This is a genomic window from Streptomyces sp. NPDC041796 (assembly GCF_055590785.1).
Genome location: NZ_JBVJAH010000005.1, coordinates 398,914 through 456,584, shown reverse-complemented (window position 1 = coordinate 456,584; position 57,671 = coordinate 398,914). Strand labels below are relative to the sequence as shown.

Sequence of the window (57,671 nt, the reverse complement as noted above, 5' to 3'; positions counted from 1 at the left end):
TTGACCTCCTGCATGCCGCCGACGTCCGCGAGCCGTACGGCGCCGGGCGCGTCGACGTCCCAGGCCTCGGCGTCACCCGGGTCGTCCCCGTGGCCGTCGACGGTGAGGGGCGCCTCGGTGCCGTCGACGAACCGGGGCGGCACGATGTCGCCGACCTCCCGCTCGGCGGCCGTCCAGTCGAAGTCCTCGCGGGGCCGGGAAGTCGGAGCCGTCGGCGGGGCTTGCGGCGCCGGCGGCGTGTGCGGGGCCTGCGGCGCCGGCGGGGACGCGGGCGGCATGCCCATGGCGCGGGCCATCAGCGCGCGGGCGTCCGGGTCACCGGGGGCGTGCTGGAGGGCGACGGCCGCCTCGGTCACGGCTTCGTCGTTCCGCCCTGCCTGGAGGAGGAGTTCGGCGAGGTGCAGCCGCAGGGGTACGTCGTCGGGCGCGGCGGCGACGGCGGTGCGGAGGCTGCGGAGGAGGGGAGACTCGTCGGACATGCCGCCACCTTACGGACCCGGTACGACACCGGATCCGGGGCCCCTGCCGTCCCCGGCGCGGGCCGCCTCAGGACCAGCGGCCGGTGCGTCCCAGCAGCAGGGCGGTGGCGGCCGTCCCGGCGGTCGACGTGCGCAGCACGGTGCGACCGAGCCGGTAGGGCTTGGCGCCCGCCTCGGCGAACACCGCCAACTCGTCGGGCGACACGCCCCCTTCGGGGCCCACGACGAGCACGATCCGGCCGGTGGTGGGCAGTTCGGCGGTGGCCAGCGGCTGGGCGCCCTCCTCGTGGAGGACGGCGGCGAAGTCCGCCTCGGCGAGCAGCCGGGCGACCTGCTTGGTGGTGGCGGCGTCCGCGACGTCCGGGAAGCGGAGGCGGCGCGACTGCTTGCCCGCCTCCCGCGCGGTGGCCCGCCACTTGGCGAGCGCCTTCAGGCCCCGGTCACCCTTCCACTGCGTGATGCACCGGGACGCCGCCCACGGCACGATCGCGTCGGCACCCGTCTCGGTCATGGTCTCCACCGCGAGCTCGCCCCGGTCGCCCTTGGGAAGGGCCTGGACCACGGTGATACGAGGGGTGGGCTCGGGTTCGGCGCGTACCTCGGTCACCGTCACGTCGAGACGGTCCTTGCCCTCGACGGCCGCGACCGTGCCGTACGCGCCGGTGCCGGCGCCGTCCGTGAGGACGATCTCCTCGCCGACGCGCATGCGGCGTACGGAGACGGCGTGGCGCCCCTCGGGTCCGTCGAGGGTGACGGTTCCGGCGGTCGCCGGTACGTGGTCGACCAGGAAGACGGGCGCGGTCATGACGCGGCGCCCCGCAGCGCGAGGGCGGCCACCGCGGCGCCCAGCTCGGCGTTCAGGACCTCCACCAGCCGTCCGGCGGGCAGCTCGCGCGCCATCCGGTGGCCCTGCCCGGCCCACAGCGCCATGCCCTGCGGGTCGCCCGCCTTGGCCGCGGCCTTGCGCAGCCCGCTCGTCAGGTGGTGCACCTCGGGGTACGCGGCCGGGGCGTAGGGGCCGTGCTCGTGCATGAACCGGTTGACCAGGCCCCGGGCGGGGCGGCCGGAGAACGCCCGCGTCAGCTCGGTGCGGGTGAACAGCGGGTTGGTCATGGCCTGCTTGTGCAGGGCGTGCGCGCCCGACTCGGGGCACACCAGGAACGCGGTGCCGAGCTGCGCGGCCTCGGCGCCGGCCGCGAGGACCGCGGCGATCTGGCTGCCGCGCATCAGGCCGCCCGCGGCGACGATCGGCAGCGGCACGGTCTCCTTCACCAGCGAGACCAGGGACAGCAGCCCCGTGCCGGCGCCGCCGGTCTCCGGGTCGTCGCGGTGCCTGCCCTGGTGCCCGCCGGCCTCGATGCCCTGGACGCACACGGCGTCGGCGCCCACCTGCTGCGCGGCCTGCGCCTCCTCGGGCGACGTCACCGTCACGACGGTGACCGTCCCGGCGCGCGCGAACGCGGCCACGGTCTCGCGGGTCGGGCACCCGAAGGTGAACGACACCAGCGGGACCGGGTCCTCCAGCAGGATGGCCAGCTTGGCCTCGTACCCGTCGTCCCGCCCCGCGTCGGAGTCGCCCAGGGGGGTGTCGTACCAGTTGGCCTCACCGGCGAGCTGGTGCCGGTACACGTCCACCGCGGCAGGGTCGGCGTGCCCGGGCTGCGGCATGAACAGGTTGACGCCGAAGGGCCGCGAGGTCAGCCCGCGTACCTGCTTGATCTCCTGGTACATGCCGTCGGCGGTCTTGTACCCGGCGGCCAGGAACCCCAGGCCGCCGGCCTCGGACACGGCCGCCACGAGTTGCGGACAGGAGGCGCCACCCGCCATGGGGGCCTGCACGATCGGGTACCGGCAGAGATCGGTCAGTGCGGAGGACATGCACGCATGGTGTCACGCCCCCGCACCCGCACCGAACCCAGAGGGCTCACCGCCCGTTGAACGCGTCCTTCAGTCGGGAGAACAGACCCTGCTGCCCCGGCTGGAACTGTCCCGTGGGCCGCTCCTCGCCGCGCAGCTTCGCCAGCTCCCGCAGCAGCCGCTCCTGCTCGGGGTCGAGCTTCGACGGCGTCTGGACCTCGACGTGCACGATGAGGTCGCCGCGTCCGCCGCCGCGCAGGTGCGTCACACCGCGCCCGTGCAGCGGGATCGACTGACCCGACTGCGTACCGGGCCGGACGTCGACCTCCTCCAGCCCGTCCAGCGTCTCCAGCGGGCACTTGGTGCCCAGTGCGGCCGCCGTCATGGGGATGGTCACCGTGCAGTGCAGGTCGTCGCCGCGCCGCTGGAAGACCGGGTGCGGCAGCTCGTGGATCTCGACGTACAGGTCACCGGCCGGACCGCCGCCGGGGCCGACCTCGCCCTCGCCGGCCAGCTGGATGCGGGTGCCGTTGTCGACACCGGCCGGGATCTTGACCGTGAGCGTACGACGGGACCGGACACGGCCGTCGCCCGCGCACTCGGGGCACGGGGTCGGGACGACCGTGCCGAAGCCCTGGCACTGCGGGCAGGGGCGGGAGGTCATGACCTGGCCCAGGAAGGACCGCGTGACCTGGGAGACCTCGCCACGGCCGCGGCACATGTCACACGTCTGCGCCGACGTGCCGGGCGCGGCGCCCTCACCGGAGCAGGTGGTGCAGACGACGGCCGTGTCGACCTGGATGTCCTTGGTCGTGCCGAAGGCCGCCTCGTTGAGGTCGATCTCCAGCCGGATCATCGCGTCCTGGCCGCGCCGTGTACGTGACCGGGGGCCGCGCTGGGACGCCGTACCGAAGAAGGCGTCCATGATGTCCGAGAAGTTGCCGAAGCCACCCGCGCCGAAGCCGCCCGCGCCCGCACCGCCGCCGGAGGCGGACAGCGGGTCGCCGCCGAGGTCGTAGACCTGCTTCTTCTGCGGGTCCGACAACACCTCGTAGGCGGCGTTGATCTCCTTGAACCGCTCCTGCGTCTTCGGATCGGGGTTGACGTCCGGGTGCAGCTCGCGGGCGAGCCTCCGGAACGCCTTCTTGATCTCGTCCTGGGACGCGTCGCGGCGTACGCCGAGTACGGCGTAGTAGTCCGTGGCCACTTACGACTCCGCCAGGATCTGTCCGACGTAACGTGCCACTGCGCGTACCGCTCCCATCGTTCCGGGGTAGTCCATGCGGGTCGGTCCGACCACGCCGAGTTTGGCGACTGCCTCGTCGCCCGAACCGTAGCCGACCGCGACGACGGACGTGGAGTTGAGGCCCTCGTGGGCGTTCTCGTGCCCGATACGTACGGTCATGGCCGAGTCCTTGGCCTCGCCGAGCAGCTTCAGGAGCACCACCTGCTCCTCCAGCGCCTCCAGCACCGGCCGGATCGTCAGCGGGAAGTCGTGCCCGAAGCGGGTGAGATTGGCGGTGCCGCCGATCATCAGCCGCTCCTCGGTCTCCTCCACCAGCGTCTCCAGCAGGGTGGCGAGGACCGTGGAGACGGTCCCCCGGTCCTCCGCCTCGAAGGACTCGGGGAGGTCCTGCACCAGCTGGGGTACGTCCGTGAAGCGCCGGCCCACGACGCGGCTGTTCAGCCGCGCCCGCAGGTCGGCCACGGACGTCTCGCCGAACGGCGCGGGGCAGTCGACCATGCGCTGCTCCACACGGCCCGTGTCGGTGATCAGGACGAGCATCAGCCGGGCGGGGGCCAGCGACAGCAGCTCCACATGACGCACGGTGGAGCGCGTCAGGGACGGGTACTGCACCACCGCGACCTGCCGGGTCAGCTGCGCGAGCAGCCGTACCGTACGGCCGACGACGTCGTCCAGGTCGACGGCACCGTCCAGGAAGTTCTGGATGGCGCGCCGCTCCGGCGACGACAGCGGCTTGACGCCGGCGAGCTTGTCCACGAAGAGGCGATAGCCCTTGTCGGTGGGGATGCGGCCCGCGCTGGTGTGGGGCTGGGCGATGAAGCCCTCCTCCTCCAGCACCGCCATGTCGTTGCGCACGGTGGCGGGCGAGACGCCGAGGTTGTGACGCTCCGTGAGGGCCTTGGAACCGACGGGTTCCTCGGTGCCCACGTAGTCCTGGACGATGGCGCGCAGCACCTCGAGTCTGCGTTCGCTGAGCATCGCGCGCACCTCCAGCTGGCTGTGGTTCCTTCTGCGTCGCTGGCACTCACCTTGCCCGAGTGCCAACCTTCCCCCGGCAAGTGTACGGCTCCGGGGTACGGCCCTAGCAAGAGCGGCCGACCACGCTACCGCGCGACTGCGCTGGTGGTTGCGGATAGCGTCGCGGTATGGACGTCAGTTGGGAAGAGTTCGGCTGGGAGCGTCTCGCCGACGGCGTGGGCCGCAAGAGGCTGCCGGTGTGGGACGCGACGACCGCGTTGGTGGTCGGCGAGGACGGCGCTCTGCTGTACGACACGGGCGCGACGCTCCGTGAGGGCGCCGGGATCCGCGCGCAGGCGCAGGCGCTGATGGGCGGCCGGAGAGTGACGCATATCGCATTGAGCCACCCCCATTTCGATCATGTCCTCGGCACGGCGGCGTTCTCGGGGACGGAGGTGTACGGGGCGGTCGGCATCGACGCCGTGCTGACCAAGGACCCGGACGCGCTGCGCGGCGACGCCGTACGGCACGGGGTGGCCGAGAAGGACGCCGTGGAGGCGACGGACGTCCTGGTGGCGCCGCACCACCTGGTGTCCGGCGAGTGGACGCTCGAGCTGGGCGGGCGGCAGGTGCTGCTGGCGAATGTGGGGCCGGGTCACAGCGGCCACGACCTGGCCGTCCTCGTGCCGGGCGACCGGGAGGTCGTGCTGTGCGGTGACCTGGTGGAGGAGTCGGGTGACCCGCAGGCCGGGCCGGACGCCATCCCCTCACGCTGGCCGGCCGCCCTGGACCGGCTGCTGGAGCTGGGCGGCGAGGACGCCGTGTACGTGCCGGGGCACGGGGCCGTCGTGGACGCCGCTTTCGTACGCGCCCAACGCGATGAGCTGGCCCGGCGGTTCAGGGTGTCGTAGCGTCTGGCGGATGCGCGCTTACGACCCTGACCTGACGCCTTCCTGGAAGCGTTCGGCCCCGGTGCCGGAGGTACCCGCCGACCCGGACCTGGTGGTCGAGGAGGTGAGCACCGGCTTCTGCGGGGCGGTGATCGGCTGCGAGGCGGGGACGGTCACCCTGGAGGACCGGTTCGGCAAGCACCGGGTGTTCCCGCTGACGCCCCGGGGCTTCCTGCTGGAGGGCCGTACGGTGACGCTGGTACGCCCGTCTGCGGGGCCTTCCCGCCCGTCGCGCACCGCCTCGGGCTCCCTCGCCGTCCCGGGTGCACGCGCGCGTGTCGCCCGTGCGGGGCGCATCTACGTGGAGGGCCGGCACGACGCGGAGCTCGTGGAACGGGTGTGGGGCGACGACCTGCGCATCGAGGGCGTGGTCGTCGAGTACCTGGAGGGCGTCGACGACCTCCCGGCCGTCGTCCGGGACTTCGGCCCCGGCCCGGACGCCCGGCTCGGGGTCCTGGTGGACCACTTGGTCCCCGGCTCCAAGGAGTCCCGCATCGCGGCGTCGGTCACGGACGCCCACACCTTGGTGGTGGGGCATCCGTACATCGACATCTGGGAGGCCGTGAAGCCCTCGTCCGTGGGCATCCGGGCGTGGCCCTCGGTCCCGCACGGCCAGGACTGGAAGACGGGCGTGTGCCGGGCCCTGGGCTGGCCGGAGAACACGGGCGCCGCCTGGCAGCACATCCTCTCGAAGGTCCACTCCTACAAGGACCTGGAGCCGGAGCTGCTGGGCCGGGTGGAGGAGCTGATCGACTTCGTGACGGCGCCCTAGGCGCTGCCCGGTGCGGGGCGGGGCCTGGCGGGCGGGGCGGGCCCGGCGGGCGGCGCCTGGCGGGCGTGGCCTGGCGGGCGGGGCCTGGCGGGCGGGGCCTGCGGGCGACGCCTGGCGGGCGGGGCCCGGGTCAGTCCACCAGGTCCCGCACCACCGCGTCGGCCAGCAGCCGTCCCCGCAGGGTGAGCACGGCCCGCCCGTCGGCGTAAGGACCGGCGTCCAGGAGCCCGTCCCTTACCGCCCGCTCGGCGGCAGCCAGGCCCGCGGGCTTGAGCAGCGCCAGCTCGCACCCCTCCCGGAGCCGCAGCTCCAGCAGGACCCGCTCCACCCGCCGGTCCTCCTCCGACAGGACCTCGCGCCCCGCCCCCGGCGACCGCCCCTCCGCCAGCGCGGCGGCGTAGGCGCCCGGGTGCTTGACGTTCCACCACCGCACACCCCCCACGTGGCTGTGCGCGCCGGGCCCCGCGCCCCACCAGTCGGCGCCGCGCCAGTACAGCTCGTTGTGCAGGCACCGCCCCGCCTCCGAGGTGGCCCAGTTGGACACCTCGTACCAGGAGAAGCCCGCCCCGGAGAGCACGTCCTCCGCGATCAGGTACCGGTCCGCGTGGACGTCGTCGTCCGTCATCGGCACCTCACCGCGCCGGATGCGCCGGGCGAGCTGCGTGCCCTCCTCGACGATCAGCGCGTACGCCGAGACGTGGTCCGGTCCTGCGCCGATCGCCGCGTCGAGCGAGGCCCGCCAGTCGTCGTCGCTCTCCCCCGGCGTGCCGTAGATCAGGTCCAGGTTGACGTGTTCGAAGCCCGCCGCGCGCGCCTCCGCGACGCAACGCTCCGGCCGCCCGGGGGTGTGCGTACGGTCGAGCACCTTCAGGACGTGCTGCCGGGCGCTCTGCATGCCGAAGGAGATCCGGTTGAAGCCCCCCTCGCGCAGCTCCGCGAGGTACGCCGGGTCGACCGACTCCGGATTCGCCTCCGTCGTGATCTCGGCGTCGTCCGCGAGCCCGAACTCGTCACGGACGGCGCCCAGCATCGCCACCAGGTCGGCGGCGGCGAGGAGGGTGGGCGTACCGCCGCCGACGAAGACGGTGCGCACCGGGCGGCGGTCGTCGCCGAGCACCTTCCGCGCCAGGCGCACCTCGTCCGTGAGCGTCGCGGCGTAGTTGTCGCGGGAGGCGAGGACGCCGCCGGAACCGCGCAGCTCGGTGGCGGTGTAGGTGTTGAAGTCGCAGTAGCCGCAGCGGGTCGCGCAGTACGGCACGTGCAGATAGAACCCGAGCGGCCGCTCACCGGCCCCGAGCAGCGCGGACGCGGGAAGTGCGCCGTCCTCGGGCATGGGCTCACCATCGGGCAGTACGGAAGGCATACCGCCCATTGTCCGTCACCGCGGCACCTGCCGGGCCTGGAGCACCAGCAGCGCGAGATCGTCGCGCACGGGCGTCTCGCCGAACGTGTGGACCGCCCGCCGGATCCGGTCGGCGACCTCCCGCGCCGGGAGCCCGGCGCAGCCGGCGAGGGCCTCGGCCAGCCCGTCGCCGTCGTCGAACATCCGGCCTGTGCGGGAGCGGCGCTCGGTGACGCCGTCGGTGACGCACAGGAGGGTGTCGCCGGGCGCGAGGTGGAAGGTGTGGCTCTCGTACCCGACGTCGTCGACGACGCCCAGCAGCACCTGGGGCGCGGCGGCGGGCGTCACGGAGCCGTCGGGGCGAAGCAGGAGCGGCAGGGGGTGACCGGCGCTGGCGAGCGTGCAGCGCGCCCCGCCGCCGTCCTCGGGGGCGAGCGGCACGAGCTCGCCGTACAGCAGCGACAGGAACCGCGACTGGGGCTGGGCGGGGGAATGCGGCCCGCCGGGCAGGTCACCGGCCGCGGCGACCATAGAGGCGGCGGCCTCGGCGGCCTCCGTGGCGTCGTCGAGGAGCAGCCGGTTCAGCCGGTCGAGGACCTGCCCGACCTGGTGGTCCTCGCGGGCGAGCAGCCGCAGCCAGGGGCGGGCGAGGCCGGTGACGACGGCGGCCTCGGGGCCGCTGCCCTGGACGTCGCCGAGCATGAAGCACCAGCGGCGCGCCCCGGGGCCGGCCTGGAACACGTCGTAGAAGTCACCGCCCGCCAGACCGTCGTCGCTGGGTTCGTACACGATGCGGCTCTCGACGCCCGGGATCTGGGCCACCTGGCTGGGCAGGAGACCCCGCTGGAGCACCCGGCTGATGGTGACCTGGCGGGTGTAGCGGCGGGCGGCGCCGATGGCGAGGGCGACGCGGCGCGCGAAGTCCTCGACGAGGCTGGTGACGGCGTCGGGGATCCGTGCCCGCCCGCGCCGTCCGAGCATCAGGGTGCCCAGCCCGTGCCCGCCCACGACGAGCCGGTACGCGAGCGCGGTGCCCGCCTCCGCGCCTTCCGCCGCGCTCTGCGCCCCGCCGTGCGCGCCGCCTTTTGCACTGGCGTCCGCCCCGCCGTGCGCGCCGCCTTCCGCACTGCCGTCCGCCCCGCCGTGCGCGCCGCCTTCCGCACTGCCGTCCGCCACGCTGTCCGCACTACCGTGCGCCGCGCCGCGCACCCGGCCATCCGCCTCGCCGTGCGCCCGGCCGTCCGCCTCGCCGTGCGCCGCGCCGGTGTCGCCGCGGTGCTCCGATGACGGCCAGGGGATCGGCACCGGCCCGGTGCGGGGCGGCTCCGGCATCCGGGGCGGTTCCTTCTCCAGCGCCGTACGCAGCGTCTCCAGCGCCGATTCGTCGGCGTGCCACACCCGGGCGAGCTGCGGCCCGCTGCCCTCGGCGCCCTCGTCCTCCAGCCAGAAGGCGCACCAGTCGGCCAGGCGCGGCACCAGGAGCTGGCCGGCGAGCGCCGCGACGAGGTCCTCGTCGAGCTGGCCGGCGAGCAGGTCGGACGCCTCGGCGAGGAACGACAGCGCCCCGCGGCCGGCCCATTCGTGGTCGTCGCGCACCACTCGGCGCGGTGACGGGGCGAGGATCTCGGCGGCGCGCAGCCCGCGCTGGATCGCCGGTTCGGAGCCGGGCAGGGGGCAGGTGTCCCAGCCTTCGAGGGGCAGCCGGGCCCAGACGGTCTTCAGGCCCGGCCGGTAGGTGATGCCCCAGCATTCGGCGAGGGCGGCGACGAGCTGGAGCCCCCGGCCGTAGTCGTCGAGGCCGTCCGCGTCCTCGTGGTGCTGGTGTTCGTGGCGGACGGTCCGGGTCGGGTGGTGGTCGGACACCTCGAGGACGAGGGCCGCGGGGCGGCCGTCGGCGGGGTCCTCGAGCCGGAAGAGCAGCTCGACGGTGGTGCCGGCGTGGACGACGGCATTGGTGACGAGTTCGGTGACGACCAGGACGGCGTCGTCGGCGACCCGCTCGGTGATCGTGGCGGCGGCGGGCAGCGCCAGGCCGGTCCAGTCGGCGAGCGCGGCGCGTACGAAGCGGCGGGCGGCGGACGGCGCGAGCGGGTTTCCCGGCAGGCTGGTGCGCGTGACGGACTGGCCCTGGGGCGGGTGGTGGGGCGGCAGCAGCAACTCTCCGGTGGTCGCGCGCTGTGTCGGAAAGGACCCCACGTGCGGCTCCTCGTCGGCTCCTGGGTCGGCTCGTGGTCGGACACCGACAGGGTGACAGATCGAGCACGTTCATAAGCGCCGAGTCATCGAACTCGCCCACGCGAACGGGGCCGCGCTTCCCGCCGCGCGGCCCCGTCGTCGTGTCCCGCCGGTCTCAGGCCTCCCTGGTCCCCGCGTACATCTCGTCGATGAGGTGCTTGTACTCACGCTCGACCACGGGGCGCTTCAGCTTGAGGCTGGGCGTCAGTTCGCCGTGCTCGATGTCGAGGTCGCGCGGCAGGAGCCGGAACTGCTTGATGGTCTGCCAGCGCTGGAGCCCCTCGTTGAGCCGGTCCACATAGCCCTGGACGAGCTGCGTGACCTCGGGGGTGGCCACGACCTCGGCGTAGGACTTGCCGCCCAGACCGTGCTCCTGCGCCCAGCCGAGGATGGCGGGCTCGTCGAGGGCGATGAGCGCGGTGCAGTAGTTCCGGTCGGCGCCGTGGACGAGGATGTTGGAGACGTACGGGCAGACGGCCTTGAACTGTCCCTCGACCTCGGCGGGCGCGATGTACTTGCCGCCGGACGTCTTGATCAGGTCCTTCTTGCGGTCCGTGATGCGGAGGTAGCCGTCGACGGAGAGTTCGCCGATGTCGCCGGTGTGGAACCAGCCGTCCGACTCCAGGACCTCGGCGGTCTTCTCCGGCAGGCCGTGGTAGCCCTCCATGATGCCGGGGCCGCGCAGCAGGATCTCGCCGTCGTCGGCGATCCGGACCTCCGTGCCGGGCAGCGGCTTGCCGACGGTGCCGGTGCGGTAGGCCTCGCCCGGGTTGACGAAGGAGGCGGCGCTGGACTCGGTGAGGCCGTAGCCCTCCAGGACGTGGATACCGGCGCCGGAGAAGAAGTAGCCGATGTCGGGTGCGAGGGCGGCCGATCCGGAGACGGCCGCGCGCAGCCGGCCGCCGAAGGCCTCGCGGAGCTTGGAGTAGACGAGGGCGTCGGCGATCTTGTGCTTGGCGTTCAGGCCGAAGGGGACGCTCGCGTTGCCGGTGCGGCGGAAGTTGTCCTGGCTGGTCCTGGCGTATTCGCGGGCGACTTCGGCCGCCCACTTGAAGATCTTGTACTTGGCGCCGCCTCCGGCCCGTGCCTTTGCCGCGACCCCGTTGTAAACCTTTTCGAAGATGCGGGGTACGGCGGCCATGTACGTCGGCTGGACGACCGGCAGGTTCTCGATGATCTTGTCGACGCGGCCGTCGACGGCGGTGACGTGCCCGACCTCGATCTGGCCGGAGGTGAGCACCTTGCCGAAGACGTGCGCGAGGGGCAGCCAGAGGTACTGCACGTCCTCGGCGGTGATGAGACCGGTCGCGGCGATGGCCTTGGCCATGTACGACCAGTTGTCGTGCGGCAGCCGTACACCCTTGGGGCGGCCGGTGGTGCCGGAGGTGTAGATGAGGGTGGCGAGCTGGTCCGAGGTGATGGCGGCGACCCGGTCCTTGACGGCGTCCGGGTTCTTCTCCAGGTAGGCGCGGCCGCGCTCCTCCAGCTCGGCCAGCGAGAGCGTCCAGCCCTCGGGCTCGGACTCGTCCGCTTCGACGCCGGCCGGGTCGATGACGACCACATGGGCGAGGTGCGGCAGCTCGGCGCGCTTCTCTCGTGCCTTGGCCAGTTGGGCGGCGTCCTCGGCGATCAGGACGCGGCTCTCGGAGTCGGCGAGGATGTACGCGGACTCCTCGGCGTTGGTCTGCGGGTAGACGGTGGTGGTCGCGGCACCGGCGCACATCACGCCGAGGTCGGACAGGATCCACTCGACGCGGGTGGCGGCGGCGAGGGCGACCCGCTCCTCGGACCGTACGCCGAGGTCGATGAGGCCGGCGGCGATGGCGTAGACGCGCTCGGCGGCCTGACCCCAGCTGAGGGACTTCCACTCGTCGGGGCCCTGCCCTGAGGGGGCGGGGACCGGGTAGCGGTAGGCCTCGCCGTCGGGCGTTTTCGCCACGCGCTCCAGGAAGAGGTTGGCCACGGAGGGCGGTCGGTTCTCGATCAGGGTCTGTGTGTCGCTCACGACGTCCTCCGGGCGGCTTGCGGCAGGGCTGCACGACGGGATGATTGTTTAACTGGCGAGTAACCCTCGGGCGGCATCAGGTTAGAGCTCCGTCGTCCGCCACGTAAGGGGCTGCGGCCCGGTGCTTCATACCCGCTTCATAACGACTGGGACGCCCGGCGGCCCGTCGCATGCACGCAAAAGCGCCCGTCCGTGAACCGAACGGGCGCTGTGCGGGCACCGCTACTTCTTGGCCTTGCCGCCGGCGGAGTCGTCGCTGGACAGCACCGCGATGAAGGCCTCTTGCGGAACCTCCACGGAACCGACCATCTTCATCCGCTTCTTGCCTTCCTTCTGCTTCTCCAGCAGCTTCCGCTTACGGGAGATGTCACCGCCGTAGCACTTGGCGAGCACGTCCTTGCGGATCGCGCGGATCGTCTCGCGGGCGATGACGCGCGAACCGATGGCCGCCTGGATGGGCACCTCGAAGGCCTGCCGCGGGATGAGCTCGCGCAGCTTGGCGACCAGCCGCACACCGTAGGCGTACGCCGCGTCCTTGTGGGTGATGGCGGAGAAGGCGTCGACCTTGTCGCCGTGCAGCAGGATGTCGACCTTGACGAGGCTGGAGGCCTGCTCGCCGGTGGGCTCGTAGTCCAGGGAGGCGTAGCCGCGGGTCTTGGACTTCAGCTGGTCGAAGAAGTCGAAGACGATCTCGGCGAGGGGCAGGGTGTAGCGGATCTCCACCCGGTCCTCGGAGAGGTAGTCCATGCCGAGGAGGGTGCCGCGGCGGGTCTGGCACAGCTCCATGATCGAGCCGATGAACTCGCTGGGGGCCAGGATCGTGGCGCGTACGACCGGCTCGTACACCTCACTGATCTTGCCCTCGGGGAACTCGCTCGGGTTGGTGACCGTGTGCTCGCTGCCGTCCTCCATGAGGACGCGGTAGACCACGTTGGGGGCGGTGGCGATCAGGTCCAGCCCGAACTCGCGCTCCAGCCGCTCCCGGATCACGTCCAGGTGCAGCAGGCCGAGGAAGCCCACGCGGAAGCCGAAGCCGAGGGCGGCGGAGGTCTCCGGCTCGTAGACGAGCGCGGCGTCGTTGAGCTGGAGCTTGTCGAGCGCGTCACGCAGCTCGGGGTAGTCCGAGCCGTCCAGCGGGTAGAGGCCGGAGAACACCATGGGCTTGGGGTCCTTGTAGCCGCCGAGGGCCTCCGTGGCGCCCTTGTGCAGGGTGGTGATGGTGTCACCGACCTTGGACTGGCGGACGTCCTTCACACCCGTGATCAGGTAGCCGACCTCACCCACACCGAGGCCGTCGGCCGGGAGCATCTCGGGCGAGTTCGTCCCGATCTCCAGCAGCTCGTGGGTCGCGCCCGTGGACATCATGCGGATGCGCTCGCGCTTGTTGAGCTGCCCGTCGATCACACGGACGTAGGTGACGACACCGCGGTACGAGTCGTAGACCGAGTCGAAGATCATCGCGCGGGCGGGGGCGTCCTTGACGCCGACCGGGGCCGGGACGTCCCTGACGACGCGGTCCAGCAGCGCCTCGACGCCGATGCCGGTCTTGGCGGACACCCGCAGTACGTCGTCGGGGTCACAGCCGACCAGGTTCGCCAGCTCCTCGGCGAACTTCTCCGGCTGGGCCGCCGGAAGGTCGATCTTGTTGAGCACGGGGACGATGGCCAGGTCGTTCTCCATCGCCAGGTAGAGGTTGGCGAGGGTCTGCGCCTCGATGCCCTGGGCGGCGTCGACGAGCAGGATGGTGCCCTCGCAGGCGGCCAGGGACCGCGACACCTCGTAGGTGAAGTCGACGTGACCAGGGGTGTCGATCATGTTGAGGATGTGAGTGCTGCCCTGGCCGGGCCCCTCCGTGGGGGCCCACGGCAGACGCACCGCCTGGGACTTGATCGTGATGCCGCGCTCGCGCTCGATGTCCATGCGGTCGAGGTACTGAGCGCGCATCTGCCGCTGCTCGACCACACCGGTCAGCTGGAGCATCCGGTCGGCAAGGGTCGACTTGCCGTGGTCGATGTGCGCGATGATGCAGAAGTTGCGGATCAGCGCCGGGTCGGTACGGCTCGGCTCGGGCACGTGGATAGGGGTCGCGGGCACGCAGGGTCCTGATTCTCGAGACGCCGGGCGTCTCTGCTCGGGTCGACGTCGGATCGATACGTAGGTTCCATGGTCCCACGGACGGGGACGGGCGCTCGGTTTGGGCCGCTCGGAGGGCGACTGGTAGCCTGGGCAGCTGTGTCTCGTGGCCCTCTCAGCAGCGCGGCACACATCAGAGAAATCCTTACGAACCTGAAAAGGCTCTTTCGTGGCGAACATCAAGTCCCAGATCAAGCGGAACAAGACCAACGAGAAGGCGCGCCTGCGCAACAAGGCCGTCAAGTCGTCGCTCAAGACCGCGATCCGCAAGGCCCGTGAGGCTGCCGCCGCGGGTGACGTCGAGAAGGCCACCGTTGCCGCTCGCGCCGCCTCCCGTGCGCTCGACAAGGCCGTCTCGAAGGGTGTCATCCACAAGAACGCCGCCGCCAACAAGAAGTCGGCGCTGGCCACCAAGGTTGCCTCCCTTCAGGGCTGAGCTGCTCTTGATTTGATCGCCGGGACGGACCAAGCGGGCCCTCTCATCCGCTCCTGACCGGCACCCCGAGCCCGTACGCGGCCTGCGTTCGCCACGCGGGTACGAGCTCACCAGCGCATCACCCGAAGGCCCCGTCGCCCGTCCTTCCCCAGGACACGGCCCCGGGGCCTTCGGCATGTCCGCGCCCACGGACACAGCGCCCATAGGACTTCCCGGCGCCGGCGGGCCCGGCAGCGTGTGCGGCGGAGCTCGCCCGACGGCCTGCCTGCGGGCAACCGCCGACGGCGAGAAGCCCCCCACGTACGCCCGGCCGGAGGCCGGGCGCGCCCACCGGCCCGCGGCCGACCCCACACCTCCACCGCCCCAGCGCACGGCACGAACCGCCCGCGCGAGCCGCATGGCAGGAACCGCACGACGCGGACCACCCGCACGAACCGCACGGCGCGGACCACCCCGCGCGAGCCGCACGGCGCGGACCACCGGCACGACCGGTCCGACCGGCACGGCGCGAACCACCCGCACGAGCCGCACGGCGCGACCGGCACGGCGCGACCGGCACGGCGCGAACCGCCCGCACGAACCACCCGCGCTACCCGCGGTACTCCGCCGCGTGGACCGGGCGACGCCCTGGGCTCAGCGGCGAGAGCGGGCCGCGCGGGCAATGGTGACGACCGCCTTCTCCAGCGCGTACTCCGGGTCGTCGCCCCCGCCCTTGACCCCCGCGTCGGCCTCGGCGATCGCTCGCAGCGCGACGGCCACTCCGTCCGGCGTCCAGCCGCGCATCTGCTGGCGCACCCGGTCGATCTTCCACGGCGGCATGCCGAGCTCGCGGGCCAGGTCCGCGGGCCGGCCGCCCCGCGCCGAGGACAGTTTGCCGATGGCCCGGACACCCTGCGCCAGCGCGCTCGTGATCAGCACCGGCGCGACACCGGTGGACAGCGACCAGCGGAGCGCCTCCAGGGCCTCCGCCGCCCGGCCCTCCACCGCCCGGTCGGCCACGTTGAAGCTGGAGGCTTCGGCCCGGCCCGTGTAGTACCGGCCGACGACCGCCTCGTCGATGGTGCCCTCGACGTCCGCGGCGAGCTGCGACACCGCGGAGGCGAGCTCCCGCAGATCGCTGCCGACCGCGTCGACGAGCGCCTGGCACGCCTCCGGCGTCGCCGACCGCCCGAGCGTGCGGAACTCACCGCGCACGAACGTCAGTCGCTCCGCCGGCTTGGTGGTCTTCGGACACGCGACCTCCCGCGCACCCGCCTTGCGTGCGGCGTCCAGCAGGCCCTTGCCCTTGGCGCCGCCCGCGTGGAGCAGCACGAGGCTGATGTCCTCCACGGGCGAGCCGAGGTAGGCCTTGATGTCCTTGATCGTGTCGGCGGAGAGGTCCTGCGCGTTCCGCACGACCAGCACCTTTCGCTCGGCGAAGAGCGAGGGGCTCGTCAGCTCGGCGAGCGAACCGGGCTGGAGCTGGTCGGGCGTGAGGTCGCGGACGTCCGTGTCGGCGTCGGCCGCGCGGGCGGCCGCCACCACCTGCTGCACCGCGCGGTCGAGGAGCAGGTCCTCCTGCCCCACGGCGAGGGTGACGGGCGCGAGGACGTCGTCGGTCTGGTTCTTTCTGGTGGCCATCGCGAACCAGCATCGCACGGCCCACCGACAACGCCGTTACGCCCGGCAGCCGCTCCCTACGGCTCTTCCCGCCAGCCGTCCCACCGCGCCGCGAACTCGTCCAGCTCGGCGGCCGCGAGCCGCCCGTCCGGGTCCTCGACCACCACCAGCCACTGGGCGTCCTCGGCGTCGTCCTCACCGGCCAGGGCGTCCCTCACCAGCTGGGGCTCCTCCGTGATCCTGAAACGCTCCCCGAGCTCCTCGGCGGCCTCCTCGGCCGCGTCCCGGTCGGGCAGTACCAGCACATGTCGCACATCACTCACAGGGACATTGTTCCTGCGTGCCGCTAGGGCTCCGGCCCCGGCCCCCGTCCCTGGGCGGTGATCGCGCGCAGTTCCCTTCCCCGCCCCGTCACGGCGATCGCGCCGTGCCTGTCGGTACTCAGCACCACCGCTCCCCCGGCCCGCAGTGCGCCGACCGTACGCGGTGCCGGATGGCCGTACGGGTTGTCCCGGCCGGCCGAGACCAGAGCCAGCCGTGGCCGGGCCCTGCTCAGCAGACGCGGGTCCTGGTGGGCCGAGCCGTGGTGGGCGACCTTCAGGACGTCGACCGGCGGCAGGTCCGGGTGGGCGCGCAGCAGGCCCTGCTGGGCGGGCGGCTCCAGGTCGCCGAGGAGGAGCAGGGTCGTGCCGCCGCCGATCCGGACGTGGAGCGCGACGCTGGCGTCGTTCGGTCCCTCCGGCTCCGGTCCGGCCATGGCGGCACCGGGCCACAGCACCCTCCAGTCGAGCGGCCCGATCCGCCGGCGCTCACCGGCCCCCGCGCGGACGACCGGCACCCCTGCCGCCGCGGCGGTTCTCCGCACGAACGCCGCCTGGTCCGGCGGGTCCTGGAGGCTCGTGGTCTGGATCGCCCCGACCGCCCGGCCTCTCAGTACGCCCGGCAGGCCGGCGACATGGTCGGCGTGGAAGTGCGTGAGCACCACGAGCGGCACGCGGCTGACACCGAGTCGGTGGAGGCACCGGTCCACGAGCTGCGGGTCGGGCCCCGCGTCCACCACCACGGCCGTGCCCCCGCCCGCGGCGAGTACGGTCGCATCACCCTGGCCGACGTCGCACATCGCGAACACCCACCCCGGCGGCGGCCACCCGGTGACCAGCCTGGTGAGCGGCTGCGGCCGCACCACCGCGAGCAGCAACAGCACGGTGCACGCGCCGGCCAGCCACCCCCGGTGACGCAACCGGCGCACCCACACCAGCAGCAGCGCGGTGACGGCGGCGAGGAGCAGCCCTCCGCCCCAGCCTCCGGGCCACTGGGCCTCCGCCCCGGGCAACGCGGCTCCCGCTCGGGCGATGGAGGCGATCCACCCGGCGGGCCACCCCGCGCATTCGGCGAGGAGACCCGCCACCGGCATCGCGACCGGTGCCGTGGCGAGCGCGGCGAACCCGAGCACGGTCGCCGGGGCCACCGCGATCTCGGCCAGCAGGTTGCAGGGGATCGCCACCAGGCTGACCCGTGCGGCGAAGACGGCCACCACCGGGGCGCACACCGCCTGGGCCGCGAGCGCCGCGGCCAGCGCCTCCGCGATCCGGGGCGGAACCCGGCGCCCGCGCAACGAGGCACTCCAGCGCGGCGCGACGGTCAGGAGCGCCCCGGTGGCCAGTACGGAGAGCAGGAAGCCGTAGCTGCGCGCCAGCCAGGGGTCGTACAGCACCAGCAGCAGTACGGCGGCGGCGAGCGCGGGGATCAGCGACCTGCGGCGCCCGGTGCCGATGGCCAGCAGGGTGATCAGTCCACAGGCGGCGGCGCGCAGCACGCTGGGATCGGGTCGGCAGACCAGGACGAAGCCGAGGGTCAACGCCCCGCCGAGCAGCGCGGTCGCCCGCAGAGGGATCCCCAACCGGGGTGCCAGCCCGCCACGTTCGGCCTTCAGGGCCGTGGCGGGCGGTCCGATGAGCAGCAGCAAGACAATGGTGAGGTTGCTCCCGGAAACGGCCAGAAGGTGCGTCAGGTCGGTTGCCCGGAAAGCGTCGTGCAGGTCGGACGGGATGCGGGAGGTGTCTCCGACGACCAGCCCCGGCAGCAGGGCGCGAGCGTCCGGCGGCAGCCCGTCGGTCGCGGCGCGCAGTCCCGCGCGGAGCTCCCCGGCGGTGCGCTGGAGCGCGGTCGGCGGCCCGGGGATCCGCGGTGGGCCGGGGTCGGCCCGCAGGACACCGGCGAACGGCTCCCCGGCGTGGTGCGGCGGCGCCAGCCGCCCGGTCAGGCGCAGTCGGGTGGACGGCAGCAGTCGCCGCCAGTCGCCTCCGGCGGGCGACACGATCACCAGCACGGGCGTCCGGACCCTGGTGACGGCGCCGTCGGAGGCCGTCACCAGCGTGACGTCGGCGTCCAGCACGACGGCGGCGGGCGCCGCCCGGGGGCCGTGGACCTTCACACGGGTGAGCCGTGGGTCGGAGGTGACCGTTGCCTCGACGGTGACCCGGGCGTGCCGCTCCACCAGCCCCGGCAGCGGTCCCCTCCTCAGATCGGCGCCGTGCAGTCCCGCCGACGCCGCCCCGGCCGCGGCGCAGAGCAACACCGCCGCCCACACCGTGCGGCCGCCGGCCGGCGGGCGGCGGCCCAGCAGCGCGGAGCGCCCACCGAGACGCCGGAGCAACAGCGCGGCGCCTCCCAGGACGCAGAGCACCACACCTGTCACCGTCCACCAGCCCGGTGTGCCCAGCGCGAGCGCCGCCGCTCCCCACGCCGCCAGGGCGGGCCCGACGAGCCGCATGTCCGCCGGGCCCTCCTGCCGAGGATCCCCGGCACCCGGCCGGGCACCCGACACGGCATGTACCACCTGGCGGTTCATGGCCGTACGAGGGACTGGAGGTCCGCGAACCGGCGCTCACCGATCCCGTTGACCTCGCGGAGTTCGTCGACCGACCGGAAACCACCGTGCCGGGTGCGGTAGTCGACGATGTGCTGGGCCAGCACGGGGCCGACACCGGGCAGGGTGTCGAGCTGGTCCACCGTGGCGGTGCTGAGGCTGACCGGTCCCTGGGAACCGTCCGGACCCGATGCCCCGGACGTCCCGGGTGCGGGCCCCGCCGGTGCCGGCGGGGCGCCCACCACGATGTGCTCGCCGTCCATGAGCACTCGCGCCCGGTTCAGCCCCGTGAGGTCGGTGCCCGGCCTTGTGCCACCCGCCGCGCGCAGGGCGTCGGCGACCCGGGATCCGGCGGGCAACCGCAGCACGCCCGGCCGCCGCACCTTCCCGCTCACGTCGACGACCACGGGTGGCGCCCCGGCCGGGGGACGGCGCACCGGGGCCCGCTCCGCGGCGGGCGCGGCCTCGGTGACCACCTCGGGCGCCCGGACCGGCTCCGGCCGGCCCACCCAGAAGTACCGCCCGGCGAGTGCGGCGGCCACGACCAGGACCACGGCGAGCGCGACGACCGTTCGGGGCTCCGTCCCGCACCGGGTCCGCACCCACAGCGGCAACCGCTCCCGCAGCCCGAGCCGCCACCGCTCCCGCCGCTCCCGCGCCCCCTCGGGAGCCGGAGCCGGAGCACCTCCGGCACCCTCCGCCGACGCGCCCGCCACGAGCTCCGACTCCACGCCCACAGGAGTCCCCGGCACGGCGGGAGTACCCACCCCCGCAGCAGTACGCCGCACAGCGGGATTGCCCGACCCCGCAGCAGCACTCGGCACACCGACCGGCGACACAGTGAAAGTCCCCACTCCCGCAGAGGATCCCGACCCCTCAGCAGTCCCCGACACCCCGTCAGCGCCCGGATCCACCATCGGCGGCTGTGCCGGTACGGCGCCGGCGGCCGGGGGCGGGTGGGTCGCCGACGCGCCCGTCCCTTCGAAGAGCGCGTCCGCGCGGCGGCGGGCTGTCGCCGTCACGTGCGCGGCTGTGCTCCTCCCGCGCCGTACACGGTGTCGTGCGGGGCCTCGGCCCCGCGTGCGGCCGTCGGAGCCGGGCGCCCGGCCGGGTCCACTCGCCGCCCGTACGAGGAGCGCTGTCGATGTCACGGAGTGTGTTCGCGTTGCCATGCCACAGGACGGTAGAGGCGATCACCCGGACCCGCTGGGCCGCCTCACATTCCGTGGAAAACCAACCCGTTGTGGAAAACGCGCTCACCCGACCGTGTGAGGCCGACGGTCACCGCGCCGAGACGACGACCCCCAGCAGGCCCGGCCCAGTGTGCGCGCCGATGACCGCGCCGACTTCGCTGACGTGCAGCTCAGCCAGGCCCGGCACGCGGACGCGCAGCCGGTCGGCGAGGGCGGCCGCCCGGTCGGGGGCGGCGAGGTGGTGCACCGCGATGTCCACCGGGCTCCCGCCGGCCCGGTCGGCGGCGATCTCCTCCAGCCGAGCGATCGCTTTGGACGCCGTGCGTACTTTCTCCCGCAGTTCGATCCGGCCGCCCTCCAGTTCCAGCAGCGGCTTCACGGCGAGGGCGGAGCCCAGCAGCGCCTGGGCCGCGCCGATGCGGCCACCCCGGCGGAGGTACTCGAGCGTGTCGACGTAGAAGTACGCGGAGGTACCGGCGGCCCGCTTCTCCGCGGCGGCGACGACCTCGTCCAGCGTGCCGCCCGCTTCCGCCGCCTCGGCGGCCGACAGCGCGCAGAACCCGAGCGCCATGGCGACCATCCCCGTGTCGACGACCCGCACCGGCACCGCCGCGTCCTTGGCGGCCAGGAGCGCGGCGTCGTACGTCCCGGAGAACTCGGCCGACAGGTGCAGCGACACGATCTCCGTGGCCCCTCTCCCGGCCGCCGCGCGGTAGGCCGCGGCGAACACCTCGGGGCTCGGCCGCGACGTGGTCACGGAGCGACGCTTCTGGAGCGCGACGGCGAGCGAGCGGGCCGAGATCTCGGTGCCCTCCTCAAGGGCCTGGTCGCCGAGGACGACGGTCAGCGGCACCGCGGTGATACCGTGCCGCTCCATCGTCCGCGTCGGCAGGTAGGCCGTGGAATCAGTGACGATCGCGACATGGCGGGACATGACCGGGAGGGTACCCCGGAGGCGGCTCCCTACGGCAGCCCGCCCCCGTCTCGTGATCCCATCCGGTCAGTTGGTGGTCTCGGGGCGCGTCGACTTCTGCCACGAGTAGAAGGACTGCTGTCGCGGGTCCCGCGCGGTGATCGCCCTGGGCGTGTCCGGGTCGGTCGTGCTCCGGCCGTCCTCCGGCTCCCTCGCGGGCCGCGCGTTCGCTTCGGCGTCCGCCTGCCGGGGCTGTGCCGACGCCTGCCCCTCCGCCGTCTCCGGCCAGGACAGGTCGTCCTGCTCGGTCCCGGTCCAGTGCCGCAGCGCCCCGGCCTCCACGTCGATCTGGGCGCTCAGAGACGCCAGGTCGTCGTCGGCGAACTTCCGCGCCCGGTCCCGGGCCGCCCACCGCAGCGACTCCGCCGAGTGGATGATCCGCTCCGTGCGCTCGCGCAGCTCGTCGAGCTGGGCGGCCACCCCGGCCCGGTCCGGGTCCCGCTCCAGTCGCTTGAGGTCCGCGTCCAGTTCGTGTCCGTGGGCGCTGAGCCGCCGGAACAGCTCCAGGGACTCCTTGAGCGAGGCGTCCTCCGCCGCGCCCGCTTCCAGGGCGTCCTGGGTGGACCGCATCGAGGTCCGCAGCGACAGACGCAGTTGCGCCAGCTCGGCCGTGACACCGCCCGGCCCGTAGCTCTTGGCCCGCAGCGTGGTGTCCTCGACCGTTCGCCGCGCCTGGGTGATGGTGCGGTCCACTCCGCGCTTGGCGGCCTTGACGGCCTTCACCGTCACGTACACCCCCAGAACGACGAAGGCGACGAAGAGCAGCGCCAGGATCGCGATCGCCTCTGCCATGAAGTCCCCTCGATGTCGCTCGGTAAGGCATCGGACGCGGCCGTCCGTCGTTCTTCCACGGTAAACGGAACGGGCAGGCCGAGGGTTCCATTCGAACCCCCAACCTGCCCGTAGGGGAAAACACCTAGGCGGTGCGCCGGGGCATCACGCCGGGACGATGTTCACCAGCTTCGGCGCCCGCACGATCACCTTGCGGATGCCCGCGCCGTCCAGCGCCGCGACGACACCCGCGTCGGCCAGGGCCAGGGCCTCCAGGTCCGCGTCCGTGATGGACGGGGAGACCTCGAGGCGCGCCTTCACCTTGCCCTTGATCTGGACGACGCAGGTGACGGTCTCGTCGACGACGTACGCCGGGTCGGCGACCGGGAAGGCCTGGTGCACGACCGATTCGCTGTGGCCCAGCTTGCGCCACAGTTCCTCGGCGATGTGCGGGGCCAGCGGCGCGACCAGCAGCACCAGCCACTCGGCGACCGACCGGGGCAGCGGGGCGCCCGTCTTCGTCAGGTAGTTGTTCAGCTCGGTGACCTTGGCGATCGCCGTGTTGAACCGCATGGCGGCCATGTCCTGGGACACGCCCTCGACGGCCTTGTGCAGGGCGCGCAGCGTGTCCTCGTCGGGCTCGGTGTCGACGACGGTCACCTCACCGGTCGACTCGTCGACGATGTTGCGCCACAGCCGCTGCAGCAGGCGGTACTGGCCGACCACCGCGCGCGTGTCCCAGGGCCGGGAGACGTCCAGCGGGCCCATGGCCATCTCGTACAGGCGCAGGGTGTCCGCTCCGTACTCGGCGCAGATCTCGTCCGGGGTGACGGCGTTCTTCAGGGACTTGCCCATCTTGCCCAGGACACGGCTGACCTTCTCGCCCTGGTACCAGAAGCCGCCGTCGCGCTCCTCGACCTCGGCGGCCGGTACGGCGATGCCGCGCGCGTCCCGGTAGACGAAGGCCTGGATCATGCCCTGGTTGTACAGCTTGTGGTACGGCTCGACGGAGGAGACGTGCCCCAGGTCGTACAGGACCTTGGACCAGAAGCGCGCGTACAGCAGGTGCAGCACGGCGTGTTCGGCGCCGCCCACGTACAGGTCGACGCCACCGTACGGCTGCCCCTCGCGGGGGCCCATCCAGTACTGCTCGATGGCCGGGTCGACCAGCTTGGTGCTGTTGTGCGGGTCCAGGTAGCGGAGCTGGTACCAGCAGGAACCGGCCCAGTTGGGCATGGTGTTGGTCTCGCGGCGGTACTTCTTGGGGCCGTCGCCCAGGTCCAGGGTGACGTTGACCCAGTCCTCGTTGCGCGACAGCGGCGTCTCGGGCTGGGTGTCGGCGTCGTTCGGGTCGAAGGTGCGCGGCGAGTAGTCCTCGACCTCGGGCAGCTCCAGCGGCAGCATCGACTCGGGCAGCGGGTGGGCGATGCCGTCCTCGTCGTAGACGATCGGGAAGGGCTCGCCCCAGTACCGCTGACGGCTGAACAGCCAGTCGCGCAGCCGGAAGTTGACGGTGCCTTCGCCGACGCCCTTGGCGACCAGCCACTCGGTGATCCTCGCCTTGGCCTCGGCGACGCGCAGGCCGTCCAGCGAGATCTCCTCGTTGGCCGAGTTGACGATCTTCGCGTCGTACGAGTCGAAGGCGTCGTCCCACGTCGACGGGTCGGTGCCGCGGTCGTCCGAGGGCTCGACGACGCAGCGCATGGGCAGCTCGAAGGCGCGCGCGAACGCGAAGTCGCGGGAGTCGTGCGCCGGGACGGCCATGATGGCGCCGGTGCCGTAGGCCATCAGGACGTAGTCGGCGATGAAGACCGGTACGCGGTCGCCGCTGACCGGGTTGATGGCGTACGCGCCGGTGAAGACGCCGGTCTTGTCCTTGGCCTCGGCCTGGCGCTCGACGTCGGACTTGGACGCGGCCTGCTTGCGGTAGACGTCGACGGCCTCGGCCGGGGTGGCGTGGCCGCCCGTCCAGACGTCGTGGGTGCCCTCGGGCCAGGCCGCCGGGACGATCTTCTCGACCAGCTCGTGTTCGGGCGCCAGCACCATGTAGGTGGCACCGAACAGGGTGTCCTGGCGGGTGGTGAAGACGGTGATCGCGTCGTCGCCGACGGCGAAGTCGACCCGGGCACCCTCGGAGCGGCCGATCCAGTTGCGCTGCTGCAGCTTGATGGCCTCGGGCCAGTCCAGCGCGTCCAGGTCGTCCAGCAGGCGGTCGGCGTAAGCGGTGATGCGCATGTTCCACTGGCGCAGCTTCGCCTTGAAGACGGGGTAGTTGCCGCGCTCGGAACGGCCGTCGGCGGTGACCTCTTCATTGGCCAGGACGGTGCCCAGGCCGGGGCACCAGTTGACGGGGGCGTCCGAGGCGTACGCCAGGCGGTACTCGCCCAGGACGTCGGCGCGCTCGGCGGCGGTCAGCTCGCTCCACGCGCGCGTGGAGCCGGGTACGGGGCGCTCACCGCTCTCGAACTGGGCGACCAGCTCGGCGATGGGGCGGGCCTTCTTCGCCGCTTCGTCGTACCAGGAGTTGAAGATCTGCAGGAAGATCCACTGGGTCCACTTGTAGTAGTCCGGCTCGATCGTGGCGAACGACCGGCGCTTGTCGTGGCCCAGGCCCAGCCGGCGCAGCTGGACCTTCATGTTCTCGATGTTCGCCTCGGTCGACACGCGCGGGTGCGTGCCGGTCTGGACGGCATACTGCTCGGCGGGCAGGCCGAAGGCGTCGAAGCCCAGGGTGTGCAGGACGTTGTGCCCGGTCATGCGCTGGTGGCGGGCGAAGACGTCGGTGGCGATGTAGCCCAGGGGGTGGCCGACGTGGAGGCCGGCACCCGAGGGATAGGGGAACATGTCCATGATGAACTTCTTGGGGCGGGCGACCACGGCCGGGTCACCGGCCAGGTCCCCGCTCGGGTTGGGTGCCTCGTACGTGCCCTCGGCGTCCCAGAAGTCCTGCCAGCGTGCCTCGATGTCGGCGGCCATGGCCGCCGTGTAACGATGCGGGGCTGCCTCGACAGCAGCCGAATTCATCTCGCTCATGATCCTTAAAGCTCCATCGATCGTCTCTGCCCGCTACCGCCCGGTGGCGCGGCGAAATGAAAAAACCCCTCGCACAGGAGGGGACGCCGCGCCGATTCCGGCCGGATCTTTCATCCGCCGGTACTGATCAGCGCGGCTCACTAAGCAGAAGGCGTACGGCACGCATGGCGTCAGGGTACCGCAGGGCCCGTACGAGTCGCATCGAGGTACCACGGGCCGGACACGGCACCGGACCTCACCGCGGGCCTCAGGGTTACTCCGCGTATCGACCCTATCCAGGGCAACCCCAGAGTCAGTTGTCGGCAGATCCGAACCTTAAACGCTCAAAGCTCGTACCGGTTGGTATGCCTCGACTTAGCATGCGGCCACGGGACCTCTTTTCCGCACCACTGGAGTCGCCCCCCATGAACCCTCATCGCAAGATCCGCTCATCGCCCGCCTTGCAGGCCGGTCTGAGCAAGCCGGTACAGGGCGGGCTCACCGCGGCTGCACTGGTTCTCATACCGGTGCTCGCGATCGGCGGGAGCGACAGCTTCCGGGCCGCCCTGGACTTCACCACGGGCGTCCTCTCCCTCGTGTCGCTGACCGCATCCGTGGCCTGGGGCCTGCTCGCGACGGACCGGCTCCTCCTCTCCACCCGCCACCGGCTGCTCGCCCAGGCCATCCACCGCACCACCGCGGTGGCGTCCCTCGGCTTCCTCCTGCTCCACGCCACCGTCAAGGTCTCGCTGGGGCACGTGGCACTGATCGGGGCTCTCATCCCCTTCGGTCTCGGCGTCACCGGCACGTCCGGCCTGATCGGCTTCGGGTCGCTCGCCGGCCTGCTGATGGTGGTCGCCGCGTCCACCGGCGCCGCCCGCAGCGCTCTGGCGGGCCGTGGCAGCATCGCGGCCCGCTGGCGGCCGCTGCACATGCTGGCCTACCCGGCCTGGTGCTGTGCGCTCGTGCACGGGCTCTACGCGGGTCGCCCCGCGGCCACGTGGGTGACGACCATGTACTGCCTCGCCCTCGCCGGGGCCGCCGTCGCCGTCTCGGTACGGCTGCTCCCCCGCCCCGTACAGCAGGGCCTCGCCGACCGGCTGCTGGGCCTGATCGGGCCGGGCACCGACAAGCCGGGCCGGGGTCGCGGCAGGCGGCGGGACCCGTCGGTGTCGCCGCTGCCCGGCGCCGCCGACATCACCCCTCCCCGGCCGTCGTACGAGACCGCCTCCCCGTTCGAGCAGGAAGTGCGGCGTGAGCCAGTCACCCGCCCCGAGCAGACCGCCCCGTCCCCCGACCGTCCCATCGGCCGCCCCCGCGAGCAGCCCCGCACCCTGACGCCGCCGTCCGCGCCGCTGTTCGAGCCCCCGTTCCCCTCGCCCTCCCCCAGCACCACGGGGGCGGGCATTTCGGCCGGCTATCGGGCCGTGTCCCTGGGCAACGCCGCCGCGGGCAGCCCCACGCAGGAGATCCCCTACGCCGAGCGCGTCCCCATGACGGAGGAGCTGCCGGTCGTGACCGACGAACCGGCCACCCGGCCCGGCTACTGGCCGACCCCCTCCCCGCCGCCGCCCGCCCAGTCCCCCACGCCGCCCTCGTACGGCCCCACCACCCCCGAGCCGTCCCCTTACGGCGCCCCCACCCACGAACCGCCCTCGTACGGCGACACCAGCCCCTCCGAGCCCGTACCGGGCCCCTTCCAGCAGCCGCCGGCCGGCGAGCCCTGGACCGCACCAGCAGGAGACCGCCCGTGAACGCCCCGCTCCCCGACGTCCCCGAAGTCCGCGTCGTCGGCCTCCCCCAGCTCACCCAGGGCTTCGACCTCGTCGAGCGGCTCGACCTCCAGATGCACCTGAAGGTGCACGGCCCCCTCGAACCCATGGGCGGCGAGCGGCTCGCCCAGCTCGCCGAGGAGATATCCCTGACCGGCCGCGGCGGCGCCGGCTTCCCCTTCGGCAAGAAGCTGCGGGCGGTCGCCAAGGCGACGATCCGGCGCGGAGTGCGCCCCGTCGTCGTGGTCAACGGCAGCGAGGGCGAGCCCGCCTGCCGCAAGGACACCGTCCTGCTGAACCGCGCGCCGCACCTCATCCTGGACGGCGCCCTGCTGGCCGCCGAGGCGCTGGGTGCCCGCACTCTGGTCGTCGCCGTGACCCGTAACTCCACGGAGATATCCATCCGCGCCGCCCTCGCCGAGCGGGGCCTGTCCGACCGGCGCGGTCAGCGACTGCGCGCGCGTGTCGTGCGCACTCCGGAGCGCATGGTCTCCGGCGAGGCCTCCTCCGTGATCCGGGCGGTGAACGGCGGGCCCGCGATCCCTCCCGGCCGCCGCGAGCGCGCCGCAGAGTCCGGTGTGGGCAACGCGCCGACGCTACTGTCCAACGCCGAGACGTTCGCGCAGCTGGCCGTCGCCGCCCGGATCGGTGCCGGGCGCTACAGCCAGCACGGCCTGGACAGCGAGCCGGGCACGGTCATGCTGACGATCTCCGGGCAGGTCGCCCGTCCCATGGTGGTGGAGGTCCCGACGGGCGTCCCCATGCGGTACGTCCTCCAGCTCGCGGGCGCCCCGCCGGTCCCGCAGGGCGTGCTGACGGGCGGGTACCACGGCAACTGGATCGACTCCATGGGTGTCGACAACTGCGTGATCTCGAAGCAGTCCATGGCGGCCGTGGGGGGCGCCCTGGGAGCCGGTGCGATCCTGCCGATCGGTCCGGACACCTGCCCGCTGGGCGAGGCGCAGCGCGTGGCGAACTGGCTGGCGGCCGAGACGGCCGGCCAGTGCGGCCCCTGTCGCCTGGGCCTGCCCGCCGCGGCGGGTGGCCTGTCGGACGTGCTCAACGGCGGCGGGCCGGCGGCCCTGGAGGCGCTGCGCGAGGTCACCCAGGCGGTGAAGGGCCGGGGCGTGTGCAAGCACCCCGACGGTTCGGCCCGGTTCTTCAGCTCGACCCTGTCCGCCTTCACCGACGACCTGGCCGCGCACGTGCTGCACGGCGGCTGCGGGCGTCCGACGATCGGTGTACTGCCGCTGCCCGAGCCGGGCTACCAGGAGGTCGTGGAGTCCATCCCGAGCGGCGAGAAGCTGGCGGTGGACTGGACGCTCTGCAAGGGCCACGGTCTGTGCGCGGACATCGTCCCGGAGCTGATCCGCATGGGCCGCGACGGTTACCCGGTGCTCGCGGACGCGTCCGTGCCGACCCACCTGCGGGACCGGGCGCAACTGGCGGTACGGCGCTGCCCCGAGCTGGCGCTCCGACTCGAGCGAGGGGCCCAGGAGCGCCCCTCCCGTCCGGCGTTGCCGAGTGCCGACCGCAAGGCCCTCGGCAGCGGCCGGGGTTGACGCCCCGCCCCCGGCGGCCGCGGCCGCCGGGGGCATGCCGGGAGCGGCCACTGCCGCCGGGTACACGAGAAGGCGGGCCATCCGAATCGGATGGCCCGCCTTCCACGTTCTGTGGAGCTAAGGAGAATTGAACTCCTGACCTCCTGCATGCCATGCAGGCGCTCTACCAACTGAGCTATAGCCCCTTGCGGTGTGCCGCCCTCCTGGAGTCTCCTCCTGGCCGGGTTCCCCTTGCGGGTTTCCCTCGCGGGGTTTCCCCTCGCGGCGACACAGAGAACATTACACGGTCCCCCCGGTGGTTCACCAAATCGTTTACGGTCGGTAGGGCTCTGGCCGGTAGCGTCGCCCTTCGTGACCGTGACCCTGACCCTCCGGGCGCGCCTCCGGGAGCTGCCCGTCGCCGCCGCCGCAATGGCCTGCCTGCTGTCCTTCGTGGCGTTCTGGATGGCGCAGCGCGCCGCCAACGTCACCATGCTGGACCTCTCCGTCTACCGCGCGGAGGGCGAGACCGTCCTGGCCGGGGGCGACCTGTATGCGATGCGCGCCACATCGGCGAACCTGCCGACCACGTACCCGCCGTTCGCCGCGCTGCTGTTCACGCCGCTGACGCTGCTCGGCGTCCCCGAGATGCGCACCCTGGCGACCGCCGGGAACCTGCTCCTGCTGCTGGCGCTGGTGCATCTGTCGCTGCGCCTGGTGGGCCGGGACCGCCCGGGCGCGGCGCTGTGGGTGGCCGCGGTGCTCGTCTGGTGCGAGCCGGTGTGGACGACGCTGCGGTACGGGCAGATCAACCTGTTGATCGCGGTGGCGGTGCTCTGGGACCTGACGCGGCGGGAGAACAACCGGTGGGCCGGGGTGGGCATCGGTCTGGCCACGGCCGTGAAGCTGACGCCGGGGCTGTTCGTGGTGCTGCTGGTGGTCGTGGGGGTGGCACGCGCGCGTGCGGGGGGTTGGCGACGGGGGTGGCACCCATGGCTGCGGCAGGCGGCGACGGCCACCGGGGTGTTCCTGGCCGTGACCGTGGCGTCCGCGGTCGTCCTGCCGTACGACTCACGCCGCTTCTGGACCGAGATGATCTTCGAGACCAGTCGGGTCGGGCGCAAGGAGGAGACCGCGAACCAGTCGCTGAACGGCGTGCTGGCCCGGCTGCTGCACACCACCGATCCGGGGGTGTGGTGGCTGCTCGCGGCCGTTGTCGTGGGTGTGGCGGGAATCACGGTGGCGGTGCTGGCGGCGCTGCGGGACGACCGGCCGGTGGCCGTGGTGGCGTGCGCGACGACGGCCCTCCTGGTGAGCCCGATCTCCTGGTCGCATCACTGGGTGTGGTGTGTGCCGACGCTGATACTGCTGGCGACCCGCGTACGGCCGGCCTGGGTGGTCGCGACGGCTCTGGTGTTCGCGTCGTTCGCCCTGTGGTGGGTGCCGCACGCGCCCGCCCCGGTGCGTCTCGAACTGCACCAGAACGGCTGGCAGATGCTGCTGTCCGGGCTCTACACGCTGGTCGGTCTGGCCCTGTTGGCCGCGTTCGGGGTCAGGCAGTGGCGGGCGGGTCAGGCAGTGGCGAAGGAGTAGAACCGCTTGAGGGTGCAGTGCTCGTCGAGCAGGCGCCCGTAGATGGGCTCCCCTTCGAGCTCACGGTAGGTCTCGATGGGGTCGCCTTTTATGATCAGCGCCCGGGCGCACTCCTCGCACCAGTACTGGTACTCGGGGTTGACCGGGTCCATGTCCCTGACGATGGGCGTGCCGCTGCCGCACCAGTCGCATTTCCGCCTGTGTGCACCCATCAATCAGCTCCAGCTGTGGCCGCAGGACGTGCACACATAGGACACTCCGCCATTGTCACCGAGCACTTGGGCGACGTGGGCCGAACCGCACGAGGGACAGCTGAGTCCGGAGCGCGGCCGTGCCGCGGTGAGCGGCTCGGAAGCCTCCTCGAAACCGCTGGCCGCCATTGCGCACTCCCTCCCGTCCGGACCGTCGTCCCCCTCCGGCCGTCCGATTCTGCCATGGCCCGGCACGAGGGTCAGCGGGGTCCGTGCACCAGCCCCGCCGACGCCCCCACGATCGACGCGGCCGCCAACGCCAGGCACTTACCCACAGCGCATCGGCCGATGCACACACCCCGGCGCGTTCGGACGGCCGAGGAGGGGCGAGGAGAAGCGAGGAGAGGCGAGGGCACCGGAGCGGGCCCGGACACGAGCCGGGCCGGCCCGACCGTGCGGCGGACGACCCCGGCTGCTCGGGCGTCCCCCGGAGGCGGGCGGCGGGAAGGGCCGGGAAAACACGAATCCCGCCCCCTGGTGGGGACGGGATTCGGTGACTGTGGAGCTAAGGAGAATTGAACTCCTGACCTCCTGCATGCCATGCAGGCGCTCTACCAACTGAGCTATAGCCCCTCGTGTTCTTCGCGCTCCGCGCTGCGAACAAGAAGAACTTTAGCCTGTGACCTGCCGGAAAGTGAAATCCGGGTCAGTCGTCGTCGCCGAGGACCGGTTCGGGCAGCGTTCCGGCGTTGTGTTCCAGCAGTCGCCAGCCGCGCGCACCCTCGCCCAGCACCGACCAGCAGCAGTTCGAGAGCCCGCCGAGGCCCTCCCAGTGGCGGGCCTCCAGACCGAGGAGCCGGCCGATGGTGGTGCGGATCGTGCCGCCGTGGCTGACCACGACGAGCGTGCCGTCGTCGGGCAGCTTCTCAGCGTGCGCCAGCACCACGGGCGCGGCCCGGTCGGCCACCTCCGTCTCCAGCTCGCCACCACCGCGCCGCACCGGCTCGCCGCGCTTCCACGCGGCGTACTGCTCGCCGTACCGCGCCAGGATCTCGTCGTGGGTCAGGCCCTGCCACTCACCCGCGTAGGTCTCGCGCAGCGCGGAGTCGTGGTTGATCTGGTGGCCGGTGATCGCGGCCAGCTGGGCGGCCGTGACCGACGCGCGCTTCAGATCGGAGGAGATGATCGCGTCCGGCTTCAGCGCGGCGAGCAGCCGCGCGGCCCGGCGCGCCTGGGCGAGGCCCGTGTCGGTCAGCTCGATGTCCGTGGACCCCTGGAAACGGCGCTCCAGGTTCCACGACGTCTGGCCGTGCCGCCACAGGACGATCCGGCGGCCCCTGCCGCCCTTGGTGCCGTTCAGCTCAGATCACCGTCCGAGCCGTCGGCGCCGCTGAGCCGGGCGTGCTCCTCGGCCTTGCCGCGGGTCTTCAGGGCGTCCTCGGGCAGCGGCAGCTCGGGGCAGTCCTTCCACAGCCGCTCCAGGGCGTAGAAGACCCGCTCCTCGCTGTGCTGGACGTGGACGACGATGTCGACGTAGTCCAGCAGGATCCAGCGGGCGTCGCGGTCGCCCTCGCGGCGGACCGGCTTGGCGCCGAGGTCCTTGTTCAGCCGCTCCTCGATCTCGTCCACGATCGACTTGACCTGGCGGTCGTTGGGCGCGGAGGCGAGCAGGAAGGCGTCGGTGATCGACAGCACGTCGCTGACGTCGTAGGCGATGATGTCGTGCGCGAGCCGGTCGGCAGCCGCCTGGGCGGCGGCGGTCACGAGCTCGATGGAGCGGTCAGTGGCGGTCACATGCAAGCTTTCGTCGGCGGTCCAGAACACTCCCAGGGTCTCACGTACCGCCGACAGCCCGGCAAACCATTACTCGCCCCCGCCGCCGGCCCCCCGCTCGACCTCGTAATCCTGGCCCAGGACGACCGTGACGTCCGCGTTGGCCGCCGCCGTGCCCTTCTCCACGGCGCCGGCGGGCAGGCCCAGGGTCTTGGCGACCTCCTCGGCCTTCGCCTTCTGCGCCGCGTCACCATAGATGACCTGCGACGACGACTCCTCGTCGGCCTTGCCGCCGTCGATGACCGCGTAGCCGCCGTTGACCAGCGCGATCCGTGCGGCCTCGGTGGCGTCCTCGTCGCCGGACGCGTTCCGGACACCGACGCGTACGGCCGCGCCCTGCTCCGGGGCGGTGACCGAACCGCCCAGGATGTCCTTCACCACACTGCCGGTGGCCTGCTCACTGAGCGTGCCGTCCTCCCGGACGGGCAGCAGCGCGGTCTTGTGGTCGCCGACCTTGGCGTGCTCGGCGAGCCTGGCGAGGGAGGCGCCCAGGTCCTTCTCGGGCAGGGACGGGTCGAGGATCTGTGCCAGCGTCTGGACGGTGACGGTCGCCGACTCCGGGTCGTCCGACATCTTCCGCAGGACACCATGGATGACCTGACCGAAGCGTTCCAGTTGCTCGGCCTCCGCCTCGCCGGTACCGCGGTGGGTGGCGTACGCCACGGCCATGCGCCCGTTGAGGGTCTGGTTCTCGCCGGCGGGCACCAGGGGCGCGTCGCCCTTCTTCGCCCCGGGCACCTCGGTGTCCGTGCTGATCTCGATGCCGCCGACCAGCTCGACCAGGTTCTCCAGGTACGGGGTGTCGAGCCGCCACGTTCCGCTGATCCTGGTACCCAGCAGGGCGCCGATGGCCTCGCGGGTGCCGGTGGAGCCGTCGTCGTCGACGGACTTGGCGAGCGTGGTGGTGGTGCCGTCGTCATTGGCGACGGAGAGGGAGTTCGGCAGCAGGACCGTTGTGCCCTGCTTGGTCGTGGCGTTGTCGACCAGCAGCGCCGTCGAGGTCTCCTTGTTCTTGGTGTTGTGCAGGTGCAGGACGATGACGTCCCGCTTCTGGGGGCCGCTCGCGGTGCCGCCCTGCTTGGTCTCCTGGTCCGACAGGCCGGGGATCTTTCCGGCGGACCACAGGTAGCCGACGCCGCCGATGAGGGCGACGGCCAGGACGACGACGAGCGCCACGACCCGGTTGCGGCCGCGCCGCTTGGCCTCCTCGCGCCGCTCCGAGCGGCTCTCGGTGAACTTGAGCCAGTCGATGACGTCTTCGGAGTCCTCGTCGGGGTCCTCGACGAAGGCGAACTGCTCGGTGCGGTAGTCGCGCTCGGTCTCCCGGTCGCTCTCCCGGTCGCTCTCCCGCTCGCTGCGTCGCTCGCTCTGCCACTCGTTTCGCGACCCCGGTCCCGTTCCCGGTCCCGTTCCCGGCGCGGGCGCCGGGCGGCGCTGCTCGGGGACGCCGGCGGGGGGCGCGGCGGGGGCCTCGGGCTGCGGTGCCGCCGGCTGCTGCTGGGCGGTGTCGTACCCGGCGGCGGCGTAGCCCTCGTACCCGTACCCCTGCTGGGTGTACGACGGGTCGTAGTGCTGCGGCTGGTGCTGGGTGTACTGGTCGTAGCCGTAGGACTGCTGGGGCTGCGCGTACGGGTCGTACTGCTGGGACTGGTGAGGCTCCTGGTGGTACTGCTGCGCCTGCTGAGCCTGCTGGTACACCGGCTGCCCGTAGGCGTCGTAGCCGACGATCTGCGGCTGCGGCGGGTAGTACGGGTCGTACGGGTTCTGCTGGTCGTTCACCGGTGCCCCTCTCCGTGGCTCATTCGCCCCGGTACAACTGGCGCTTGTCGATGTAGCGCACCACACCGTCCGGCACCAGATACCAGACGGGATCGCCCGCGGCGACCCGCGCCCGGCAGTCCGAGGAGGAGATGGCGAGCGCCGGCACCTCGACCAGGGAGACCCCGCCCTCGGGCAGCCCGTCGTCCGACAGGTCGTGCCCCGGGCGGGTCACCCCGATGAAGTGGGCGAGCGAGAAGAGCTCCTCGGCATTGCGCCAGCCCGGCATGATCTGGGACAGCGCGTCCGCTCCGGTGATGAAGAACAGATCCGTGTCCTTGTTGAGGTCACGCAGTTCCCGCAACGTGTCGATGGTGTACGTCGGTCCGCCGCGGTCGATGTCGATGCGGCTGACGGAGAACTGCGGGTTGGACGCCGTCGCGATGACCGTCATCAGGTAGCGGTCCTCCGCCGGGGAGACATTCTTGTGGCTCTTCTGCCACGGCTGCCCGGTCGGTACGAACACCACCTCGTCGAGGTGGAACAGGGCGGCCACCTCGCTGGCCGCCACCAGGTGTCCGTGGTGGATCGGGTCGAATGTCCCGCCCATCACGCCAAGTCGGCGTTTGCCGGAACTGGTAGGCACTTGCTGGTCTCCCATGCGTGCAGAGCCTACTGGCACGGCGCCGTGGGCGGCCCCGGCGGTCGCGGCTCGGCGCCCGGGGCTCAGCGGTCGCGGTTGAAGCGCGTGGTGATCCACAGCAGCAGGAGCAGCACGACGAGGGCGCCGCCACCGGTGATGTACGGGTTGAGGCTGTCGTGGTTGCCACCGTGCTCGCCGCCCTGGGCGAGCGTGACGAGGCTGGCGGCGGTGGTGGGGAGGCTCATCTTCGGCAGGACCTATCCATCGGAGTCGGAGCGGAGACTTCGCGCACATCGTATGCGGGCCGTCCGGGCACGCTCACGCCGACTCAGTCGTTGTCGTCGGTATTGCGGTACGCGCGGAGCGGGAACCGGGCGGGCGGGCCGGTCCCGAGGGCCGGGACGGCCGGTACGAGCCGGGGCGTACCGATGGATTTCCGCGGTTGTCCACAGGCCCGGCCGCCCCGTGGCGCCAGCGCCTACGCTGGGGGCCGTCAGGGGGACGGGACCAGGTCTCGTACGAAGAGGGGGCATTCCATGACCGACAGCAGTCACGAGAACGTGCCGAGCAGGCAGCGCACGCGGTTCCCGGGCATTTCGTCCCGGGCTTACGAACACCCGGCGGACCGCTCCGCGCTCGTCGCCCTGCGCAAGCTCAGCGGCTTCGACACCGTCTTCAAGGCGCTGAGCGGGCTGCTGCCGGAGCGCAGTCTGAGGCTGCTCTTCCTGTCCGACTCGGTGCGGGTGAGCGACGCGCAGTTCGCCCACCTCAACACCATGCTGAGGGACGCCTGTTACATCCTGGACCTGGAGAAGGTCCCCGCGATGTACGTCACGCAGGACCCCAAGCCCAACGCCATGTGCATCGGGCTGGACGAACCGATCATCGTCGTCACGACCGGGCTCGTGGAGCTGCTGGACGAGGAGGAGATGCGGGCGGTCGTCGGGCACGAGGTGGGGCACGCGCTGTCGGGCCACGCCGTGTACCGCACGGTGCTGCTGTTCCTCACCAACCTGGCGATGAAGGTGGCCTGGATCCCGCTCGGCAATGTCGCGATCATGGCGATCGTGACGGCGCTGCGCGAGTGGTTCCGCAAGTCCGAGCTGTCGGCGGACCGGGCGGGCCTGCTGGTGGGCCAGGACCTGAAGGCGTCGATGCGCGGATTGATGAAGATCGCCGGCGGCAATCACCTGCACGAGATGAACGTGGACGCGTTCCTCGAGCAGGCGGAGGAGTACGAGGCGGGGGGTGACCTGCGCGACTCGGTGCTCAAGATCCTGAACGTGTTGCCGCGCTCGCACCCGTTCACCACCGTGCGGGCCGCCGAACTGAAGAAGTGGGCCGAGAGCCGTGACTACCAGCGGATCATGGACGGTCACTACCCGCGCCGCTCGGAGGACAAGGAGACCTCGGTCACGGACTCCTTCCGCGAGTCCGCGTCCCACTACGCCGAATCGGTGCGCGGCAGCAAGGATCCGCTGATGAAGCTGGTCGGCGACATAGCCGGCGGGGCGGGCGACCTCGGCGGCAAACTCCGCGACAGGTTCACGGGCAGCCCCGGCGGCTCGCCCCGCCCGTCGGACAACGGCCGGACCGCGGACTGACCCCACGTCGCCGGAGCGTGGGCCCGGGCGGACACCACGGGCCGGTACGGCCGCGTGGGCGGCGCGTGCGGGGGCCGCGTGGGCGTCACGTGCGGGGGCCCGACGTGGCCGCCCCGGGGGCCGCGTGGGCGACGCGCGCGGGGGCCGACGTGGGCGTCACGTGCGGAGCCGACACGGCCGCCGGGCGGGCGCCCTGCGGTCGCTGGCCCGCGCCGGGGTCGCATCCGGCCCGGGCAACGCCCCCGGGGGCCCGGGCATGGCACGGCCCGCAGCGCCCGGGCACGACCGCACGACTCGTGCCCGGCCAGCCGCCCGTGCACGGCCACACCCGCCCCGGCACGGCCGCACCGCCCGCACGGCCCGTGCAAGGCCGCCCGCACAACCCGCACGGCCCGGGCACGGCCACACCGCCCGGGCACGGCCCCGCACCGCCCGCGCACGGCCGCACGACCCGCACAGCCCGCACCGCGCCCGCCGCACGAGCGGGCTGCCGGTGGTCAGGGGGCCGGGAGGGAGGGCTGGGCGCTGGGAGAGAGGGCGCCGCAGAGGGCGGTGGAGGTGTGGGTGCCGATGGCGTACGGGTCGGTGACCGCGGGGCCCGCCGGGGTGGAGCGGTTCCCGGCGAGCACCGGGTGGAGGGCGCCGGACGGGTTGGCCGAGCAGGCCTGCGGGCCGGCCTGTACCCGGCTGGTCAGCACCTCGGCGCGGTGCATCCGCAGGTCCTCGCGGTCGAAGCGGAAGGCCAGCTCACGGCGGACGGTGAACAGCGAGGCGTCCGCGTCGGTGCCCGCCCCCGCCGGGCGCACCGCGTAGACGAGGGTGTGGTCCGACGTGACCTCCAGGACGTCTGGCCCCACCTCGGCCGCCCGCATCGTGCCGCGCACCCGCGCGGTGGAGTCCGCCAGCGCCACCTCGGAGGTGTCGAAGCGCACCAGCCAGCCGGTCGCGGCGTGCCGCCCGTCATCGGCGGGGGACTCGACGCTGCGGTCGAACTGCTCCAGCTGGTCGGGGTCGAGCAGCAGCCGCACCTGCCGGACGGCCTCACCGGTCAGGACGTCCGGGTCGAGCGAGGACTGCACGAGGTAGTCCTTCACCGTGCTCAGGGCGGTCACCACCTGGCTCTCGGAGAAATGGGCGGTGCGTCTGACGGCCGGGAGAGTGATGCCCGCGGCGCCCGAGCGGAACTGGGCGGCGGGGCTGTGGGCGTACAGGGCGGCGGGCTCTCCGCCCGGGACGGTGCCCTGTGGGGCCAGCGGGACCACCGTGATCCGCAGCGGCTCGGCGCGCCGGTCGGTCAGCGGCTGGTAGGCGCCCCGGGCACTGAGGTAGACGACGGCGGCGAAAACCACCGCGACCACCAGCACGAGCACCAGCGCGCCGTGCCGGGGGCGTGAGGCCGGCGTCGGGGGCCTCTCCCACACGGGGCGGCTCCGCACGGCCTGGGCGTGCTCACCCATGCGCTCCTGTGCGGAGTACTCCTGGAGGCGGGCAGCGCGGATGAACGACTCGTCGAAGACGACGGACCGGTACTCGTCCTCACCACCACCGGGAAGCCCCTCGGGCGTCCCCTCGGGCGGGTCGCCACGCCCTGCCATACCTTCAGGGTAGGTCTGTCGGTGCCCCGGTAAACGCGCTGGCGCACGGCAACGTACGGGGCTGTTCAGGGTGTTCGAGGCACCACCGACACGGGCGGGGCGCCGTATTCGGCCGAGGCGGAAGGGGCTGACGGGGCGGTCGGGACCGGCGTCCGGGCCGGCGTCGGCGGTGTGTCGATACCGCTGGTCGCGGGCGTCGGCACCTGCCCGCCGCGGCCGCCGGAGGCGCCCCGGTAGACGGCCGTGAAGGCGAGGGCGATCATGCCGACGCCCATCACCACCGCGAGGATCCACGCCACCGGCCGGTGCCAGCGGGAGCTCGGCCGGTACGGGCGCAGGGCGCCGCCGTGCGCCCCGTAGGGCCCGGCGTCGTCGTCGGCGGGGCCGTACGTGTCGGCGTACCCGTGAGCACGGTTCCCGGGCCCGTACACGTCGTCGTACAGCTCGTCGTCGGCCCCGGCGCCGCCCGGTCCCGCCCGCGCGGCCTCGGCGTCCGCGCGGGCCTGGGCGGCGGCCAACAGCCGCTCGACGGCGGTCGGTTCATGGATCCGGGCGGCCCGGACGAAGTCCTCGTCGAACACCACGGAGGCGAAGTCCTCGTCGGCGCCCCCGCGGTCGTCGTCGGGCTCCCAGCCGTCCGGGAACGGCTTGCCCCCCACGTCGTCCGGCACGCATTCAGAGTAGACCGGGGAGGTGGTTTTCGGCAGGGAGAGTACGAACTCCGCCACCGCGAGAGGGCGCCTACCGGGTGTGGCCGTCCCCCGTGACGATGTACTTCGTCGACGTCAGCTCGGGCAGTCCCATCGGGCCACGGGCGTGCAGCTTCTGCGTCGAGATGCCGATCTCGGCCCCGAAACCGAACTGGCCGCCGTCCGTGAAGCGGGTGGACGCGTTGACCGCGACCGTCGTGGAGTCCACCAGCTGGGTGAAGCGGCGGGCGGCCGCCTGGGAGGTGGTGACGATGGCCTCGGTGTGGCCGGAGGTCCACAGCCGGATGTGCGCCACGGCGGCGTCCAGGGAGTCGACGACGGCGGCGGCGATGTCGTACGAGAGGTACTCGGTCTCCCAGTCCTCGGTGGTGGCCGCCACCACGGTGGCCTTGGAGCGGTCCGCGTACGACTGCACCCGCTCGTCGCCGTGGACGGTGACACCCGCCTCGGCGAGGGCGTCGAGGGCGCGCGGCAGGAAGGCCTCGGCGATGTCCTGGTGGACGAGGAGGGTCTCGGCGGCGTTGCAGACGCTGGGCCGCTGCGCCTTGGAGTTGATCAGGATGTCGACGGCCATGTCGAGGTCGGCCTGGGAGTCGACGTACACGTGGCAGTTGCCGGTGCCGGTCTCGATGACCGGGACGGTGGACTCCTCGACGACCGTACGGATGAGGGAGGCGCCGCCGCGCGGGATCAGGACGTCGACCAGGCCGCGGGCGCGCATCAGCTCGCGTACCGAGTCGCGGGACTCGCCGGGCACGAGCTGCACCGCGTCGGCCGGCAGGCCGGCGCCGCCGACGGCGTCGCGCAGGACCCGGACGAGGGCGGTGTTGGAGGAGTACGCGGAGGAGGAACCGCGCAGCAGCACCGCGTTTCCGGACTTCAGGCACAGGGCGGCGGCGTCGACCGTCACATTGGGCCGGGCCTCGTAGATGATCCCGACCACGCCGAGCGGGACGCGGACCTGCCGGAGGTCGATGCCGTTGGGGAGGGTGGAGCCGCGGACGACCTCGCCGACCGGGTCGGGCAGCGCGGCCACGTCCCGGACGTCGGCGGCGATGGCGCGCACCCGCTCGGGGGTGAGCGTCAGCCGGTCGATGATCGACTCGCTGGTGCCGGCCTCCCTGGCCCGGGCGACGTCCTCGGCGTTGGCTTCGACGATCTCGCTCGTACGGACCTCCAGCGCGTCCGCGATCGCCAGCAGCGCGTCGTCCTTGGCCGAGCGCGGGAGTGGCGCGATTTCGGCGGCGGCGGCGCGCGCCCGGTAGGCGGCACGGGCGACGGGGGTCATGTCGTCGTACGGCGTGACGGACGGCGAGGTGGCGGAGGCGGGGGAATGCGACGAGGTCATACTCGCAGCGTAATGCGCTCCCGACGGGCATCCATCACATATCCCGCTCTGCGAGACACCCTCGGCCCGGTACGTCAGTACGGGTGTACGCCCACGGGGGCGGCGGGCGGCGGCCCGTACCCCTCCGCGATCCGCAGGTGGTACGTCTCGCGGTCGATGACCTCCAGGCCGACGATCTCCCACGGCGGCAGCCCGGCGCTCTGCCGGTGCTCGCCCCACAGCCGCAGCGCGACGGCGGCGGCGTCGTGCAGGTCGCGGGCCTCTTCCCAGTACCGGATCTCGGCGTGGTCGTTGGCATACCGGCTGGTCAGCAGGAACGGGTGGTCGTGGGCGAGCTGCTCCAGGGCCCGTCTGACGTCCTTCAGCGGGGCCTCCGGACCCGAGACGCTGAGGGTGATGTGCCACAGCTTGGAGACGGGGCGGTCCGGGGTGTGCCGGTCCGGCCCGCTGCCCGCCTGTCGGCCCGTGGCGCCCTCGTCGAGGACGGCTTCATCGAAGTCGGCCCCGGCCTCGACACTCGTCAAGGCCCGTTCGGCCGTCCCTCGGGGCAGAGCCCCTGGGCGCGCTCGTCTCACCGGCGGCCTCCTGTTTGTGCGTCGTGGTGCTGTCACCCCGCTTACCCCTGAGACAAAGTTGACCAGTCCTGCGCGGAACGTGGGGCGGTTTTGGTGAAGGTCTCTGGCGGATGGCGGGACTTTCAGCCGTTCTGGGACGGGTCTAGGGCTGGAGGACGACGAGATCGTCCCTGTGTACGACCTCCCTCTCGTACGCCGGGCCCAGTTCCTTCGCCAGCTCTCTGGTGGACCGGCCCAGGAGCTGGGGGATCTCCTTGGCGTCGAAGTTGACCAGGCCCCGCGCGACGGCCCGGCCGGAGGCGTCGCGCAGCTCGACCGGGTCCCCGGCGCCGAACTCTCCCTCGACGGCCGCGATGCCCGCGGGGAGCAGCGACTTCTTGCCCTCGACGACCGCCCGGACCGCCCCGTCGTCCAGGATCAGGGCGCCTTGCGGGGTGGACGCGTGGGCCAGCCACAGCAGGCGGTCGGCGGAGCGGCGGCCGGTGCGGCGGAAGTACGTGCCGGTGTCGCGGCCCGCGAGGGCGTCGGCGGCGCGGCTCGCCGAGGTGAGGACGACCGGTACGCCCGCGGCGGCGGCGATCCGGGCGGCCTCGACCTTGGTGACCATGCCGCCGGTGCCGACGCCCGCCTTCCCGGCCGAGCCGATCTCGACGCCCTCCAGGTCCGCGGGGCCGCGCACCTCGGCGATACGGGAGGTGCCCGGCTTCGCCGGGTCGCCGTCGTACAGCCCGTCCACGTCGGAGAGCAGGACGAGGAGGTCGGCCCGCACCAGGTGGGCCACGAGCGCGGCGAGCCGGTCGTTGTCGCCGAACCGGATCTCGTCGGTGGCGACCGTGTCGTTCTCGTTGACGACCGGGACGGCGCCCATGGCGAGCAGCTGGTCCAGGGTGCGGTAGGCGTTGCGGTAGTGGGCGCGGCGGCTGGTGTCGTCGGTGGTGAGGAGGACCTGGCCGACGCGTACGCCGTAGCGGGCGAAGGAGGCGGTGTAGCGGGCGACGAGGAGGCCCTGGCCGACACTGGCGGCGGCCTGCTGGCGGGCCAGGTCCTTGGGACGGCGGGCGAGGCCGAGCGGCGCGAGCCCGGCGGCGATGGCGCCGGAGGAGACCAGGACGATCTCCTTCTCCCCTCCGCTGCGGACCTTGGCGAGTACGTCGACGAGGGCGTCGACCCGGTCGGCGTCGAGGCCGCCGGAGGCGGTGGTCAGGGACGAGGAACCGACCTTGACGACGATCCTGCGGGCTTCCGTTACGTACTGTCTTGCCACTGTCACGTGGGAAAATCTATGCCAGGAGCGGCCTGGGGCGCGCGCTCATTCCAGCGGCTGGACATCCTCCTGGACAGGTGCCCGCTCGCCGGCTCAGTCTCTCGCCCGCATCCGCCGCACCCGGCGCACCACCCGCCCCGCCAGCCGCCGGGCCCGGCGACGTGCCACGGTCAAGGGGCCGGGCGCGCCGCGCACTTCGTAGGCGGTGTCCGGGATGCCCGTCGCCGGGTCGCCGAAGTGCGGGTACACGAGGTACTCGCGGCCCTGCCGGCGTACCCGTCCGGGCTGCTTCCCCTCCTGGAGGAAACCGGCCACGTCCATGAGCGCGTCGGGCAGGTTCATCGCCACGCACGTCAGGCGCAGCCGGTCCTCGGTCTTCAGACGGCCGGCCACTCCGGGCGTCCAGTACGCGGCCATCAGCGGGGCGGCCAGTTCCATCTTCGCGAGCAGGATGTCGCGGGGCTGCCTGAGCACGACGGGCCCGAACTGCGGGAGCAGGGTGACCGTGAACGGTCGCATCATGAGCAGGTCTCGGCGCTCCCCCGGCGGCTCGTGGGCGGCGATGAGTTCCATCAGGGCCTTGGCCGAGTCGAAGCGGGGCACGTAACCGCCGGTCTTCGTCAGGTGTTTGCCGTCCTCCCGGCCCACCAGGTAGTAGCAGGTGTGGTCGGCGACGACCGACACACCGTTGCCGCGCAGGTACGCCTCCAGCGTGAACAGCGCGTCCTCACCGGTCCTCAGCGACTCGTCGAACCGCATGCCGTGCCTGACGAGCAGGTCGCGGCGGAACAGTTTCTGGGCGCTGAGCGTGTACTTGACGTTGGAGCGGTAGATGTCGGCGCGTTCGACCGTCTGTTTCCACATCGACTTCGCGGCGTTGCGGTTGACGCCGACGGTCTTGCCCAGCACCACGTCCGTACCGGCCTGGTCGGCCATGGCGACGAGACGTTCCAGTGCCTCCTCGCCGAAGTAGTCGTCGGCGTCGAGGAAGAAGACGAAACGGCCCCGGGCGAGGGCGAGTCCGGTGTTGCGCGGGCCGCTGGGTCCGCCGGAGTTGGGCTGCCGGACGACGCGGGTGGGGACCTTGGAGCGGGCGGCGAACTCCTCCAGGTACTCCCCCGTGCCGTCGGTCGAGCCGTCGTCGACGGCGACGATCTCGATCCGGTCGGCGCCCAGCGTCTGCGCCTCCACCGATTCGAGGCACTTCACCAGGTACGGCATGGCCTCATAGGCCCCGATGATCACGCTGACATCGGGAGTGTTCTCAGTCATCGGCACCCACTGCTCGATCCACCGCACGGACGAAGGTCGTCGACATCGTGCCCGCCAGGCGTTTCCCGGGTGTGACGGCACGCACAGCGGCCCGTAAGTGCTCCTCGTACGAGGGACTTACGGGCCGCGGGGTGTACGTCGGGCTTTACGTCCGGCTTTACGCGGGTGCTTTGCGCGGGTGCTTTACGTCGGCGTTCTGCGTGGACGCCTGTGTCGGCGCTTCTGGTGGGGGCCGGCGCTCAGTGCGCCACCGTCGCCTCCTCGGCACCCTTCTCCGCCACCGTGTCGAGAGCGGCGGACACCGGCTCGGCGCCGGCGCCGTCGGCCTCCTGGTCGAGCTCGCCGATCCGCTGGCCCGCCAGCCGCTGGGCGACGCCGTTGTTGCGGGCCTCGGCCTTGGCTGCCAGCACCTGCACGGCGGCGTTGAACTGCTCCAGGGACGTGGGCTCGTCGGGGCCGAGCAGGTACCGCTTGAGCAGCTTCCGCTCCCCGGCGAGCAGGTCGGCGGCGGGGTCGGCCACGGCCGCCAGCAGCTCGTCCAGCTCGGCGGCGCTGTTGGAGAGGATCACCGCAGCCCGGACGGCCGTGTTCTGGCGCTTGAACTCGTCGACGCCCAGCTCGGCGGAGTCCGTCACCGCGTACGGCTTGCCGCTCGCGATGAAGTCGGACACGACGCTGGAGATGTCGGAGACCATGCCGTCGGCCTCGTTGAAGCAGTCGTACAGCTTCGGCTCGGAGCCGGTGACGACCTTGTGCTCCCACCAGCCGAACGAGCGCCAGTAGGCGTCGTTCCACTCGGCCCGCAGCCGCTTGATCTCGGCGAGGCGCTGCGGGTCGGCGAGCGAGACGCGCGACTCCTCGGCCTCGTCGCCGCCCTTGCGGCCGGGGGCGGAGAGCTGGGCGATCCGTGCCTCGATACGGGCGAGTTCGGCGCGCGCCGCGGCCTGGTCGCCCTGCGCGGCGGCGATCTCCTTGGCCCAGCGCGGGTCCGCGGCGCGCTCGGCGTTGGCGGCGGTGACCATCTTCTGGAGGCGCTCGTCGACGGCCTTGGCCTTCTTGTTGACGAGCCCCGTGAAGGGGTGCGGCTTGTAGATCACGCGGACCGGCTGCGGGGCGTTCAGCAGCCGCTTCATGATGTTCTCGCCGGCCAGCAGCAGCGAGGTGTTGCCGGGATTGTTGTCCCAGCCCTCCCAGGTGGGGGCGTACAGGACGGTCGGAATCGGGTTCTTCGGCGTGCCCGTCCAGGTCCGGATCGGCGCGAGCTGCGGGCGGCCCACCTCGACGATGTCCTCGTCGCGGACGCCGACGTCGGCGAGCGCGTACCGGTCGCGGCCGGCCTGCCCGGCGGTCCAGACCTCGTCGTACACCTTGGAGAACGGGTTGACGCTGGCGAGCTTGTCGCTGTCGCCGTGCCCGATGAAGACGTGCTTCATGGTCGGTACGCGCAGCATGTGGATGTTCTTGCCGACGTTGGCGGCGTACAGGGTGACGCGAATCGAGGACATGTCCATGGCCATCAGGTGCTGGCCACCGGGGACGCACAGGATCGGCACCGACGTCGGGTTGAGCTTCTTGACCAGGTTCCGCTCACGCATGATGATCAGCGGCCGGCCGTCGACCTGCTCCATCGTCTCCAGCCACATGTTGACCTGGTACGCGGAGTCGTCGGAGCCGGAGAAGTACAGGGCGACGGTCGGCTGGTACTCGCGCAGCCAGGTGCCGACGGCCTTGAGGACGGCGCCCGCGCCCGGCACGCGGCGCTTGCGGCGCAGGTACGGGACGAGGGCGGCCGTGTAGAGCAGGCCCAGCGCGAGGGTGGCCGCGACACCCGCGTACCCGATGACGTTCCGGCCGGTGGCGACCGCGACGATCACGCCCGCCATGGCGGGGATGTCGAGGTGCAGCATCTTCTCGGCGGAGCGGTTGAGCAGCGCCTGCGGTGGGGCGTCGGGGATACGGACGGCGTTGAGGTCGATGTTGCGGGTGACGACCGGCATGGTGCGCCGCAGCCGGATCAGGGTCGCGAGGGCGCCCTGGGGGGCCTGGAGGCCGAAGAAGAGCAGGAAGCAGGCGACCGCCGCGTAGAACACGGGCTGTTCGGCGAGGCCTTCGCGGGCGAGCAGCATGATCAGCAGTAGCTGGCGCAGCAGGAAGCGGATCGGCAGACCGGCCCTGACCTTGCTCAGCCGGTTGATCAGGTAACTGTTCTTCTGGTGCAGATACCAGTCGGCGACGTAGGTCACGGCACCGGCGGCCGCGAAGAACCAGAGGTTCGGGAGGAGGGCGGCGAGCATGACGCACGGGTAACCCAGTCCCAGGAGGACTGCCGCGGCGAGCTCTGACGCACTGCCCACACGTGCCAGGCGAATGGCGGTCGAAATCACGAAGAACCTGCTCCAGAAGGGGGTGCCGGTTTTTTCACATGGACAAAACTCGTGTGAAGGCGGAGCTTCACGGACCAACTGCACGTACTGCTTTTACGGACTGACTTGTGCACTGACTTACAAGGCTCTTACTCGAGCCTTACGAACTCGGGCCTCTGCATTCGCACAAAGCGACACAGAGGCCCGAAGAACACATCTGGTGAGTATTACACATCTTCCTGTCGGTCCAGCACCGAGGCCAGGGCCTGCTCGAAGCCCGAGGCCTCGCTCGCCCCACGGGTGGGGTCCTGCTGCCGTACGTCGATGACATGACCGGTGAGCTCGGAAAGCAGCACGTCCAGCGAGGTCCGGGCCACGGCCTCGGAGGACAGCAGCGATCCGGCGGGCTCCTGGCCGAATGCCTTGGTGCGCATCGGCGTAGCGGTGCGTTCGGGATTGACGCAATTCACCCGGATTCCCTCGCCCGCCCATTCGTCGGCGAGAGCCTGGGTGAGATTGACCATGGCGGCCTTGGTCGACGAGTAAAGGCTGTACTCGGCGCGGCCGCGAGTGTAGCTGGAGGAGGTGTAGAGCAGCAGCTGCCCCTTGGTCTCGACCAGGTATTTGTACGAGGCGCGGGCGATCTGCACGGGCGCCAGGTAATTGACGTTCAGCGCTTCCTGAATGGTCGCGTTGTCGGTCTCGGCCAGCTTGCCGATGCGCAGGACGCCCGCCGTGTTGATGACGTAGTCGATGCGGCCGCTCTCCGCGTACGCCTTGGAGAGCGCCTCCTCGACGTGCTCGGGGTTCTCGACGTGCGTGCCGGTGGTGGAGCGGCCCAGCGCGTACACCGTGGCACCGTACCGCTCGGCGAGGGCCGCGATGTCGGCGCCGATGCCGTACGAACCGCCGAAGACGACGAGGGTCTTGCCGGACAGCAGCTCGCGGTAGGCGGCCTCGTCGGCCTGGCGCGGGGCGGCGGTGGAGGCCAGCTGGAACAGCTTGTCGGCGATGAAGACGTCGACGGGCTGGGTGACCTTCATGTTGTACTCGTCGCCCGCGACGACGTAGATCGGCACGTCCGGCAGGTACTTCAGGACGACGCTGCAGTCGTCCGTCGCCTGGAAGTTGGGGTCCCCGGCCGCGATCTCGTAGGCCCGCCGAATCGTGGACAGCTTGAACGCCTGCGGCGTCTGGCCGCGGCGCAGCCGGGAGCGGTCGGGTACGTCGGTGATGAACTCGCCGTCCTCGCCGTGGGTGCGGGTCACGATGATCGTGTCCGCGGACGGGATGGCGACGTCGACGGCCTGGTAGCGGTCGAGGGCGTCGACGCAGTCCTTGATGACGCGCTGTGACAGAAGCGGACGCACCGCGTCATGGAAGAGGACGTTGAGGTCCTCCCCCTCCCCGAGGCCCTCGCCGAGGGCCTGGATGGCGCGCTCGGTGGTCTCGTTGCGGGTGGCGCCGCCCTCGATGACCCGGGTGACCTTGGTGAGGCCGGCCTTGGCGATGATCTTCTCGACGTCGGGCACGAAACCCGGCGCCATCAGCACGATCACGTCGTCGACGCAGTCGGCCTGCTCGAAGATCGTCAGCGTGTGCTCGATGACCGCCTTGCCCGCGATCTTCAGCAGCTGCTTCGGGATCGCGAGTCCCACGCGCTGGCCGGTACCGCCGGCGAGCACGACAGCTGTGGTGCGGGTCTTGGCTTCATGCGGCGCTGACACAGAACGACCTACCTTGCGACGACTGGGGGACGGGCTGATGGTCGCACTCTCCGTGACCGTCTCGCAAGGCGGACATAGGGCACCCCACACCCGCGCGACACCCGGTGTTCACGCTGTGGCCAGGGAGAGCGGACGGGCACGGCGACGGTGCTCCGGTGACCGACATCACGTGGCCGGCTTGTCGACGACATTGAGGACGAGCTCGTTGGCGGCGCTGTAGAAGAGCTTGACCACGACCCGTTCCCGCGGCTTGCCCGCCAGCTTCCTGACGAGGTCCCGCACCGGCCCCAGCGGGTGCTTCTTGCGCAGTTCGGCCGGGGGATACGGGAAGAGGGAGCCCTTCTCCACGACGTCGTCGAGGAAGCGCGCCAGCCGGACCGGATCGGCGTCAGGGGCGGGCCGGAGCCACAGGTCCCACACATCGTGAGGGTCCTGCTGCCGGGCGGCGGGCGCGGTGCAGGAGAAGGTGAAGCGGAAACCGTCCCGGCCCGTACCGGTTCCCGCGAAGGACAGTTCCTCCGGTGCCTTGCCGCGCCGCCGCAGCAGGAGAGCGGGTGCGGCTCCGGGCCCGCCGCCGGGGACCTGCCCGCCGTGGAGCCGCGCGGACAGGGTGATCGTTCCGTTGTCGATCCGGACGTCGCCCACCTCGGCGTGCACGGGCCGCACCCAGGAACGCAGCGTCAGAGCGCCCGTCCTCGTATACGGGACGAGCTGCCGGACCGGTTCGCCCGCGCGCTGCCGGTCCGCCGCGCGCCTGGCGCCGCGCTGGTCGACGGCGCGGGTGGCGAGCGGTACGGGCTCGGCGGCCCCGGGCAGTTCCACGTGTGCGGGGTGGACGCCCTCGGGGAACGGCGTGCCCGCCGGGACGGTCGCGGTGCCGTGCTCGTCGAACGGGAAGCCGTGGTCCCCGACCACCAGTCGGGCGCCCTGGCGCGGGGTGAGCAGCGTCACCGTCAGGGTGCCGTCGGCGGCCACCGCGCAGTCGGCGACGGTTCCGGCCGCGGGGACGGGGGCGGCAGCGGGGACAGCGGCGGGGGGAACGGGGGCGGGCTGCCGGGGTTCGCCGGCGCGGTGGGTCGCGGCCGCGCCGAGCTCGGTGAACAGCTCCTCGTACTGCTTGGCCACCGGACCCGGGTCGAAACGGCGGCCGTTGACGCGGGCGGCGGCGCCCATGCGGCGGCGGAGCGCGGGGTCGTCGATGAGCCGGAGCAGGGCGGCGGCGATGGCGTCGACGTCACCGACGGGTACGAGCAGGCCGTCCTCGCCGTCCTCGATGATCTCCCGCGGGCCGTAGTCGCAGTCGGTGGACACCACGGGCAGGCCGCACCGCATCGCCTCGACGAGCGTCATGCCGAAGGACTCGTGGCGGGACGTGGACACGGCTATCGCGCCCTTGACCCACTCGGGCTCGATGGGGGAACGCGGGCCCATGAGGTGAACGCTGTTGTACAGGCCCAGTTGCTCGATCCTCTGCCGCAGCCGGTCCTTCTGGTTGCCCCAGCCGCAGATGCGCAGCGTCCACTCGGGGCGTACGGCGACGACCTTGGCGAACGCCTCGATCAGCACGTGGTACTGCTTCTCCGGGGCCAGCCGCCCGGCCGCCACGATGGTGGTGCCCGAGGTGTCGGAGGGCGTGACGACGGGCTCCGGCACGCTGTTGGGAATGGCCAGCACCCGGGTGTCGGGCAGCGGCATCTGCGCGCGCCAGGAGGCGGCGTCGCCCTCGGAGACGGTGACGAACGCGTCGAGCTCGGTCAGGAACCCCGCCATCTCGGCCCGCAGGGCGGGCTTGTGGTGGTTGTGCGTCATGTGCTCCTGGCCGATGAGCACGGCGCCTTCGGGCGCGAACTCGGCGACGTACGCGACGAGTCCGGGCCGGGTGCCTATGACGACGTCGGCGTCGGAGCCGGCACCGGCGTAGTGGGCGCGGACGCGTTCGTCGGTGAGGCGGCTGTATTCCTTGTAGCGGGCCTCGTTCTTCGGGAAGTGCTCGGCGGGCTGGAGGTGGCGCTCGTGCTTCTTCTCGTTCGACGGGGAGCCGGGGCGGGTGTCGACGAGCGGTACGACGGTGATGCGCGGGTCGATCGCGAAGAGCGGCTCGTCCCGGTGGCGGAACACCGAGACGATCTCCACCTCATGCCGTCCGGCGAGCTCCTCGGCGAGGTTCAGCGTGGTGCGGATGGTGCCGCCGATGCCGTAGATGGTGTGGATGAGGAAGGAGACCTTCATCAACGCTCCGTTCAAGTCCAGCCGGGACACCCGCGGTCCCGCCCCCGGAGACAAGACGGTGATCCTTGGCCACAGGTTGTCCGGTCGGAGCGACGTAAACCGGAATTCATACCCTTTTTTCGGCCGCTCGCCCGCTGTGGCGGGTCAGGTACGGAGAACGGCGTCCACGGGCCCCACGCCCCGCGGCGGCGCGGCGCGGAACGGAGTGGGGCGACCCGGCGCGGGCGGTCGGCCCGTGTGCCCGGGCCGCGGCAGCGCGACGCCCCCGCACGGGGCGCGGGGCGGGCCGCCCGTGGTGGGTGGCCCGCCGCGTGCTCCCCGTGCGGGGGCGGCGTTGTCCGGTGAGCTGCCCCGCCAGGAGGGGGCAAGGGATCAGAAGGGGTCGAAGCCGTCGAACTCGCGGTCCGCCTCGTCCCGCTCCGCCTGGCGGTCCTTGCGGCGCTGCGCGGCCGGGCGCGGGGCCTCCATGCGGTGGTCCTCGCCACGGCGGCCGAGCATCTCCGCACCCGCCATCATCGTGGGCTCCCAGTCGAAGACGACCGCGTCCTCCTCGGGGCCGATGGCCACGCCGTCGCCCGCGCGGGCTCCGGCCTTCATCAGCTCGTCCTCGACGCCGAGGCGGTTCAGGCGGTCCGCCAGGTAGCCGACGGCCTCGTCGTTGTTGAAGTCCGTCTGGCGCACCCAGCGCTCCGGCTTCTCGCCGCGCACCCGGAAGAGACCGTCCTCCTCCTGCGTGACCGTGAAGCCCGCGTCGTCGACGGCCTTCGGGCGGATGACGATCCGGGTCGCCTCCTCCTTCGGCTTGGCCGCGCGCGCCTGGGAGACGATCTCGGCCAGCGCGAAGGACAGCTCCTTGAGGCCCATGTGGGCGACGGCCGACACCTCGAAGACGCGGTAGCCGCGCGCCTCCAGGTCCGGACGGATCATGTCCGCGAGGTCCTTGCCGTCCGGGATGTCGATCTTGTTGAGGACGACGATACGGGGACGGTCGTCGAGGCCGCCGTACTGCTTCAGCTCCTCCTCGATGACGTCGAGGTCGGTGACCGGGTCACGGTCGGACTCCAGCGTCGCCGTGTCGAGGACGTGCACCAGCACCGAGCAGCGCTCGACGTGGCGGAGGAACTCCAGACCCAGGCCGCGGCCCTGGCTGGCGCCGGGGATGAGACCCGGGACGTCGGCGATCGTGTAGACGGTGGAGCCGGCGGTGACGACGCCCAGGTTCGGGACCAGCGTGGTGAACGGGTAGTCCGCGATCTTCGGCTTGGCGGCGGAGAGGACGGAGATCAGCGACGACTTCCCGGCGCTGGGGTAGCCCACGAGGGCCACGTCCGCGACCGTCTTGAGCTCCAGGACGATGTCGCCGGAGCGTCCCGGCTCGCCCAGCAGGGCGAAGCCCGGCGCCTTGCGGCGGGCCGAGGCGAGCGCCGCGTTGCCGAGGCCGCCGCGGCCGCCCTCGGCGGCGACGTACGACGTGCCGTGGCCGACGAGGTCGGCCAGCACGTTGCCCTTCTTGTCGAGGACGACCGTGCCGTCCGGCACCGGCAGGATCAGGTCCTGGCCGTCCTTGCCGGACCGGTTGCCGCCCTCGCCGGGCTTGCCGTTGGTGGCCTTGCGGTGCGGCGAGTGGTGATAGTCGAGGAGCGTGGTGACCGACTGGTCGACGACCAGGATCACGTCACCGCCCCGGCCGCCGTTGCCCCCGTCGGGGCCGCCGAGCGGCTTGAACTTCTCACGGTGAACGGAGGCACAGCCGTGGCCTCCGTTACCCGCGGCGACATGCAGCTCGACGCGGTCCACGAAGGTGGTCATGTTCTGTGCCTCCAGATACCAGATACGTACGTACGAAATGTCTTAGACGTAACACGCGAAAGGCGGACCCGCTTCCCGTACGGGAAGTGAGGTCCGCCTCCGCGAAAGTGGATCAGGCAGCGGTCGGAACGATGTTCACGACCTTGCGGCCACGGAACGTACCGAACTGCACCGCACCGGCCTGCAGCGCGAACAGCGTGTCGTCGCCGCCACGGCCCACGCCCGAGCCGGGGTGGAAGTGGGTGCCACGCTGGCGGACCAGGATCTCACCGGCGTTGACGACCTGACCGCCGAAGCGCTTCACGCCGAGCCGCTGAGCGTTGGAGTCGCGACCGTTCCGGGTGGACGATGCGCCCTTCTTGTGTGCCATGTCTCCTCAGTCCCTTACTTCGCAGCCGTGGGGATCGCCGTGACCTTGATCGCCGTGTACTGCTGGCGGTGGCCCTGACGACGGCGGTAGCCGGTCTTGTTCTTGTAGCGCAGGATGTCGATCTTGGCGCCCTTGTGGTGGTCCACGACCTCGGCCTGGACCTTGATGCCGGCCAGCACCCACGGGTCGCTGGTCACAGCGTCGCCGTCGACAACGAGCAGGGTCGAGAGCTCGACCGTGTCGCCAACCTTGGCAGTGGAAATCTTGTCAACCTCAACGATGTCGCCGACAGCAACCTTGTGCTGGCGACCACCGCTGCGCACGATGGCGTACACGCGGATCTCTCTCTCGCTCGGAACGGAAACCCCTGATGCCAGCCGCCCGCACGGACCGGCGAGGTCCGTGACTGTCCGGGTGGGGACGAGCGGCCTCTTCCAACCACGGACCGAGTCCGGCCGGAAGGGAGGTGCTCAGGAGTTGGCGCGCATGGAAACACGCCGACGGTCAAGGTTACGGTCCGCGCATCCGGGGGTCAAACCGGCCCGTCAAGGCCCGGCCGCGGTACCGCCCGTATGCTCACCGGGCAAGCCGCGGGAAGCCGCACACCGGAAGGCAGAGCATGAACTACAGGGTCCAGCCCACCGCACAGGTCGCCGACAACGCCGAGATCGGCGCCGGGAGCAGCGTGTGGGAGCTCGCGCAGATCCGCGAGGACGCGAAGCTCGGCGAGGGCTGCGTGATCGGCCGCGGCGCGTACGTCGGCACGGGCGTGCGCATGGGCGACAACTGCAAGCTGCAGAACTACGCGCTGGTCTACGAGCCGGCCGAGCTGGGCGACGGTGTCTTCATCGGTCCCGCGGTCGTCCTCACCAACGACCACAACCCCCGCTCGGTCGACCCCGACTTCAAGCAGAAGCGGGGCGGCGACTGGGAGGCCGTGGGCGTGAAGATCGCCGACGGCGCCTCGATCGGCGCGCGTTCGGTGTGCGTGGCGCCGCTGGAGATCGGCCGCTGGGCGATGGTGGCCGCGGGCGCGGTCGTCACCAAGGACGTCCCGGACTTCGCGCTGGTCGTGGGCGTCCCGGCGCGGCAGATCGGCTGGGTCGGCCGGGCCGGCGTCAAGCTGGTGGAGCGGGACGGCGAGCCGGGCGTGTGGGAGTGCCCGAAGACCGGTGCGCTGTACGAAGAGAAGGACGGCGCCCTGACGGAGCGCGACGCCTGACCACAGCGTCACCACACACGTGAAGGCCGACCCCCGAACCATCGGGGGCCGGCCTTCGTCATGACCGCCCCGACCTCGTACAACCGCAGCTCAGAACCCTCCGGCCAGGAGGCCGAAATTATGGTGACCCGCCTTCACGATCTTCACATAGGATCCGGTCGCCGCTGATCGAATCCTTGTGATCACCACCCGTGGGGGGTACTCAGTCATGCCCGAATCCGGTACCGGTCTGGACCGTCGTGCACTCATACGTCTCGCCGCGGGCGGTGCGGCCGGCGTCGCCGTCGCCGCCGGCGGGACCTTCGCCGGCCCCGCGGCCTCGGCCGTCGCCGCCCCACGGGCCCCGCTGGCGCCGGAGCCGGACCCGCTGCGCGGGATGCCGCGGTCGCTCGCGCTGAGCGTGCCCCGGGGGGTCGACGGAAGCGCCCCGCTGCCGCCCCTGCCGGACCAGCTCGCGGGGGGCCGGATCTCCCGGCCGAGCCGCCGCATCCCGTACGCGCAGGGCGCACCGGTGCCGCGCCGGGTGGCGGAGGACGTGCCCACCCAGCTCCCGTTCTCGTTCAACCGCAACGGCTACGCGATCGCCGCGGACATCCCCGAGCACATGCGCCCCTGGCGGGACCGCCCCACCCGGTGGGAGAACGTCACGCCCGACACCAGGAACACCTATCTGGACGCCGAGGGCGTCATCCAGTACCGGTCCGACTGGAACGAGCCGGGTTACGACCAGCCGGTCACCCAGATCCAGTTCGGCCTCGGCTGCGTCACCAGCTACCGCACCGAGCAGGACCCGGCCCGCAAAGCGCTGTTCCTGACCCGCGCCAAGGCACAGGCCAAGCGGCTGATCGACAAGCGGGTGGAGGCCCGGGGCGCCTGGTACTTCCCGTACCCCTTCGACTTCTCGCACGCCGCGCACAGCGGCGTCTCCTACCGGGCGCCCTGGTACTCGGGCATGGCGCAGGGCGAGGCCATCAGCCTGTTCATCCAGCTGTCCGAGCTGGACGGGGTCACGGAGGCGGAGCGGACGCTGTACCGCGCCGCCGCCGACGGCGCCTTCGCCTCGCTGCTGCGCGCGGACGACGGGACCCCGTGGGTGGTCAACAAGAACGCCTCGGGCTACCTGTGGATCCAGGAGTACCCGGGTGCGGAGCCGGGCGCCGGCGACTACACGTACAACGGCATGGTCTTCGCCATGTTCGGTCTTTACGACTACTACGTGGCGACGCGGAACGAACTGGCGCTGGCGCTGTACGACGGCTCGGCGACGACCATCGCCCGGTACTTCCCGCTGCTGCGCAACACGCGGTGGATCTCCTACTACTGCCAGACCCACCGAATCCCGACGGAGTCGTACCACCAGCACCACATCAACCTGTTCCGGCAGCTTCACTGGCAGACGGGCAGCGCGGACTTCGCCCACCACACCGATGTGCTCACCGACGACTTCCCGGCACCGCCGCTGCGGGACGGCTCGACGATCGCCTTCGCCGCGGGAACGCACACGCTGTACCGGTTCGCCACCGAGGCGGACGGCGGGTACGACAAGGGCGCACAGGACGCCGAGCTGGAGATGAAGAAGGTGACCTTCGCCCGGGCGACCCAGGCCCCGGCGTCGGTGCGGCGGCGCATCCAGAACCGGGGCATCTACTACCGGATCAGCGCGGGCGCGTACGCCGGCTGGTGGGTCGGCGAGGTGTGGCCGGCCTCGTTCCTCCGCGGCGAGTACCTGACGACCGTCTACCACCCGGACCGCACGCTGACCTTCCCCGGCGGCAACCAGCCGGTCGACGTGTACCGGTTCACCGAGGACGGCACGGCGTCGAGCATCAAGACGGTGTCGTTCGCCAACCCGTCCACCGCGCCCACCGATCGGCGGGCCATCGTCAACGGCCGGCCGATGTTCCGGATCGCGGCGGGCGGGCTGACCGGGTACTGGGTCGCCGCGAACGACGTCACCGCCGAGGGCAGCGGCTGACGGCCCACCGGTCGCCGGTGCCGGTCCGGGCTCCCGCCCGAACCGGCACCGCCGCGTTCGGCGGCGCGACGCCCGGCACCGTCGCACCGGGACGGTCGGGACCGGAGCGCGGGAGGGGCCGGGGGTCCTAGACCCGCTGCCACGCCTCCAGGGCCAGCCCAGGTTCCGGCTTCTGGCGGGCGACCCGGAGCGTGCCGTCCGTGCCGAAGGCGGCCATCACGACGCGGCCCCGTCCGTCGACCCCCAGCGCGGGGGCGCCCACGCACGGCTCGCCGGTGAGCGTCCACGTGGCACCGAGGGCCTCGTCCTCCGTCGGGTACGCGGCGAGCGCGGGGCGGCCGGTGGCGGCGTCGCGGTGGGCCATGATCGTGCAGTCGTGGCCGTCGACGGCGGTGCGGAGCAGCGCGACCGGCCCGGTGCCCGCCCCGGAGCCCAGGACGGACGGGGCCTTGTCGGAGGGGCGCCAGGCCCGGACCGTACCGTCGTCGGCGTCGTGCCAGAAGTGGGTGAGGCGGCCGGCGCCGGTGCGCTCCGAGGACAGCGAGCTCGCCTCGGCGCGGGCCGGGATGTCCTCGGCCCGCTGGAACTTGACGCCCTTGGTCTCCTGCGTCCACCGCATGATGTGGTCCTCCGTGGGCGCGACCAGCTCCATCAGGCCGTCGGAGGTGATCGACGCCCGGATGGGACCGGTGATCCCGCTGCCCTTGAGGTCGGCCCACTTGTTCCACTTGCCCGAGGGCACCGAGGAGCGCCCGCAGATCCCGCCGCCCACGTTCCGTACGAAGACGTGCAGCGAGCCCTCGGCGTCGATGACGGCCGCGGGCGGGCCGATCCGCTCCGCGAGGGAGGGGTCGTTCGGGTACGGGTTGCCGATCACGGCCCAGTCCCGCACGGCCAGGCCCGACTGGTACTGGAGTGCGAAGACCACGTCGGTGGCGAGGGTGCCGTCCGCGAGGCGCTTGCGGCGCAGCGCGACCAGGTGGACGTAGCCGTCGGCGCCCTGGGCTATGGACAGGTGCGGGTCGATGTCGGGCGCCGGGATCGTCTCGGGGCCGGTCCACTCGGGGCCACCCGGGTGCATCTCGGTCCAGCGCAGCACGGCGCCCTCGACCGGGGCGTACGCCGTGAGGCGGCCGTCCTTGCCGCGCACCAGCCAGTCGGTGGTGGCCGGGAGGGAGGCGTCGGGGAGCGGGGTACCGCCCGTGGCGGCGCTACGGCTCGACGGGGCGCCCGCAGGACGCTTGGATTTCCGCGCGGACCACACCGCCATGGCTCACCGCCGACCTTCCCCTGAACAGTTCAAACAGTTCACGCACAGTTCCCCCAAGCTTGCGCGACGATAGCATTTTGGCGCGTGTTCCCCAGCCCCCCGAAGGCCTGTACGGCCGTATCCGCGTGGGACCCTCGTAAGCGTGCTCACTCTCCTCGTCGTCGACGCAGCGAACGTCGTCGGATCGGTGCCCGACGGCTGGTGGCGGGACCGCCGCGGAGCCGCCGAGCGGCTGCGTGACCGGCTCGTCCCCCTCGGCGCCGACGGGGTCGCCGGACACCCGGGCCCCCTGGACGTCGTCCTCGTCGTCGAGGGGCAGGCCCGCGGTGTGGAACCGGTGCCCGGGGTGCGGGTCGACGCGGCGCCGGGAAGCGGCGACGACCGGATCGTGGAGCTGGCGGGCGAGGCGGCCGCGGCGGGGCGTCACTGCGTGGTGGTGACGGCCGACCGGGAGCTGCGCCGGCGGGTGGCGGCCCACGGCGCGGAAGCGATCGGCCCCCGCTCCGTACGGCCCTGAGAACCGCCGCGAACCTCGCCGTCAACTGTTCATGGAATCGTTATCCCGGCCGTTCAGGGGTGTGTGCGTACCTTCTGACCATGTCTGACCACGACCGTCGGACCGGTGTGTTCCGGCCGGTGCTCCGGCCGCGGGCCTGGTCATCCCCGCCATTGCCTACGATGGCACGGCACGCCTCCCTCATTGACCTGTCCCAGTAGAAGAAGAGTGCTCAGTGAAAGTCATCAGCATCGTCGGCGCACGTCCCCAATTGGTGAAGCTCGCCCCCATCGCGGCCGCGTTCGCCGAGACGGAGCACGAGCACTTCATCGTGCACACCGGGCAGCACTACGACGCCGACCTCTCCGACGTCTTCTTCGACGGCCTCGGCATCCCTGACCCGGACGTCCACCTGGGCGTCGGCTCCGGCAGCCACGGCGTCCAGACCGGTGCGGTGCTCTCCGCGCTCGACCCGGTCCTGGAGCGCGAGAAGCCGGACTGGGTGCTGGTCTACGGCGACACCAACTCCACCATCGCCGGTGCCCTTTCCGCCGTGAAGATGCACCTGCCGGTCGCCCACCTGGAAGCGGGTCTGCGCTCCTTCAACCGGCGCATGCCGGAGGAGCACAACCGCGTCCTGACCGACCACTGCGCCGACGTCCTGCTCGCCCCGACCGAGGAGGCCATGCGCCACCTCGCCGACGAGGGCCTGAAGGACCGTGCCGTGCTGGCCGGTGACGTGATGGTCGACATCTGCCTGAAGATCCGGGACGACGTCCTGGCCGGCAAGCACCCCGCGCCCGTGCTGCCCGAGGGCATCGACCCGGCGAAGCCGTTCCTGCTGGCGACGCTGCACCGGCCGGACAACACCGACGACCCGGAGCGGCTGCGCGCCATCATCGACTCGCTGGCCGGCCTGCCGGTCCCGGTCGCGCTGCTGGCCCACCCGCGCCTGGTGGCGCGTGCCGAGGAGCACGGCATCGAGCTCAACACCGGTTCCGTGCACGTCGGCCGTCCGCTGCCGTACGCCGGTCTGGTCGCCGCCGTGCTGGCCTCGGCGGGTGTCGTCACCGACTCGGGCGGTCTGCAGAAGGAAGCGTTCCTGCTGGAGCGCATCACCACCACCATCCGTCCCGAAACGGAGTGGGTGGAAACCGTCGACACGGGCTGGAACGTCCTTGTTCCCGACCCGCACACGCTGTCCGCCGACGAGTGGGCCGCGACGGTGACCCGCGCGGTGCCCACGGCCGACCCGGGCACCCCGTACGGCGACGGGCGGGCCGCCCAGAACGTTGTCCGGATCATGGAAGAGTGGAAGGGAGGCAGCCGGCACGCGTGACCGGACAGGTCCTCTCACGAGGCACTTTTCCGTACATGTCACCGTGCTAGCGTCACCGGTTATGTCAGCGTCTCCCAGGTCCGGGCTGCCCGCGACAGGCAAGCGGCCCCATGTGATCTACCTCGCCATCGGTTTCCCGCCCGCGGCCAAGAGCTGCGCGTACCGCATGCGCGAGACCGCGAACCAGTTCATCAACCAGGGCTGGGACGTCACCGTCGTCACCATCGCGCAGGAGTCGTGGGAAAGGGACTCCGGCGTCGACCTCACCCTGCTGGAGCAGGTCGACCCGAAGATCAAGATCGTCGAACTGCCGCTGGTGCGCGAGGACCTGGAGACGGACATC

At 72.1% G+C, this 57,671-nt stretch carries 47 protein-coding genes and 2 tRNA genes (2 of these 49 only partly in view); 12 read left to right on the top strand and 37 right to left on the bottom strand.

Going from position 1 to position 57,671, the window contains the following annotated elements:
* From ACZ6C1_RS12855 to hrcA, 5 genes are all read right to left on the bottom strand, one after another.
* Nucleotides 1-479, bottom strand: the 5' end (the start) of a protein-coding gene (locus ACZ6C1_RS12855) for an ATP-binding protein (protein ID WP_469240289.1). It extends 820 nt beyond the left edge of the window; 479 of the gene's 1,299 nt are visible here — the first part of the coding sequence; its start codon is at nt 477-479; the stop codon falls past the left edge of the window.
* Nucleotides 480-546: 67 nt separating this feature from the next.
* Nucleotides 547-1,284, bottom strand: a complete 738-nt coding sequence (locus ACZ6C1_RS12850) for a 16S rRNA (uracil(1498)-N(3))-methyltransferase (protein WP_469240288.1) — start codon at nt 1,282-1,284, stop codon at nt 547-549.
* Nucleotides 1,281-2,357: a nitronate monooxygenase gene (locus ACZ6C1_RS12845; RefSeq protein WP_469240287.1), complete on the bottom strand. Its 1,077-nt coding sequence runs from the start codon at nt 2,355-2,357 to the stop codon at nt 1,281-1,283. The genes ACZ6C1_RS12850 and ACZ6C1_RS12845 overlap by 4 nt, the downstream gene beginning before the upstream one ends.
* Nucleotides 2,358-2,403: 46 nt before the next feature.
* Nucleotides 2,404-3,543, bottom strand: a complete 1,140-nt coding sequence (gene dnaJ, locus ACZ6C1_RS12840) for a molecular chaperone DnaJ (protein WP_336323870.1) — start codon at nt 3,541-3,543, stop codon at nt 2,404-2,406.
* Nucleotides 3,544-4,560, bottom strand: coding sequence for a heat-inducible transcriptional repressor HrcA (gene hrcA, locus ACZ6C1_RS12835; protein WP_351817260.1), 1,017 nt, complete (start codon nt 4,558-4,560; stop codon nt 3,544-3,546).
* A 167-nt stretch (nt 4,561-4,727) separates the two neighbouring features.
* On the opposite strand from hrcA, the gene ACZ6C1_RS12830 reads away from it, so the two are divergent.
* Together ACZ6C1_RS12830 and ACZ6C1_RS12825 are read left to right on the top strand one after the other, a co-directional pair.
* A complete protein-coding gene (locus ACZ6C1_RS12830) occupies nt 4,728-5,450 on the top strand; it encodes an MBL fold metallo-hydrolase (protein ID WP_469240286.1) in 723 nt (240 codons plus the stop codon).
* A gap of 10 nt (nt 5,451-5,460) precedes the next feature.
* Entirely contained in the window at nt 5,461-6,261 is an 801-nt protein-coding gene (locus ACZ6C1_RS12825; RefSeq protein WP_469240284.1) for a DUF3097 domain-containing protein, read from the top strand.
* A 130-nt stretch (nt 6,262-6,391) separates the two neighbouring features.
* Here ACZ6C1_RS12825 and hemW read toward each other — a convergent pair whose 3' ends face one another.
* The 4 genes from hemW to lepA form a co-directional block, all read right to left on the bottom strand.
* Nucleotides 6,392-7,624: a radical SAM family heme chaperone HemW gene (gene hemW, locus ACZ6C1_RS12820; RefSeq protein WP_469240283.1), complete on the bottom strand. Its 1,233-nt coding sequence runs from the start codon at nt 7,622-7,624 to the stop codon at nt 6,392-6,394.
* A 15-nt stretch (nt 7,625-7,639) separates the two neighbouring features.
* The gene (locus tag ACZ6C1_RS12815; protein ID WP_469240387.1) at nt 7,640-9,760 is read right to left on the bottom strand and encodes a SpoIIE family protein phosphatase; all 2,121 of its coding nucleotides are present in this window, start codon (nt 9,758-9,760) and stop codon (nt 7,640-7,642) included.
* Between the two features lie 193 nt (nt 9,761-9,953).
* A complete protein-coding gene (locus ACZ6C1_RS12810; protein ID WP_469240282.1) occupies nt 9,954-11,843 on the bottom strand; it encodes an AMP-dependent synthetase/ligase in 1,890 nt (629 codons plus the stop codon).
* A 222-nt stretch (nt 11,844-12,065) separates the two neighbouring features.
* Complete coding sequence (lepA, locus tag ACZ6C1_RS12805; RefSeq protein WP_469240281.1) at nt 12,066-13,937, bottom strand: translation elongation factor 4; 1,872 nt, start codon at nt 13,935-13,937, stop codon at nt 12,066-12,068.
* Between the two features lie 208 nt (nt 13,938-14,145).
* Here lepA and rpsT point away from each other — a divergent pair, with 208 nt between their 5' ends.
* Nucleotides 14,146-14,412 carry a 30S ribosomal protein S20 gene (gene rpsT / locus ACZ6C1_RS12800; protein WP_064069563.1) on the top strand — a complete coding sequence of 89 codons (267 nt, stop codon included), beginning with the start codon at nt 14,146-14,148 and terminating at the stop codon, nt 14,410-14,412.
* Nucleotides 14,413-15,045: 633 nt separating this feature from the next.
* Here rpsT and holA read toward each other — a convergent pair.
* From holA to leuS, 7 genes are all read right to left on the bottom strand, one after another.
* Complete coding sequence (gene holA, locus ACZ6C1_RS12795) at nt 15,046-16,032, bottom strand: DNA polymerase III subunit delta (RefSeq protein WP_469240280.1); 987 nt, start codon at nt 16,030-16,032, stop codon at nt 15,046-15,048.
* 56 nt (nt 16,033-16,088) lie between these two features.
* Nucleotides 16,089-16,334, bottom strand: a complete 246-nt coding sequence (locus ACZ6C1_RS12790; protein ID WP_469240279.1) for a hypothetical protein — start codon at nt 16,332-16,334, stop codon at nt 16,089-16,091.
* A 23-nt stretch (nt 16,335-16,357) separates the two neighbouring features.
* The gene (locus ACZ6C1_RS12785; protein ID WP_469240278.1) at nt 16,358-18,862 is read right to left on the bottom strand and encodes a ComEC/Rec2 family competence protein; all 2,505 of its coding nucleotides are present in this window, start codon (nt 18,860-18,862) and stop codon (nt 16,358-16,360) included.
* Nucleotides 18,859-19,611 (bottom strand): ComEA family DNA-binding protein, encoded by a 753-nt coding sequence (locus ACZ6C1_RS12780; protein WP_469240277.1) that lies wholly within the window; start codon nt 19,609-19,611, stop codon nt 18,859-18,861. The genes ACZ6C1_RS12785 and ACZ6C1_RS12780 overlap by 4 nt, the downstream gene beginning before the upstream one ends.
* A gap of 550 nt (nt 19,612-20,161) precedes the next feature.
* Nucleotides 20,162-21,007: a DegV family protein gene (locus tag ACZ6C1_RS12775; protein WP_469240276.1), complete on the bottom strand. Its 846-nt coding sequence runs from the start codon at nt 21,005-21,007 to the stop codon at nt 20,162-20,164.
* A 66-nt stretch (nt 21,008-21,073) separates the two neighbouring features.
* A complete protein-coding gene (locus tag ACZ6C1_RS12770) occupies nt 21,074-21,838 on the bottom strand; it encodes a hypothetical protein (protein ID WP_469240275.1) in 765 nt (254 codons plus the stop codon).
* 144 nt (nt 21,839-21,982) lie between these two features.
* Nucleotides 21,983-24,850 (bottom strand): leucine--tRNA ligase, encoded by a 2,868-nt coding sequence (leuS, locus tag ACZ6C1_RS12765; protein WP_469240274.1) that lies wholly within the window; start codon nt 24,848-24,850, stop codon nt 21,983-21,985.
* A gap of 404 nt (nt 24,851-25,254) precedes the next feature.
* Between leuS and ACZ6C1_RS12760 the strand changes: the two genes are divergently transcribed.
* Nucleotides 25,255-26,583 carry a hypothetical protein gene (locus ACZ6C1_RS12760; RefSeq protein WP_469240273.1) on the top strand — a complete coding sequence of 443 codons (1,329 nt, stop codon included), beginning with the start codon at nt 25,255-25,257 and terminating at the stop codon, nt 26,581-26,583.
* Nucleotides 26,580-28,163 carry an NADH-ubiquinone oxidoreductase-F iron-sulfur binding region domain-containing protein gene (locus ACZ6C1_RS12755; protein ID WP_469240272.1) on the top strand — a complete coding sequence of 528 codons (1,584 nt, stop codon included), beginning with the start codon at nt 26,580-26,582 and terminating at the stop codon, nt 28,161-28,163. Before ACZ6C1_RS12760 ends, ACZ6C1_RS12755 begins: the two co-directional genes overlap by 4 nt.
* Nucleotides 28,164-28,275: 112 nt before the next feature.
* On the opposite strand, the gene ACZ6C1_RS12750 is transcribed toward ACZ6C1_RS12755, so the two are convergent.
* Nucleotides 28,276-28,348: transfer RNA gene (locus tag ACZ6C1_RS12750), tRNA-Ala, on the bottom strand.
* A 166-nt stretch (nt 28,349-28,514) separates the two neighbouring features.
* On the opposite strand from ACZ6C1_RS12750, the gene ACZ6C1_RS12745 reads away from it, so the two are divergent.
* Nucleotides 28,515-29,735, top strand: coding sequence for a glycosyltransferase 87 family protein (locus ACZ6C1_RS12745; RefSeq protein ID WP_469240271.1), 1,221 nt, complete (start codon nt 28,515-28,517; stop codon nt 29,733-29,735).
* Here the strand turns inward: ACZ6C1_RS12745 and ACZ6C1_RS12740 are convergent.
* The 7 genes from ACZ6C1_RS12740 to ACZ6C1_RS12710 form a co-directional block, all read right to left on the bottom strand.
* Complete coding sequence (locus tag ACZ6C1_RS12740) at nt 29,714-29,947, bottom strand: hypothetical protein (protein ID WP_026277450.1); 234 nt, start codon at nt 29,945-29,947, stop codon at nt 29,714-29,716. The two genes, ACZ6C1_RS12745 and ACZ6C1_RS12740, sit on opposite strands and share 22 nt — an antisense overlap.
* 539 nt (nt 29,948-30,486) lie before the next feature.
* Nucleotides 30,487-30,559, bottom strand: a tRNA-Ala gene (locus ACZ6C1_RS12735).
* A 73-nt stretch (nt 30,560-30,632) separates the two neighbouring features.
* Nucleotides 30,633-31,286 carry a histidine phosphatase family protein gene (locus tag ACZ6C1_RS12730; protein ID WP_469240385.1) on the bottom strand — a complete coding sequence of 218 codons (654 nt, stop codon included), beginning with the start codon at nt 31,284-31,286 and terminating at the stop codon, nt 30,633-30,635.
* Entirely contained in the window at nt 31,283-31,720 is a 438-nt protein-coding gene (rsfS, locus tag ACZ6C1_RS12725; RefSeq protein WP_469240270.1) for a ribosome silencing factor, read from the bottom strand. Before rsfS ends, ACZ6C1_RS12730 begins: the two co-directional genes overlap by 4 nt.
* 69 nt (nt 31,721-31,789) lie before the next feature.
* Nucleotides 31,790-33,538 (bottom strand): LytR C-terminal domain-containing protein, encoded by a 1,749-nt coding sequence (locus tag ACZ6C1_RS12720; RefSeq protein WP_469240269.1) that lies wholly within the window; start codon nt 33,536-33,538, stop codon nt 31,790-31,792.
* 19 nt (nt 33,539-33,557) lie between these two features.
* The gene (gene nadD / locus ACZ6C1_RS12715) at nt 33,558-34,178 is read right to left on the bottom strand and encodes a nicotinate-nucleotide adenylyltransferase (protein WP_469240268.1); all 621 of its coding nucleotides are present in this window, start codon (nt 34,176-34,178) and stop codon (nt 33,558-33,560) included.
* Nucleotides 34,179-34,243: 65 nt separating this feature from the next.
* Nucleotides 34,244-34,405 carry a hypothetical protein gene (locus ACZ6C1_RS12710; protein WP_469240267.1) on the bottom strand — a complete coding sequence of 54 codons (162 nt, stop codon included), beginning with the start codon at nt 34,403-34,405 and terminating at the stop codon, nt 34,244-34,246.
* A 291-nt stretch (nt 34,406-34,696) separates the two neighbouring features.
* Here ACZ6C1_RS12710 and ACZ6C1_RS12705 point away from each other — a divergent pair, with 291 nt between their 5' ends.
* Nucleotides 34,697-35,764 carry a M48 family metallopeptidase gene (locus ACZ6C1_RS12705; protein ID WP_469240266.1) on the top strand — a complete coding sequence of 356 codons (1,068 nt, stop codon included), beginning with the start codon at nt 34,697-34,699 and terminating at the stop codon, nt 35,762-35,764.
* A gap of 497 nt (nt 35,765-36,261) precedes the next feature.
* On the opposite strand, the gene ACZ6C1_RS12700 is transcribed toward ACZ6C1_RS12705, so the two are convergent.
* The 12 genes from ACZ6C1_RS12700 to rplU form a co-directional block, all read right to left on the bottom strand.
* A complete protein-coding gene (locus ACZ6C1_RS12700; RefSeq protein ID WP_469240265.1) occupies nt 36,262-37,359 on the bottom strand; it encodes an SCO2583 family membrane protein in 1,098 nt (365 codons plus the stop codon).
* A 65-nt stretch (nt 37,360-37,424) separates the two neighbouring features.
* Nucleotides 37,425-38,030 carry an SCO2584 family spore wall biosynthesis protein gene (locus tag ACZ6C1_RS12695; protein ID WP_469240264.1) on the bottom strand — a complete coding sequence of 202 codons (606 nt, stop codon included), beginning with the start codon at nt 38,028-38,030 and terminating at the stop codon, nt 37,425-37,427.
* Between the two features lie 70 nt (nt 38,031-38,100).
* On the bottom strand, nt 38,101-39,417 hold the full coding sequence (locus tag ACZ6C1_RS12690; RefSeq protein WP_469240263.1) for a glutamate-5-semialdehyde dehydrogenase: 1,317 nt from the start codon (nt 39,415-39,417) through the stop codon (nt 38,101-38,103).
* Nucleotides 39,418-39,491: 74 nt separating this feature from the next.
* The gene (locus ACZ6C1_RS12685) at nt 39,492-39,992 is read right to left on the bottom strand and encodes a hypothetical protein (protein WP_469240262.1); all 501 of its coding nucleotides are present in this window, start codon (nt 39,990-39,992) and stop codon (nt 39,492-39,494) included.
* A 142-nt stretch (nt 39,993-40,134) separates the two neighbouring features.
* Complete coding sequence (proB, locus tag ACZ6C1_RS12680; protein ID WP_469240261.1) at nt 40,135-41,262, bottom strand: glutamate 5-kinase; 1,128 nt, start codon at nt 41,260-41,262, stop codon at nt 40,135-40,137.
* Nucleotides 41,263-41,349: 87 nt separating this feature from the next.
* Nucleotides 41,350-42,528 (bottom strand): glycosyltransferase family 2 protein, encoded by a 1,179-nt coding sequence (locus tag ACZ6C1_RS12675; RefSeq protein ID WP_469240260.1) that lies wholly within the window; start codon nt 42,526-42,528, stop codon nt 41,350-41,352.
* 239 nt (nt 42,529-42,767) lie between these two features.
* The gene (locus tag ACZ6C1_RS12670; protein ID WP_469240259.1) at nt 42,768-44,912 is read right to left on the bottom strand and encodes a hypothetical protein; all 2,145 of its coding nucleotides are present in this window, start codon (nt 44,910-44,912) and stop codon (nt 42,768-42,770) included.
* Nucleotides 44,913-45,118: 206 nt separating this feature from the next.
* A complete protein-coding gene (locus ACZ6C1_RS12665) occupies nt 45,119-46,618 on the bottom strand; it encodes an SDR family NAD(P)-dependent oxidoreductase (protein ID WP_469240258.1) in 1,500 nt (499 codons plus the stop codon).
* 165 nt (nt 46,619-46,783) lie between these two features.
* Nucleotides 46,784-48,847, bottom strand: a complete 2,064-nt coding sequence (locus ACZ6C1_RS12660) for a glycosyltransferase family 4 protein (RefSeq protein ID WP_469240257.1) — start codon at nt 48,845-48,847, stop codon at nt 46,784-46,786.
* Nucleotides 48,848-49,219: 372 nt separating this feature from the next.
* The gene (gene obgE / locus ACZ6C1_RS12655; RefSeq protein WP_469240256.1) at nt 49,220-50,656 is read right to left on the bottom strand and encodes a GTPase ObgE; all 1,437 of its coding nucleotides are present in this window, start codon (nt 50,654-50,656) and stop codon (nt 49,220-49,222) included.
* Between the two features lie 112 nt (nt 50,657-50,768).
* Complete coding sequence (gene rpmA, locus ACZ6C1_RS12650; protein WP_156694431.1) at nt 50,769-51,026, bottom strand: 50S ribosomal protein L27; 258 nt, start codon at nt 51,024-51,026, stop codon at nt 50,769-50,771.
* A gap of 14 nt (nt 51,027-51,040) precedes the next feature.
* Nucleotides 51,041-51,361, bottom strand: coding sequence for a 50S ribosomal protein L21 (gene rplU / locus ACZ6C1_RS12645; protein ID WP_017944922.1), 321 nt, complete (start codon nt 51,359-51,361; stop codon nt 51,041-51,043).
* 284 nt (nt 51,362-51,645) lie between these two features.
* On the opposite strand from rplU, the gene ACZ6C1_RS12640 reads away from it, so the two are divergent.
* Both ACZ6C1_RS12640 and ACZ6C1_RS12635 read left to right on the top strand, forming a co-directional pair.
* Entirely contained in the window at nt 51,646-52,248 is a 603-nt protein-coding gene (locus ACZ6C1_RS12640) for an acyltransferase (protein WP_469240255.1), read from the top strand.
* Between the two features lie 208 nt (nt 52,249-52,456).
* On the top strand, nt 52,457-54,223 hold the full coding sequence (locus ACZ6C1_RS12635) for a D-glucuronyl C5-epimerase family protein (RefSeq protein ID WP_469240254.1): 1,767 nt from the start codon (nt 52,457-52,459) through the stop codon (nt 54,221-54,223).
* 127 nt (nt 54,224-54,350) lie between these two features.
* Here ACZ6C1_RS12635 and ACZ6C1_RS12630 read toward each other — a convergent pair whose 3' ends face one another.
* The gene (locus ACZ6C1_RS12630; protein WP_469240253.1) at nt 54,351-55,493 is read right to left on the bottom strand and encodes a PLL family lectin; all 1,143 of its coding nucleotides are present in this window, start codon (nt 55,491-55,493) and stop codon (nt 54,351-54,353) included.
* 142 nt (nt 55,494-55,635) lie between these two features.
* Here ACZ6C1_RS12630 and ACZ6C1_RS12625 point away from each other — a divergent pair, with 142 nt between their 5' ends.
* The 3 genes from ACZ6C1_RS12625 to ACZ6C1_RS12615 form a co-directional block, all read left to right on the top strand.
* Nucleotides 55,636-56,010, top strand: coding sequence for a PIN domain-containing protein (locus ACZ6C1_RS12625; RefSeq protein WP_469240252.1), 375 nt, complete (start codon nt 55,636-55,638; stop codon nt 56,008-56,010).
* A gap of 214 nt (nt 56,011-56,224) precedes the next feature.
* Nucleotides 56,225-57,328: a non-hydrolyzing UDP-N-acetylglucosamine 2-epimerase gene (wecB, locus tag ACZ6C1_RS12620; RefSeq protein ID WP_469240251.1), complete on the top strand. Its 1,104-nt coding sequence runs from the start codon at nt 56,225-56,227 to the stop codon at nt 57,326-57,328.
* 112 nt (nt 57,329-57,440) lie between these two features.
* Nucleotides 57,441-57,671 carry the beginning of a glycosyltransferase gene (locus ACZ6C1_RS12615; RefSeq protein WP_469240383.1) on the top strand. It continues 1,146 nt past the right edge of the window, so 231 of the gene's 1,377 nt are visible here — the first part of the coding sequence; its start codon is at nt 57,441-57,443; its stop codon lies beyond the right edge, outside the window.

Bases quoted from the DNA above. Each gene is read 5' to 3' on its own strand.
- ACZ6C1_RS12850 (WP_469240288.1), bottom strand. From the start codon at position 1,284: ATGACCGCGCCCGTCTTCCTGGTCGACCACGTACCGGCGACCGCCGGA.
- ACZ6C1_RS12845 (WP_469240287.1), bottom strand. From the start codon at position 2,357: ATGTCCTCCGCACTGACCGATCTCTGCCGGTACCCGATCGTGCAGGCC.
- hrcA (WP_351817260.1), bottom strand. From the start codon at position 4,560: ATGCTCAGCGAACGCAGACTCGAGGTGCTGCGCGCCATCGTCCAGGAC.
- ACZ6C1_RS12830 (WP_469240286.1), top strand. From the start codon at position 4,728: ATGGACGTCAGTTGGGAAGAGTTCGGCTGGGAGCGTCTCGCCGACGGC.
- ACZ6C1_RS12825 (WP_469240284.1), top strand. From the start codon at position 5,461: ATGCGCGCTTACGACCCTGACCTGACGCCTTCCTGGAAGCGTTCGGCC.
- hemW (WP_469240283.1), bottom strand. From the start codon at position 7,624: ATGCCTTCCGTACTGCCCGATGGTGAGCCCATGCCCGAGGACGGCGCA.
- holA (WP_469240280.1), bottom strand. From the start codon at position 16,032: ATGGCCACCAGAAAGAACCAGACCGACGACGTCCTCGCGCCCGTCACC.
- ACZ6C1_RS12785 (WP_469240278.1), bottom strand. From the start codon at position 18,862: ATGAACCGCCAGGTGGTACATGCCGTGTCGGGTGCCCGGCCGGGTGCC.
- ACZ6C1_RS12775 (WP_469240276.1), bottom strand. From the start codon at position 21,007: ATGTCCCGCCATGTCGCGATCGTCACTGATTCCACGGCCTACCTGCCG.
- ACZ6C1_RS12770 (WP_469240275.1), bottom strand. From the start codon at position 21,838: ATGGCAGAGGCGATCGCGATCCTGGCGCTGCTCTTCGTCGCCTTCGTC.
- leuS (WP_469240274.1), bottom strand. From the start codon at position 24,850: ATGAGCGAGATGAATTCGGCTGCTGTCGAGGCAGCCCCGCATCGTTAC.
- ACZ6C1_RS12760 (WP_469240273.1), top strand. From the start codon at position 25,255: ATGAACCCTCATCGCAAGATCCGCTCATCGCCCGCCTTGCAGGCCGGT.
- ACZ6C1_RS12740 (WP_026277450.1), bottom strand. From the start codon at position 29,947: ATGGGTGCACACAGGCGGAAATGCGACTGGTGCGGCAGCGGCACGCCC.
- nadD (WP_469240268.1), bottom strand. From the start codon at position 34,178: ATGGGAGACCAGCAAGTGCCTACCAGTTCCGGCAAACGCCGACTTGGC.
- ACZ6C1_RS12710 (WP_469240267.1), bottom strand. From the start codon at position 34,405: ATGAGCCTCCCCACCACCGCCGCCAGCCTCGTCACGCTCGCCCAGGGC.
- ACZ6C1_RS12705 (WP_469240266.1), top strand. From the start codon at position 34,697: ATGACCGACAGCAGTCACGAGAACGTGCCGAGCAGGCAGCGCACGCGG.
- ACZ6C1_RS12700 (WP_469240265.1), bottom strand. From the start codon at position 37,359: ATGGCAGGGCGTGGCGACCCGCCCGAGGGGACGCCCGAGGGGCTTCCC.
- ACZ6C1_RS12690 (WP_469240263.1), bottom strand. From the start codon at position 39,417: ATGACCTCGTCGCATTCCCCCGCCTCCGCCACCTCGCCGTCCGTCACG.
- ACZ6C1_RS12675 (WP_469240260.1), bottom strand. From the start codon at position 42,528: ATGACTGAGAACACTCCCGATGTCAGCGTGATCATCGGGGCCTATGAG.
- ACZ6C1_RS12660 (WP_469240257.1), bottom strand. From the start codon at position 48,847: ATGAAGGTCTCCTTCCTCATCCACACCATCTACGGCATCGGCGGCACC.
- obgE (WP_469240256.1), bottom strand. From the start codon at position 50,656: ATGACCACCTTCGTGGACCGCGTCGAGCTGCATGTCGCCGCGGGTAAC.
- rpmA (WP_156694431.1), bottom strand. From the start codon at position 51,026: ATGGCACACAAGAAGGGCGCATCGTCCACCCGGAACGGTCGCGACTCC.
- ACZ6C1_RS12640 (WP_469240255.1), top strand. From the start codon at position 51,646: ATGAACTACAGGGTCCAGCCCACCGCACAGGTCGCCGACAACGCCGAG.
- ACZ6C1_RS12635 (WP_469240254.1), top strand. From the start codon at position 52,457: ATGCCCGAATCCGGTACCGGTCTGGACCGTCGTGCACTCATACGTCTC.
- ACZ6C1_RS12630 (WP_469240253.1), bottom strand. From the start codon at position 55,493: ATGGCGGTGTGGTCCGCGCGGAAATCCAAGCGTCCTGCGGGCGCCCCG.